This is a genomic window from Streptomyces violaceoruber, from assembly GCF_033406955.1.
In the GTDB taxonomy this organism is placed as follows: domain Bacteria; phylum Actinomycetota; class Actinomycetes; order Streptomycetales; family Streptomycetaceae; genus Streptomyces; species Streptomyces violaceoruber.
The window spans coordinates 7332179-7388122 of the sequence record NZ_CP137734.1 but is presented as its reverse complement, the minus strand read 5'-3'; the positions used below and the strand labels follow the sequence as shown (position 1 = coordinate 7388122).

Sequence of the window (55944 nt, the reverse complement as noted above, 5' to 3'; positions counted from 1 at the left end):
TCCGGGAAGACGTCCGGGTCCCATTCGAAGTCGCACCACTGGTACTCGCGCATCCAGAAGCAGTCGAAGTGGAAGACGGAGAGCGGGATGCCGCGCTCGGCCATGCCGTCCACGAACGAGGTCACCGTCTGCTCGTCGTAGGAGGTGGTGAAGGACGTGGTGAGCCACAGGCCGAAGGACCAGGCCGGCGGGAGGGCGGGGCGGCCGGTGAGGGCGGTGTAGCGGGTGAGGACGTCCTTGGGGGTGGGCCCGGCGACGACGTAGTACTCCAGCGTCTGGTCCTCGACGCTGAACTGGACCTGGCCGACGGACTCGGAGCCGACCTCGAAGGAGACCGCGCCGGGGTGGTTGACGAAGACGCCGTAGCCGCGCGAGGAGAGGTAGAACGGGACGTTCTTGTAGGCCTGCTCGCTGCTGGTGCCGCCGTCGGCCTGCCACATGTCGACGACCTGGCCGTTCTTGACGAACGGGGTGAAGCGCTCGCCGAGGCCGTAGATCTGCTCGCCGACACCGAGAGCGAGGCGGCTCAGCATGTGGTGGGCGCCGTCACCGGTGGTGGCGAAGGCGGTGCCCTTGGCGTCGGCGCGGGTCAGCTCGCGTCTGTCCGCGTCGTGGAAGGTGAGGCCGAAGGGGCCCTCGCGGTCCAGGCGGAGGGTGAGCGGGCCGCTGGTCAGCTCGGTGACGGTGCCCTCCCGGCGCACCTCGCCGGCGCCGCCCTCCGCCTCGGTGAGCGCGAAGTCGGGCCCCGGCCGGCGCTTGCCGGCGTGGTGGGTGACGCGGACGCCGATGACGCCCTCGGCGGGAGAGAAGCACTCGACCGTGAGGAGCGGCGCGTTGAGCGTGTCCCCCCTCCGCGTCACCTTCTTCACGGCGGCATGGGCGGTGAAGCGCTTCGATTGGAGGCGTACATCGCGCACCTCGGTGGCGTACGAGAGATGCACGCCCTCGCGGATGAGCCAGAAGCCGTCGGTGAACTTCATGATCTTCCTTGGGTGGGGCGGGAGCTGTCGGGGTGGGAGCACGGAGGCCGTCTCACAGCGTTTTGATCGTACACAAAACAAATCCCGACGCTAAGGCGTTCACACCGGCTTCTACGGGCTGAGCTGGCATTATTACGCAAGAGAACGGCCTCCTCACCCCGTGGAACGGAGAGAGCGGGGCCACTTTGCTCTAGCGCGGAAGCGGGTTCGTGACGTATTAGTCATCACATCAAACAAAACAGTCCGGCGAGGAAGCCGGACGGTACGACAGCAAGGGCCGCACCATGTCGAAGCGCTTCACCTCGCTCGCCTTGACAGCACACCCCCCGGCTGCCGCGCGCCGCGGGCGAGGACGCTCACGCCGAGTCGTCGCCCCGTTCACCGCGGTGTCCGTGCTGGTCGCCGGGGCGGCACTGGCCGGCTGCGGACAGCAGCGCGACGCCGACACGTACACCGTGATGAACTCCTCGACCGACGAGTCGTACCACCGCTGGGACGCGGAGGCGATGGCCCGCTGCGGCAAGGAGCTGGGCGTCACGATCGAGCAGCAGAGCGTCCCGGCGGCGCAGGTGATGACGAAGGCCCTGCGCATGGCCTCGTCCAAGTCGCTGCCCGACATCGTGCAGTTCGACGCGTCCGAGATGCCGACCTTCGCCGACGCGGGCGGCCTGGTCGACCTGAGGACCCTCGGGCTGAGCACCGACGACATCCCCGACGGGATCGTGGACTTCGGCTCGTACAAGGGCACGTACTACGGCGCGGCCCGCTCGGTGAACACCCTCGCCCTCTTCTACAACAAGGACCTGCTCGACCAGGCGGGCGTCGAGGTGCCCACCACCTGGGCCGAACTGCGGGCGACGGCGCAGAAGCTCACGCGGGGCAAGCAGTACGGCCTGGCGCTCAGCGCGGGCGGCGCGGAGGACGGCGTCTTCCAGTTCACGCCGTTCATGTGGTCCAACGGCGGTGACGAGACCGACCTGGACGGTCCGAAGGTGGTCGAGGCCCTGGACTACTGGAAGGGCCTGCTGAAGGACCGTTCGCTGTCGAAGTCGACGGTCAACTGGACCCAGGCCGACGTCAACGACCAGTTCATGGCCGGGAACGCGGCGATGATGATCAACGGCCCGTGGCAGGTCGAGACCCTCAACAGCGACACGTCGCTGCACTGGGGCATCGCGCCGATCCCGGTGCCGCGGGCCGGCGACGACTCGGTCGGCCCGCTCGGCGGTGCCGTCCTCACCGTGCCCAACACCGGTGACGAGGCCCGGGAGAAGACGGCCGGCAAGATCGTCGCGTGTCTGGCGAGCGAGAAGGAGCAGCTGACCTACGCGCTCAACAGCTGGATGGTCCCGGCCAACGCCAAGGCCGCCGCCGTCTGGCGCGAGAAGGTGCCCGAGCTGGACTCCCTCGCCGACCAGGTGGCCGTCGCCCGGTCCCGGACGGCGAAGCTCGGTGCCGGCTGGTCGAGTGTGTCGCTCGCGCTGCAGAGCGCCTTCCAGTCCGCCCTGACCGGCCAGTCCAGTGAGACCGCCCTGAAGCGCGCCCAGCAGCGGGCCACGAGCGGGAACTGAGGTACGACCCCATGACCACGCCCATGCCCACCTCCACCGTCGGCGCGCAGACGCCCGCCAAGGCGTCCGAGCCGGCCTCCGCTCCCGACCCCGCCCGGATCGCGCGCCGCCGCAGGCTCACGCAGTGGGGGTTCGTAGCCCCCGCCGTCGTCTTCATGCTGCTGTTCTTCGGCTACCCGCTCGTGCGCAACGTCGTGATGAGCTTCCAGGACTACACGCCGAAGACCTTCTTCACCGGTGAGGCGCCCTTCAACGGCGCCGACAACTGGTCCAACGTGTTCCAGGACGCCCTGTTCGGCAAGGCGCTGTGGCACACGCTCGTCTTCACGGCGGGCTCCCTGCTCGGCCAGTTCTGCATCGGCCTCGCGCTCGCGGTGTTCTTCAGCCGCCGCTTCCCGCTGAACGGGGTGCTGCGCTCACTGATCCTGCTGCCCTGGCTGGTGCCCATGGTGGTGTCCGGCATCGTCTGGCGGCGCATCCTCGACCAGGACACGGGCGTGCTCAACTCGTTCCTGGACACGCTCGGGATCGGCGGTCACACGCCCTGGCTGACCAGCCCGGAGATGGCCCTGCTCTCGGTCATCCTGGTCAACATCTGGATCGGCATCCCGTTCAACATGGTCATCCTGTACGGCGGTCTCCAGGAGATCCCGAAGGAGCTGCACGAGGCGGCCGCGCTGGACGGCGCCTCGGCCTGGCGGACCTTCCGTTCGGTGACCCTGCCGATGCTCAGGCCCGTCGTCACGGTCGTCCTCGTGCTGGGCTTCATGTCGACGGTGAAGATCCTCGACCTGATCCTCGCCCTGACCGACGGCGGCCCGGCCGACGCGACCCAGACACTCGGCACCCTGACCTACCAGAACTCCTTCGTCCAGCTGGACTTCGGCGCGGGCGCCGTCGTCGGCAACGTACTCATCCTGATCTCCGCCGTGTTCGCGGTGTTCTACCTGCGGGCCAACCGCACCGAGGGGAAGTGACGTCCATGGCCTCCCACACGCCCACCGCCTCCCGGCGCCGCTGGGGCTCCACCGTCGCCGGCGTGCTCATCCTGTGCGTGATGCTGTTCCCGCTGTACTGGATGCTCAACACCGCGCTCCAGCCCGACTCCGGGCTGCTCCAGGTCGACCCGGTGCCGGGCAGCCTGGACTTCTCCGGCTTCTCCAAGGCGATCAGCGACCAGGGCGGGCACCTGCTGACCTCGCTCGCGGTCTCGCTCGGCGCGGTCGCCATCTGCCTGGCGATCTCGGCGCCCGCCGCGTACGGTCTCGCGCGGTTCGGGCTGCGCGGCTCGCGCACCATCGTGTTCGGCACGCTGATCACCCAGATGGTGCCGGGCATCGTCATCGCCAACGCGCTCTACAACTCCTACGTCGACCTGGGCCTGGTCAACTCCTACTTCGGCCTGATGCTGGCGGACGCCTCGCTGGGCATCCCGTTCTCCATCGTGCTGATGCGCTCCTTCATGGTGTCGATCCCGGGCGAGGTGATCGAGGCCGCGCAGATCGACGGCGCCGGTCCGGTGCGCACCTTCGTCCGGGTGGTGCTGCCGATGAGCCGCAACTCGCTGATCACGTCGGGCCTGTTCGCGTTCCTGTTCTCGTGGAGCGACTTCATGTTCGCGCTCACCCTGAACACGACCGACGAGGTCAAGCCCATCACCCTGGGCATCTACCAGTACATCGGCGCGCACGTCGGCGACTGGGGCTCGGTGATGGCCGCGTCGGTGCTGTCCGCGGTGCCCGCGGCGATCCTCCTCGTCCTCGCCCAGAAGTACATCGCCGCCGGGATCACCGGCGGTTCCGTCAAGTGAACCTCGCACACCCCGCAAGCACGGAGATGAGCAGCACAGCATGAGTGAGTACCCCGGTTTCCCGCCCGGCTTCGTCTTCGGCGCCGCGACCGCCTCGTACCAGATCGAGGGCGCGGCGACCGAGGACGGCCGCGGACCGTCGATCTGGGACACCTACAGCCGCACCCCCGGCCTGGTGGTGAACGGCGACACCGGTGACGTGGCCTGCGACCACTACCACCGCTACCCCGAGGACGTGGCCCTGCTGCGCGACCTCGGCGTGGACTCCTACCGCTTCTCGATCGCCTGGCCGCGCATCGTGCCGGACGGCTCGGGCGCGGTGAACCCCAAGGGGCTCGACTTCTACTCCCGCCTGGTGGACGAACTGCTGGCGGCGGGCATCGAACCGGCCGCCACCCTCTACCACTGGGACCTCCCCCAGGCCCTCGAAGACCGGGGCGGCTGGCGGGTCCGGGAGACGGCGGAGCGGTTCGCCGAGTACACGGCGGTGGTCGCGGAGCACCTGGGCGACCGGGTGCCCCGCTGGATCACCCTCAACGAGCCGTGGTGCAGCTCCTTCCTCGGCTACTCCATCGGCCGGCACGCACCGGGTGCCAAGGAGGGCCGGGGCGCGCTGGCCGCCGCCCACCACCTGCTGGTCGGCCACGGGCTGGCGGTGAAGGCGCTGCGGGCGGCCGGGGTGCGCGAGGTCGGCATCACGCTCAACCTGGACCGCAACCTGCCCGCCACCGACTCCCCGGCCGACCTGGCGGCGGTGGTTCGCGCGGACACCCAGCACAACCTGGTGTGGACCGAGCCGATCCTCGCGGGCCGTTACCCGGCCACCGAGGAGGAGACCTGGGGCGAGCTGATCACCGGAGAGGACTTCCGGCGGGACGGCGACCTGGAGCTGATCTCCCAGCCCCTGGACTTCCTCGGCGTCAACTACTACCGGCCGATCGTGGTCGCCGACGCCCCCCACCGCGAGAGCGACCCGGCCCGCCGCGTGGCCACGGACAACCGCTACGAGGAGGTACGGCACCCCGGGGTGCGGCACACGGCGATGAACTGGCCGGTCGTGCCGGACAGCTTCACCGACCTGCTCGTCGCCCTGAAGCGGCAGTACGGCGACGCGCTCCCGCCGGTCCACATCACCGAGAACGGCTCGGCGGAGGACGACGCGGCCGCCGCCGACGGCACGGTCCACGACACCGACCGGGTCGCCTACCTGCGCGACCACCTCACCGCGCTGCGGGCGGCGATCGACGCGGGCGTGGACGTACGCGGGTACTACGTGTGGTCGCTGCTGGACAACTTCGAGTGGGCGTACGGCTACGACAAGCGCTTCGGCATCGTGCGGGTCGACTACGACACGCAGCGGCGCACGCCGAAGGACAGCTACCGCTGGTACCGGGAGATGATCGCCGCCAACCGCGGGTGAGGGAGGCCGGGCGCGGGGGGCCGCCGGGCGGCCGCCCTCCGTGTCAGCCCGCGTCCCGTTCCGCGTACGCCGTCGGGTCGGCCAGTACCTCGCGGACGATCGTGCCGGCCGCGCCCCGGGCCGCGTCGCCGAGCGGGGACGCGGCCCGCAGCCGTTTGCCGTCCTCGCTCCACAGCCCGGAGACCACGCGCCGGGCCAGTTCGCGGTCGACGGCCGGGGCGAGCCAGTCCATCAGCTCGCGGTAGACGCCGCCGAGCATCACCGCCTCGGGGTCGAAGAGGTTCACCGCGCCCGAGAGCACCACGCCCAGTTGCCGACCGGCCCGTTCGACGGCGGACAGCGCGGACGGATCGCCCTGCCGCGCGCGGCGTTCGAGTTCGGCGACGCCCCGCGCGCCCGCGTCCGCGTCGATGCCGGCGGCGGTGAGCAGCGCGGCCTGTCCGGCGTACTGCTCCAGGCAGCCGTGGGCACCGCACCGGCACCGCGGGCCCTCCGGGTCGACGACCGTGTGCCCGATCTCCCCGGCGAAGCCGTGCGCGCCGCGCAGCAGCTCGCCGCCGAGCACCAGGGCACCGCCGACGCCGATCTCGCCGGTCAGGTAGAGAAAGCTGCGCACGCCCTCGGTGCCGGCGCCGAACCACAGCTCGGCCAGGGCGGCGGCGTTGGCCTCGTTGTCGGAGCTGACCGGCAGGGGCCGGCGGTCAGGGCGCAGGGCGAGGAGCGCCTGGGCGAACAGCCCCTCCACGGCGACCCGCCGCCAGCCCAGGTTGGGCGCCTGGCGCACGGTGCCGCCCGTCACCAGGCCGGGCAGCGCGACATGGACTCCGGCCGGTTCGAGCTCCTGGTCCGCCGCCGAGCCGATGGCGCGCGCCGCCAGCCGGGCCGCGCGCGCCAGGACCTCGGAGGGCTCGACCCCGCGGTTGTCGACGTGCTCGACGAGCCGCACCCGGTCGGTGCCGGCGAGGTCGACGACGCACACCGCGATGTAGTCGATGTTGATCTCGACGCCGAGGCCCGCCGGGCCCGAGCGGGAGACCTTCAGGACGGTGCCGGGCCGGCCCGCCTGGCCGCTGCTGGTCTTGCCCCACTCGGAGACGACGCCGTACTCCAGCAACTGCTCGACCAGGGACGACACCGCCGCGCGCGTCAGTCCGACGTGCGTGGCGACACCGGCCCTGGTCGCCTCCCCCGCGTCGTGCACGGCCCTCAGGACCAGGCTGAGGTTGTGCCGTCTGACCGTGGCCTTGTCGGCCTTCGGCTCCAGGGGGGTGAGGTTGTTCGTCATGGTGCTGTCGAGCGTAGGCGACACCCGGGGCACCGGGCCCCGGGTGCTCGCGCGGCTAGACGGGCAGGTTCCACTTCTGGGTGCCGAGGCCGTTGCAGTCGTAGATCTGCAGCTTGGTGCCGTTGGCGGTGCCGCCGGACGGGATGTCCAGGCAGCGGCCGGACTGCGGGTTGAACAGCGAGCCGTCGGCCCGGTGGCGCCACTGCTGGCCGCCGACGCCCGGGGCGCAGTCCCACACCTGGACCTTGGTGAAGTTGGCCGTGCCGTTGCCGTCGATGTCCAGGCACTTGCCGAACGCGCGCACCGTGCCGTCGGGGGCGACGGACCAGCGCTGGCCAGTGGCGGTGGAGCAGTCCCACAGCTGGGCGGCGTTGCCGTTGCGGCTGGTGTTGGTGTCGACGTCCAGGCACTTGCCCGCGACCCACGGCGTGGTGACCTGGCCCACCGGGCCGCCGAGGCCGCCGGTGCCGAAACGGACCTGGCACTGGTTGCCGGTGCCGAGCCAGGTGGCGGTCAGGTAGAGGAAGGAGGTGCCGTCGGCACGCGGCACGATCGGTGAGCTGTAGCCGGGGCAGGAGGGCTCACCGGGGTTGTAGCCGCCGGTGGGGTCGGTCCGGACCGGGGCCTCGATCTCGGTCCACTCCCCCGTGCCGAGGTGGGTGTTGGCGAAGACCACGGTGCCGGACTCGGACAGGACGGTCTTGTTCCCGGTGGGTCCGCTCACCACGCGCTGGCCGGACATCAGCAGCGTGCCGTCGGGGCCGCCGCCCGGTACCCAGGCGAGGTAGGGGGTGTGCAGCAGTTCCCTGCCGTCGGCGGTGCGCACCAGGGTGCCCGGGTCGTCGGCGGGCGCCCAGTTCAGGCCGTCGGGGCTGGTCTTGGTGTACACCTCGCAGGCGTGGTCCGCGTCGGTGGCGTCCCGGCACATCTCGTACGCCATCATGAACCGCCCGTCGGGCAGCGGGACGACGATGGACATGCCGGGGCGGGCGAGGTTGTCGGCGGGGAAGGCGACGTCCTGGGTGAGTGTGCCGCTCCAGGTGCGGCCGCCGTCGGTGGAGGTGTAGTGGCCGATGACCTGGTTGTTGGTGGGGCTGTTGGCGGGCCGCTCGTCGGAGATGAAGCAGGCCAGTGTGTTGTCGGGGGCGAGCAGGAACCAGGGTTCCCAGATGCCGTGCCCGATGGTGTCGGGCAGGCCGCTGGTGCGGGTGCAGTCGGAGAGGTACTGCCAGCTCTGGCCGTGGTCGGTGCTCTTGAACACCTCGACGCGCTGCGTGGTGTAGTCCCCGGCCTGCCAGGCGGTGCCGGCGGCGAGGAGGTCGCCCTGGTTCAGGCCGTTCGCGGTGCGCGGCACCTCGTAGAGGACGGGTGCCTCGATGTCCCAGCCCGGGGTGTGCGAGGTGATGGTGGAGATCGGGGCGGCGCTCCAGGTACGGCCGCCGTCGGTGCTGCGGTGGACGGGCAGGGTGTTGGTGGCGCCCTGTTCGCGCTTGGCGTAGGTGGCCAGCATGGTCTGTCCGGCCGAGCCGTCGTGGTCGAGGCGGACGGCGCGGGGGTAGCTGTTGTCGCCCTGCGGGTGGGCCGCGAGGTCCGGTGACGCCAGGACCTGCCCGGCGGGCGCGGCCGACGCGGGCTGCGACCACAGGGACAGCAGAGCCGTGAGGAGGGCCAGGACACCGAGCAGGGCCGGTGATCGTCTGAGGGTGGGTGACGGGTTGCGCACGGATCGACTCCTTGGTGGTGGGGATGTCGGGTGGTGCGGGATAGGTGGGTTGGGACGGGTGGGACGGCGTGGGGTGGTGTGGCCCGGAGGTCAGGCGGTGGGGCGGGCCTGCGGGTCGTCGCCGATGTACGGGTCGGTCCGCGTGTCCACGTCCAGCGCCGTCCGGGCGGCGACGGTGCCGTCCACGACCAGCGCCAGGTGCAGCCGGCCGCTGGTCCAGCCGTCGGGCAGCGCGGCGGGCACCGTGACGGCGGCGCCGAGGACGTACGGCTTGGCCTCCGCGCGGCAGCCGGGGACGGCGTCGCCGGGCGCGTCGGGCGTCCTGGCGTACACCGGGGTCCAGGTGGTGTGCACCGTGCCCGCGACCGGGTCGTCGCCGTGGTGGGAGACGTGCACGTCGACCGTGAAGTCGGGGCCGGTGGTGAGCAGGTCGCGGCCCGGTGCCACCGGCGTGACGTCCAGGACGAGGGTCGTGGGCGCATTGGCGTGGGCCGGGTCGACGCCCGCCAGGTCCTTCGCCCCGCGCCCGAAGTCCAGCAGCCCGGCGCTCTCGTGCTCGATGTCGTACAGCTCCGTGTACACGTACCCGGCGAGCCGGTCGTGGCGGCGCAGCTCCTGGGTCTGCCAGCGCAGGTGCCAGGCGCGGTCCAGGCCGGTGAAGCCGCCGCCGTACTCGCTGTTGAGGTTGGGCAGGCCGCGCAGCGGCTGACCCGGGACGGCGAGCTTCTTGTGGACGACGAAGTCGGGGCCGAGCTTGACGGGGAAGTCGTCGCGTTCGCCGGAGAGCAGGTCGGCGACGGTGGTGGCCCAGGAGGCGGCGCTCTCGTCGTAGTAGTGCCAGTCGAGCAGGTCGGTCTTGACGTGGGTCCAGCCGGAGTTGTCGACGACCGGGCGGGTGGCGTCGAGGGCCTTGAGGCGGTCGTAGGCGTCGGCGGTGGCGCGCTGCTTGGCCGGGTCGCCGGGGATGTCCCAGTCCAGGCCCCATTCCTCGTTGTACAGGCCCCAGATGACGATGGCGGGGCTGTTGCCGTCGCGCTCGACCATGGGCTCGATCTGCTCGGCGAAGGCGGCGGTGGAGGCGGGCGAGAAGCGGCCGGGCGAGGCGGGTTCGGCCCACAGGAGCATGCCGAGGGTGTCGGCGTGGTGGGCGAAGCGGGGGTCCTCCAGTTTGAGGTGCTTGCGGACGAGGTTGTAGCCGGCCTCGGCCGCGAGCTCGATGTCGCGGCGCAGGGCGGCGTCGTCGGGAGCCGTGATGCCGGTTTCGGGCCAGTAGCCCTGGTCGAGCACACCGCGTACGAACAGCCGCCGCCCGTTGAGGTACAGGGACTCGCCGTCGACGGTGACGGTGCGCAGACCGGTGTACGCGGCGACCCGGTCGGTGCCGTCGGCGGAGGACAGCTCCGCGTCCACGTGGTAGAGGTGCGGGTCCTCCGGAGACCACAACCTGGGTGCGGAGAGCGGAAGTTCGGTGGCGAGCCGTCCGTCGGGGTCCAGGGTCGCCGTGACGGCGGTGTCCTCGTCGCGCACCCGCAGCCGGAGTTCGGCGCGGTCGGCCGCGGGGCCGTGTACGACGGCTTCGACGGTGATGCCGGTCAGGTCGTCGTTCGGGCGCAGCCGGAGCGCGGCGAGGTGGGTGGCGGGGCGGGCCTCCAGCCAGACGCTCTGCCAGATGCCGGAGGAGGGGGTGAAGCAGACGCCGTCGTAGTCGTCGCGGGGCATGCTGCGCTGCTTGCCGTGGGCGATGTCCCGCTTGTCGGCGGGGGCGTGGACCCGCACCGTGAGCTGGTGCTCGCCGTCGCCGAGGGCGTCGGTGACGTCGGCGGCGAAGGGGGTGTAGCCGCCCTCGTGGTGGGCGACCTCGGTGCCGTTCACCCAGACCGTGGCGGCGTGGTGCACGGCGCCGAAGTGCAGCACGACGCGCTGTCCGGCCCAGTCGGCCGGCACGGTGAACGTGCGCCGGTACCAGGCGGTCCGGAGCCAGTGCTCGGCGATGCCGGAGGCGGGCGTCTCCCAGGCGAAGGGCACGGTGATGGCGCGGTCGTAGCCGTCGGACGCGTCGGCGGAGTACGCCTCGGCGGGGTCGGCGCGGAAGTCCCAGGTGCCGTTGAGGGTGAGCCAGGAGTGGGACCGGTCGAAGTGCGGGCGGGGGTACTCGGGACGGGGGGTGGTCATGGGCGTGTGTGCTCCGATTCGGTGCGGCTGCGGGGCGGTCGGCGGCGTACGGGGGGGGGAAGCTCAGCCCTTGACGCTGCCCGCGAGGATCCCGTTGATGAAGTGGCGTTGCAGCAGGACGAACAGGGCGAGCACGGGCAGCATCGCGATGCTCCCGGCGGCGAGCAGTTCGCCCCAGACGGTCGCGAAGTCGGCGCCGACGCGGTTGCCGGTGACGTTCTGCGCGAGCGTGGACAGCACGACTTGCAGCGTCTGGTGGCTCTCGTCGTTGACGGCGACGACCGGCCAGACGAAGTCGTTGTAGATGTTCATGGCGGTCAGGACGCCGAGCGCGGCGATGCCCGGCCGGATGACCGGCATCACGATCCGGGCGAAGATGCCGAACTCGCTCGCCCCGTCCACGCGTCCGGCGTCGAGGAGTTCGTCGGGCACGGCGGCGATGGTCTGCCGCATCCAGAAGATGCTGAAGGCGTCGATGCTGCCGGGCAGGATCAGCGCCTGGTACGTGTTGACCCAGCCGAGTTGGCTCATCTCCAGCAGCAGCGGGATGACCAGCACCAGGGTCGGCAGCATCAGCGTGAGCATCAGCACGCCGAAGAGCAGGTTCTTGCCCGGGAAGCGGTACTTGGCGAAGGCGTAGCCGGCCAGCGGGCAGAAGAACATGGTCATCGCGCCCTTGACGGCCACGACGAGCACGGTGTTGACGAACCCGGTGCCGATCGGCACGTCGTCGAACATCGCCCGGTAGTTGTCGAGGGTGGCCGAGCCGAGCGAGAAGGACAGCGGGTCGCGGACGATGTCGGTCGGCGGCTTCAGCGAGGAGCTGACGGCCCACCAGATGGGATAGACGAACACGAGGGCGAGGAGGCCGAGCACCAGGTACTGGAGCGGCCCGGGCCGGGGCTGGGACAGGCTCCTGCCCGGCTTCTCGGTCCGGCTGGTCATGAGGCTGGTCATGGTCACTCGTCTCGGGAGCGGAGCAGGCGCACGGACAGCAGGGACAGGGCGAACACCAGCAGCACGAGCAGGAAGGAGTTCGCGGCGCCGGTCCCGAGGTCGGACGCCAGGATGTGGTTGTAGAGGTAGAGCCCGCCGGTGGTGGTCGAGCCGTACGGGCCGCCCTGGGTGACGACGAACGGTTCGGCGAACATCTGGAACACCGCGAGGGTCTGCACCACGACGAGGAAGGCGATGCTGCGCCGGACCAGCGGCAGGGTCAGCGACCAGAACTGCCGCTTGCGGGAGGCGCCGTCGAGGGCGGCGGCCTCGTACACGTCGCCGGGCACGGCCTGGAGTCCGGCGAGCAGGATGATGATCGCGAATCCGGTGGTCTTCCACAGGAACAGCAGCGCGAGCGTCGGTTTGGCCCAGACGGTCGACTGGAGCCAGTCGACGTCCGGCAGGCCGACGGAGTTGAACAGGTGGTTGACCAGCCCGTAGTCGGTGTCGAAGGCGACGATCCAGACCTGGGCCATGGCCACCAGCGGGGTGACGAACGGCGCGATGAAGGCGACCCGGAACATGCCGCGCAGCCGCAGCTTCGCGTTGGCCAGCAGGACGGCCGCGGCCAGGCCCCCGACGATCTGGAGGGGCACGATCAGCAGCCACATCACCGCGCTGTTGCCCAGCGAGGACCAGAACTCCTCGCTGGTGAGCAGGTAGGTGTAGTTCTCCAGGCCGATGAAGTTCGCCTCGCCCGCCCCCTTCCAGTCGGTGAAGCTCAACTGGAGGGCGAAGACGAGGGGGTAGAGGCCGAAGGCAGCGAAGACGACGTAGAACGGCGCGACGAAGAGGTACGGCGCGAGGAAGGGCTTGCGGCGGGAGCGGCGGGCGGGGCGCGGCGCGTCCGGTGCCGCTCGCTCCTTGCGGGGCGGGGTGAGGGTGCCGGAGGTCATGCGCGGTCCACCAGGTTGCGCTGGATCTTCTTGGTGGAGTCGTCGATGACGTCGTCGGGGGACATCTTCCCCTCGATGAGCCGCTGGAGGTTGTTGCCGAGGTAGTCGACGGACTTGGCCCACCAGGCCGGGATCGGCGCGGCGGACGGGATGGTGTCGGCGGCGTCCACGGCCACCTTCCACAGGTCCTGTCCGCCGAGCGCGGCCACCGGTTCGAACAGCGGCTTGTCGGGGCGGCGGGCGGGCCCGTAGCTCGGCACGGAGGTGGTCAGTCCGCCCGGGTAGACCTCGCTCGGCCCGTACACCGCGCTGTAGCCGGGCTCCTTGAAGCACAGGAACTCGTACAGCAACCAGGCCAGTTCGGGGTTCTTCGCCTTCGCCGGGATGATGAAGCTGCTGCCGCCCATGGCGCCGCTGCGCGCCCCGCCCGGCGTCCAGGCCGGCAGCGGCGCGGCCCGCCACTTGCCCTTGCCCTTCTTCAGCAGTTGCTGCGGGGCGAAGGACCACCACACCGCCCAGGGGACCAGGGCCTGCTGACCGTTCTCCAGGGCGGCGAGGTCGGCCTGCTTGAGGTACTCGGCGTGGGTGACCAGGTCGTCGTCGACGGCGTCGCGTACCCAGTTGAGGACGTTGCGGTACTCCTTGGAGTCCAGCCGCACCTGCCCGTCGGCGTCGGCGAGGCTGGTGCCCTGCTGGCCCGCGAGCATCTCCAGCCAGAGCTGGCCGAGGAGGGGGTCCTTCTCCATGTGCAGGGGGCGGGCCGCGGGGTTCTTCTCCCGCAGCGACCGCGCCGCCGCCAGCAGGTCGTCGTAGGTCTTCAGCCCGGCCGGGTCGACGCCCGCGTCCTCCAGCAGGTCCTCCCGGTACCAGAGCAGTCCGGGGTCGAGGTCCCAGGGCACGCCGTAGATCCGGCCGCCGACGGTGTTGACCGAGAGCTTGTACGCCGAGGTCCTGTCGCGGTAGGGCGCTATCAGGTCCGTCAGGTCGTACAGGTGCTCCGCCTGGCCGCCGATCTTGGCGTCGTCCCAGAAACTGCCGTCGGGCAGATCGGTGCCGCTGATCAGGGTGTTGGCGAGCTTGGCGTCGATGTCTACGGCCTGGTGGTTGACCTTGATGTCCGGGTAGGCCTTGCGGAAGGCGTCGATCGCCGCGTCGAAGACCTTGAACAGGTCGCCGGAGCGGTTCCAGATGGTGATCTCGCCCTTGGCCGACGCACTCGGCGTCCCGGTGAGCTTGCGGGGCTCGGACCCGGAGGAGCCGGGGGCGCACGCCGCGAGGGGACCGGCGGCCGCGGCGAGCGCGCCGGCGCCGAGCGCGCCGCGCAGAACGCTGCGCCGCGGGACGAATGATCTGGACATGAGCACGGCTCCTCGGTCGGAAATGCGGGCTGGGGTGCGCGAAGGGGAGTGGCTGAGCAGGAGTGGACGTGAACGCGCGCAGGCGTCGTCGGCGGCGCGGCGGCCGGCACGAAGGTCCCGTCCGCCGCCGCACTTTGCAACGATGCAGAGATGATGCGTCGCCTTTTGCAACGATGCAATAGCTGAGTAACATCAACCTGCATCTGCGCTGGTCCACACCGGCGCGAACACGAGATGCTGCCGACCGAGGCCCCGCGGGGGCCGTGAGGGGGAACTGGATGGCCGGCTCCACGCTCCGCGACGTCGCCCGACGCGCCGGAGTCTCGATTCGCACCGTGTCCAACGTGGTCAACGGGTCGGTGCCCGTCTCCGACGAACTGCGGGTCCGGGTGCAGGCCGCGCTCGACGAACTCGACTACCGGCCCAACCTGGTGGCCCGCAATCTCCGCCGGGGCCGCAGCGGCATGATCGCGCTGGTCGTTCCCGAGCTGGACGTGCCGTACTTCGCGGAACTGGCCCGCGAGGTGATCACCGCGGCCCGCACCCACGGGTACGTGGTCATGCTCGACCAGACGGACGGCGACGGCGAACGCGAGCGGGAACTGCTGGGCCGTGAGTCCCGCGCCACGATGTTCGACGGTCTGCTGCTGAGCCCGCTGTCCATCTCGGCGGACGAGCTGCGCCGGCGCACCAACCGGGTGCCCGTCGTGCTGCTCGGCGAGCACATCTTCAACGGAAGCTTCCACCACGTGGCGATCGACAACGTCGCCGCGGCCCGGGACGCGACCGAACACCTCGTCGGCCTCGGCCGCCGACGGATCGCCGCGATCGGCGACCAGCCCTACAGCACCGGCGAGACCGCGCAGTTGCGTACCACCGGGTACCGCCAGGCGCTGGAACGCGCCGGGCTCACCGTGGACGAGGAGCTGATCGTCCCCACCCCGCGCTTCCACCGCCATCTCGGTGCCCAGGCCATGGAGCGGCTGCTCGCCCTGCCCGAGCCGCCCGACGCGGTCTTCTGCTACAACGACCTGCTCGCCATCGGCGCCATGCACGCGCTGGCCCGGGCGGGGGTACGGGTGCCCGAGGACATCGCCGTCGTCGGGGTCGACGGCATCCAGGAGGGCCGGTACAGCTCTCCGTCACTGACCACCGTCGCCCCGGACAAGGCCGCGATCGCGCGCACGGCGGTCAGCACCCTGCTCGGCGTGATCGACGGTTCGGCGCCCGCACCGACGGAGGCCAAGGCGCCGCACCGGCTGCTGGTGCGGGAGAGCACGGCAGGGGCACCGGCCGACTGACCACGCGCGGGCTCCCGCCCGCCTCCGCGGCCCCGCGGCCCCGCGGCCCCGCGGCCCCGGCCACCCTTGCCGCGTCCCCGGTCCCGCGCCTAGCCTGACTTTGTGCCGCAAATAAACAAAGCCCGATCGCACAACGTCGTGCCGGGCTCCCGCGACGACCTCACCCGTCTCCGAATCGCCCTGACCGCCTTCTTCGCCCTCGACGGCTTCGTCTTCGCCGGCTGGGTGGTCAGGATCCCCGCCATCAAGGAGCAGACCGGCGCCTCCGCCAGCGCTCTGGGGCTCGCCCTGCTCGGTGTCTCGGCGGGCGCCGTGGTCACCATGACGCTCACCGGACGGCTGGTCCGCCGCTACGGCAGCCATCCCGTCACCGTCGCCTGCGCGGTCCTGCTCTGCCTCAGCATCGCCCTGCCCCCGCTCACCCACTCCGCCCTCGCCCTCGGCGCCGTCCTGCTGGTCTTCGGCAGCGCGTACGGCGGGATCAACGTCGCCTTCAACAGCGCCGCCGTCGACCTGGTGGCCGTACTCGGGCGCCCGATCATGCCCAGCTTCCACGCGGCGTTCAGCCTCGGCGGCATGGTCGGCGCGGGGCTCGGCGGTCTCGTCGCCGGGGCGCTGTCGCCGACGCGGCACCTGCTCGCCCTCACCGTGACCGGCCTGCTGGTCACCCTCGTCGCGGGCCGGGCCCTGCTGCGCTGCGAGCCCGCCGCGCCGCCGGACCGCACTCCCGAGGAGGACGACGGCACCCCGCGCCGCCCGGACCGCCGTACCCGTCGCCTCGTCGTCACCTTCGGCCTGATCGCCCTGTGCACCGCCTACGGCGAGGGCGCCATGGCCGACTGGGGCGCCCTGCACCTGGAGCAGGACCTCGACGCCTCCCCGGGTCTGGCGGCAGCGGGTTACTCGTGCTTCGCCCTCGCCATGACCGTCGGCCGGCTGACGGGGACCACGCTGCTGGAACGCCTGGGCCGGACGGCCACAGTGGTGGCGGGCGGCACCACCGCGGTGGCCGGCATGCTGCTCGGGTCGCTCGCCCCTTCCGTGTGGGCGGCGTTGTTCGGCTTCGCGATCACCGGCCTCGGACTCGCCAACATCTTCCCGGTCGCGATCGAGCGGGCCGGCGCGCTCGGCGGCCCGAGCGGGGTCGCGACCGCGTCCACGCTGGGCTACGGCGGCATGCTGCTCGGTCCGCCCGCGATCGGTTTCATGGCCGACTGGTTCTCCCTGCCGGCCGCCCTCACCAGCGTCGCGGTGCTCGCGGCGGTGGCGGTGCTGGTCGCGGTCGCCACACGGCGCGCCGCGGTGCCCGGCTGAGCCGGGCGCCACCCGGGGAAGGGAAGGTGCCGGGAAGGCCTGCCGTCGAGTGCGCTCCATGCGGCACACTCCCTGGCATGAAGACCGCGGCGTACGTCGAGATCCTGGACCGTGAGGGCGCGTTGCTGGCCGAGGCCGCCGAGGCGGCGGGCAGCGACGCCGAGGTGCCGACCTGCCCCGGCTGGCGCGTGCGGGACCTGCTGCGGCACACCGGGATGGTGCACCGCTGGGCGACGGCCTTCGTCGCCGAGGGGCACACCGGTCCCCGGCGTGCCGACGACCCGCCCGCCCTGGACGGCGCCCGGCTGGTGAGCTGGTTCCGGGACGGACACGCACGGCTCGTCGACACCCTCACCGGCGCCGCGCCCGGCGTGCGGTGCTGGCAGTTCCTGCCCGCGCCGTCACCGCTGGCCTTCTGGGCCAGGCGGCAGGCGCACGAGACGACGGTGCACCGGCTCGACGCCGAGTCGGCGTGCGGCGGTGGGGCCACCGGCATCGGCGTGGACTTCGCGGTGGACGGCATCGACGAGCTGCTGTGCGCCTTCCACGCCCGTCCGAAGAGCGCCGTGCGCACCGAGGAGCCCCGCACGCTGCGGGTGCGGGCGACGGACGCGGCGGACGCCGTGTGGACCGTACGGCTGTCCGCGCAGCCGCCGGTGACCGTGCGGGAGGCCGCCGGGACCGCCGACTGCGAACTGTCCGGCCCCGCCGCACACCTCTACCCCGCGCTGTGGAACCGCCGGCCGTTCCCGGAGGTGACCGGCGACGGCTCGCTCGCCGCGCTGAGGCGCGAGCGGTCGGGCGTCACCTGGAGTTGAGGGGGGTGTCCCGGCGGCGCCGGTCAGCCGGCCAGCATCCGGTGCAGCACCGCCCGCTGCACCGGGAGCGCCTCACCGTGCCGGGCACGTCCTTTCGGCGTGAGCGCCACCCGCACGCCCCTCCGGTCCTCGGGGCACAGGGAGCGCTCGACGAGACCGTCCTTCTCCAGCCGGGCGACCAGCCGCGACAGCGCGCTCTGGCTGAGGTGGACCCGCTCGGAGATCTGCTGGACGCGGTATCCGCAGGAGCCGGAGCCGTCCTCGTCCGGGGTGCCGGCCAGGACGTCGAGGACCTCGAAGTCGCTTCCGCACAGGCCGTGTCCGTGCAGCGCACGGTCGAGTTCGCACTGGACGCGGGCATGGAGGACCAGGATCGAGCGCCACCGGGTCACGAGCGCCTGTTCGGCCTTCTTCGCCGCCATCCGCGCACCGTAGCAGAGCTCCGCGCGCCGGACACCGCGCGGCCGAAACGCCGCCGCTCCGGGAGACTTGCCGCCATGGAAACCCACGGGCGACGGCGCACGCAGGACGAGCGGGACGCCGTCACGGTCGAAATCGGCTACGCGCTGTGCAGCGCGGCGTTCGCGGCGGCTGTGCTGTTCGGCGCCGTGGCCGGGCCCGCGTATCTCTTCGGCCTGACGGGCGGGGTGCGCTCCGCGCTCGTCGGGGCGGGCATGGTGCTCGCCGTGGTGGTGTTCGCCGTCCGGGTGGTGAGCGTGCTGGTCCGGTTCGCGCGCGGCGGTCAGCCGAGCCAGCCGGGCCGCACCAGCCCCGACTCATAGGCCAGGACGACCAGTTGGGCCCGGTCACGGGCACCGAGTTTCACCATGGTCCGGCTGACGTGGGTCTTGGCGGTCAGCGGGCTGACGACCAGTCGGCGGGCGATCTCCTCGTTGGACAGACCGATGCCGACCAGGGCCATCACCTCGCGCTCCCGTTCGGTCAGCCGGGCCATCTCGCCGGCCGCCGCCGGCTCCTTGGAACGGACCGCGAACTCGGCGATCAGGCGCCGCGTCACCCCCGGCGACAGCAGCGCGTCGCCGTCCACCACCGCCCGCACGGCACGCAGGAGTTCCTCGGGTTCGGTGTCCTTGACCAGGAAGCCGGAGGCACCGGAGCGGATCGCCTCGAAGACGTACTCGTCGAGTTCGAAGGTGGTGAGCATGACCACCCTCACGTCGGGCAGCCCCGGGTCACCGGTGATCCGGCGGGTCGCGGTGAGGCCGTCGAGCAGGGGCATGCGGATGTCCATGAGGACGACGTCGGGGCGCAGTTCGCGGATCGAGCGCACCGCTTCCTCGCCGTCGGCGGCCTCCGCGACCACCTCGATGTCCGGCTGCGCGTCCAGCAGCGCCCGGAAGCCGGCCCGAACCAGTGACTGGTCGTCGGCGAGCAGTACGCGGATCACCGGTCGTCCTCCTTCGTGCGGTTCGGGTGCTTCACGTCGATCGGCAGAGCCGCCAGGACCCGGAAGCCGCCGTCGGGGCGCGGGCCCGCCTCGATGGTGCCACCCAGCGCCGCCGCGCGCTCCCGCATCCCGGCCAGCCCGTTGCCGCTGCCGCCCGCCTCGGCGCCCGTCGCGGGACCGTCGTCGTCGACGCGCAGCAGCAGCGTGCCGCCGTCCCGGCCGAGACGGACGCGCGCGTGCCGCGAGCCCGAGTGCCGTACGACGTTGGTGAGCGCCTCCTGCACGATGCGGAACGCCGCGAGGTCGGTACCGGGCGACAGGCGCGGCGGTTTCCCCTCCACCTCGACGGTGAGGCCCGCGCCCGCCGCCTGCTCGACCAGCTCCGGGAGCCGGTCGAGACCGGGGGCCGGAGCGCGCGGCGCGTCCCCGGGGGTGCGCAAGGTGTCGAGTACCTGCCGCACCTCGCCGAGCGCTTCCTTGCTCTGGTCCTTGATGGTGGTGAGTGCGGTGCGGGCCTGTTCCGGGTCGGTGTCCAGGAGGGCGAGTCCGACGCCTGCCTGCACGTTGATGACGGAGATGCTGTGCGCGAGGACGTCGTGGAGCTCGCGGGCGATCCGCAGCCGCTCCTCGTCCGCGCGCCGGCGTGCCGCCTGGGCCCGCTCCGCCCGCTCCCGCGCCCACTGCTCGCGGCGGGCCCGGGCCAGCTCCGACAGGGCGGCGATGGCCACCACCCAGGTGGCGATCACGAGCTCCTGTCCCCAGGACGCGGCCGAGTCCCCGGACGGCGGCAGCCACCGGTAGAGCCAGTGCGCCACCAGGGCGTGCCCGGCCCACAGGGTGCCCATCGCCGCCCACGCGGCCCTGCGGTGCCCGGTGACGACGGCGCTGAAGCAGGCCACCGCGACGGCCACGAACACCGGGCCGTACGGGTATCCGGCGCCGAGGTAGACCAGAGTGGTGACCGCCGTGCCGAACACGACCGGCACCGGGTACCGCTGCCGCCACAGCAGGGCGGCTCCCGTCACGAAGAGCAGTACGCGCGCGAAGGGGTCCAGTGCGGCCCGCTCCGCCTCCTGGGCGTGGGCGGCGAAGCTGGAGCCGACCAGCACGAACGCCGTGACGAGCACGGTGGAGCGCCAGGGCCGGGCGGGGCGCTGTTCCTCGTCGCCCCGCCGGTTCCACCACGGGGGCCCGTGCCACCACCACTGCGGTGCCCGGCCCGCGCGCTCGCGCTGTCCGTCCATGACCGCCACGCTAGACGCCGGGCCGGGCGGGCGGCGTCACCCGCGCGTGGTGATCACGCGTACTCCCGGCGAAGTACGGCCCTCCACGGCCCGTGAGCCGCCACGGCGCGGACCCGCGGCCGGATGGTCGGGGCACGCCGGGCCGACCGGACGGGCGAGGCGGCCCGCCGGGTGGCGGACGGCTCGGCCCCGCAAGCCGCCCTCGCCGCCACGGTCCCGGGCGGCGGGTCGGGGGGAGGGGGAAGAGGCGGCGTCCGTCCGGTGGGCCGGCCGGGCCGCGGCTCGGTGGCACCACCGGCTCGGCCAGGTCCGTGCTCCGGTGCTGCCGCCCGGTCAGGCCCTGACCGGGCGGGCGCGGGCAGCCGGACTCGGCCGGACCGCCGCCGACGGCCGGGCACCCGCGGTCAGGCGCCGGTCTCCTCGCCCGCGGGCGACGCGGACCGGGCGGACGCTTCGGCCGCCTCGGACCGGCGGTCCATCGCCCCCAGCGCCCGCTGGGCCAGCGGATGGCTGCGGACCAGCTCGCCCAGCGAGGTCGAGCCCTGCGTGATGTCCTTGAACGCCTTCCAGGCCGGACGGAACCCGGTGAGGGCCGCGTGGAAGAGGCCGGGCCGGCGCTCGAACACCGTCAGCATCCGCTTGCCGACGCTCATCTCCACGCCCAGCCCGGCCTTGATCGCGAAGGCGTAGTTCAGGGCCTGCTTGCGCGCGTCCACCGCGTCGTGGGCCTCGGAGATGCGCACCGCCCACTCCCCCGCGAGCCGTCCCGAGCGCAGCGCGAAGGAGATGCCCTCGCGGGTCCACGGCTCCAGGAGCCCGGCCGCGTCCCCGCACACCAGGACCCGGCCGCGCGAGAGCGGCGAGTCGTCCGCGCGGCAGCGCGTCAGGTGGCCGGAGGAGACGCTCGGTTCGAATCCGGCGAGCCCGAGCCGGGCGACGAAGTCCTCCAGGTACCGCTTGGTCGCGGCGCCCTCGCCGCGCGCCGAGATGACCCCGACCGTGAGCGTGTCGCCCTTGGGGAAGACCCAGCCGTAACTGCCCGGGATCGGGCCCCAGTCGATGAGCACCCGGCCCTTCCAGTCCTCGGCGACCGTCTCGGGCACCGGGATCTCCGCCTCCAGGCCGAGGTCGACCTGGTCGAGCTTCACCCCGACGTGCGCGCCTATCCGGCTGGCGCTGCCGTCCGCGCCGACCACGGCCCGGGCCAGCACCGTCTCACCGCCCTGGAGGACGACGGCGACCGTACGCCGGTCCGGCACCGCCGACCCGTGCTGCTCCACCCGGGTCACGGTCGCGCCGGTGCGCAGCTCGGCGCCCGCCTTCTGGGCGTGCTCGACGAGCTGCAGATCGAAGTCGGGCCGGTTGATCAGCCCGAACAGCATCTGCCGGGAGCGCCGGGTCCGGGTGAAGCGCCCGTTGTTCGAGAAGGTCACCGCGTGCACCCGGTCCTGGAAGGGCAGCTCGAAGCCGGGCGGGAGGGTGTCGCGCGAGGGCCCGATGATGCCGCCGCCGCACGTTTTGTAGCGGGGCAGCTCGGCCTTCTCCAGCAACAGGACGCGCCGCCCCGCGACCGCCGCCGCGTAGGCGGCCGAGGCCCCCGCCGGTCCCGCGCCCACCACGACCACGTCCCAGACCTGACGCGCGTCGTCCGCCGAAGAGTTCTCGCTGCTCACGATGGTCTACTGCTCCGATCAAACCGCATGCCGCACCTGACCCCCGCATCCTACGGCGGGCATCGCCGCAGGCCACTGTGGGAGGATCGGCCCGTCATTCCAAGTACTCCTTGGTACAACGTCGCACCCACAAGGAGCGTGCCCATGTCGTCGAATCCGGTCGCCGAGACCGTCGCTTCGCTGATGCCCCGCGCGAAGGAGGAACTCGCCGCGCTGGTGGCCTTCAAGTCGGTGGCCGACTTCGACCAGTTCCCGCGCAGTGAGAGCGAGGGTGCCGCCAACTGGATAGCGGCTGCCCTGCGCACCGAGGGCTTCCAGGACGTGGCCCTGCTGGACACGCCGGACGGCACGCAGTCGGTGTACGGGTACCTGCCGGGGCCCGAGGGCGCGAAGACGGTGCTGCTCTACGCCCACTACGACGTGCAGCCGCCGCTGGACGAGGCGGGCTGGGCCACTCCGCCGTTCGAGCTGACCGAGCGCGACGGCCGCTGGTACGGGCGCGGCGCCGCGGACTGCAAGGGCGGTGTGCTGATGCACCTGCTCGCGCTGCGCGCGCTGAAGGCGAACGGGGGCGTGCCGGTGCACGTCAAGGTCATCGCCGAGGGGTCGGAGGAGCAGGGCACGGGCGGGCTGGAGCGGTACGCCGAGGCCCACCCTGAGCTGCTGGCCGCCGACACCATCGTCATCGGCGACGCGGGCAACTTCCGGGTCGGCCTGCCGACGGTCACCTCCACGCTGCGCGGCATGACGCTGCTGCGCGTGAAGGTCGACACGCTCGAAGGCAACCTGCACTCCGGCCAGTTCGGCGGCGCGGCGCCCGACGCGCTGGCCGCCCTGATCCGCGTACTGGACTCGCTGCGGGCCGAGGACGGCTCGACGACCGTCGACGGTCTGGCGGCGGACAACACGTGGGAGGGCCTGGCCTACGACGAGGAGCAGTTCCGCCGGGACGCGCGGGTGCTCGACGGCGTGGAGCTGATCGGCTCCGGTTCGGTCGCCGACCGCATCTGGGCGCGGCCGGCCGTCACGGTGCTCGGCATCGACTGCCCGCCGGTCGTCGGCGCCACCCCGTCGGTGCAGGCGGGCGCGCGGGCGCTGGTGAGCCTGAGGGTGCCGCCGGGCGTGGACGCGGCCGAGGCGACCAAGCTCCTCCAGGCCCACCTGGAGACGCGCACGCCGTGGGGCGCCCGGGTCGCCGTCGAGCAGATCGGCCAGGGCCAGGCCTTCCGCGCCGACACCACGAGCCCGGCGTACCAGGCCATGGCGGACGCGATGGCGGTGGCGTACCCCGGCGAGGAGATGCAGTACGCCGGTCAGGGCGGCTCCATCCCGCTGTGCAACACCCTGGCGTCCCTCTACCCACAGGCGGAGATCCTGCTGATCGGCCTGAGCGAGCCGGAGGCGCAGATCCACGCCGTGAACGAGAGCGTGTCCCCGGAGGAGCTGGAGCGGCTGTCGGTGGCGGAGGCGCACTTCCTGCGCAACTACGCGGCGAGCTGAGCCGGGACGCGGTCGCTGGTCGACGGGGGTGCGCCACTCGGTGCGCCCGGCGTCGACCGGGACCGTGCCGTCGCCGTCGGCGCGGACGTACGGGGCCGTGGGCCGGCGTCGGCCGCCCGCCTCCAGGCCGGCGTCAGCCGACCGGCGTGCCCGCCTCCAGATAGTGGGCGGCGCCGCGTTCCCGGGCCCGCAGCGCCCAGCGCAGCCGCTCGTAGCGGACCGGGGGCAGCAGGCCGGCGGCCTCGTCCTCGGTGGCGAAGCGCCAGTCGCGCAGCTCGGGGCCGGGCAGCAGCACCCGGCCGGCGTCCGCTGCGTCGAGCCGGCCGCCGTCGAAGAGCAGCCGCAGGCCGCCGTAGGCGGGAGGGGCCGGTGGTTCCCAGTCGACGACCAGCAGGGCCGGTACGTCCCGGAGGCTGAGGCCGGTCTCCTCGGCGACCTCGCGCATGCCGGCGCGGGCGGGCGCCTCCCCGGGTTCGACGACGCCGCCGGGAAACTCCCAGCCGGGTTTGTAGGTGGGGTCCACGAGCAGGACCCGGTCCCGCTCGTCGAAGAGCAGGACCCCGGCGGCGACGGTCTCGCCGGTGGGCTCAGGAGTCTGGACGATCTCGCAGGCCGGCACGGCACCCGAGCCGACGGCCTCGGCGACCCGGGCGGCGGCCTCGTAGGGAGTGAGGGCGCCGGTGTCGACGGGATGGGCGTCGGCGGTGAGCCAGGAGGCGAGGGCGGCGCGGTAGGGCTCGATGTGGTCGTAGGACCACTGCCGTGTCCGCAGCTCGCCGTCCGGGAGGTCCCGCGGCACCTCCCGGCTCGCTATTCGCTCGCGCAGGATCGTTTCGGCCGGGGCCAGCAGGATGTGCCGGACCTCGATCCGGCGGGCGGCGAGACCGCCGAAGATCTCGTCCCGGTACTCCTGCCGCAGCAGGGTCATCGGGACCACGAGCGTCCCGCCGAGGTCGGCGAGCAGCGCCGCCGCCGTGTCGATCACCAGTCGGCGCCAGATCGGCAGGTCCTGGAAGTCGCCCACCTCGGCCAGGCGTTTGGGCGGCAGCAGGTGCGCGAGTGCCCCGCCGACGACCTCGGGGTCGAAGAGCGTGCTGTTCGGGATCAGTTCGATCAGTTCCCGTGCGGTGGTGGTCTTCCCCGCACCGAACGCGCCGTTGATCCAGACGACGGTCACAGGTCCCCCTCTTCTGTTGGCCCACTGTGGCTTGCCCGCTTCACCCCGCCACGGAAACCAGCCCGGCCGGTGACGTGGGAAAGGGCATATGACAGCGGCGCCGACGCCCCCTCGGGGGCGACGGCGCCGTGTGGACCCGACCGGGCGCGTCGGCCCGGTCCGGGGTGTCAGCCCAGCTGTCCCAGGGCGTCGTCCTCGAGGGTCAGGCTCTCGGTGGCGACGGTGTCCTCCAGGGTACTGACGGTGTCGTCCACCCCGAGATTGAGCGGGAGATCGCCCGGGGCGGCGTGGGACGGGCTGACGGCCGCGACGACGAAGCCGGTGGCGAGGGTCGCGAGGGCGAGGATGCTGCGCTTCTTCATGCCCCGTTCAACTACGCCGCCGCCCCGGGGTCACGGGCAGGACCGCGGGAGTCGCCCCGTGCCCCGGAGTCCGCCCGGCCGCCGTGGCGCGGGGCTCAGACGTGGGCGGCGGTCACGTCCGCCGTCCTCGTCAGAGCCGCGGCGGCCGCGCCGACCAGTCCGGCGTCCGTGCCCATCTGGGCGGGGACGACCGCGAGGCGCTGGACGAAGGACAGCGTCGCGTAGTCGGTGAGGGCCTTGCGCAGCGGGGCGAAGAGGACGTCCCCCGCCTTGCCCACTCCCCCGCCCACCACGGCGATGTCGATCTCGACGAGGGTCGCCGTGGCGGCGATACCGGCGGCCAGTGCCTGCGCGGCCCGTTCGAAGGAGGCGACGGCCACGGGGTCGCCGAGGCGCGCCGAGGCGGCGACCGCGGCGGCGGAGGTGTCGCCGTCCGGTCCGGGCAGCCAGCCGGCCTCCAGCGCGCGGCGGGCGATGTTGGGGCCGCTCGCTATGCGCTCCACGCAGCCGCGCGCACCGCAGGGGCAGGGGTCGCCGTCCAGGTCGACGCTGATGTGGCCGATGTGGCCGGCGTTGCCGGTCGGTCCGGGGTGCAGCCGGCCGCCCAGCACCAGTCCGCCGCCGACGCCGGTCGAGACCACCATGCACAGCGCGTTGTCGTGCCCGCGGGCGGCGCCCTGCCAGTGTTCGGCCGCCGTGATGGCCACCCCGTCGCCGATCAGCTCCACCGGCAGGCCGCCGGCGGCGGCCTGGACCCGTCGGACCAGCGGGTAGTCGCGCCAGCCGGGCACGTTCACCGGGCTGACCGTGCCGGCCGAGGCGTCCACCGGACCGGCGCTGCCGATGCCGACCGCCGAGGCCCGCCCCCACAGGGGCGACACGGTCAGTTCGGCGAGCACGTCCTCGACGGCCCGCATCACGGTGTCACCGTCCTCCCGGGCGGGTGTGGCACGCTGTGCGCGCGCCTGGATGCGGCCGTGGCCGTCCACCAGCGCGCCGGCGATCTTGGTGCCGCCGATGTCCAGCGCTGCCACGAGGTCGGTGTGCATCAGAGTCGGATCTCCCCGTCGGACCGAAAGCGAAAAAGCCGTACACAAGAGCGCGCGGCGACCGGCCCCGGGGTGGGGACGAGGGCCGGAGAGTGCGATGGACAGTGTCTCCCGCATCTGACAACGTTGTCCAGGCTCTATGCTCGACGCCACATCCTCATACAAGCCCATGACCGACACATCCCCCCGGACAGCAGGAGCCGACGCAATCCCGTGGACGACAGGACAGGACACCGCATCGTGCCCGACACGACCCGCCGCGCAGACCGCCTCCCCGGGAACCGTTACGGCAACCGCCCGACCATGAAGGACGTCGCCGCCCGGGCGGGAGTCGGCCTCAAGACCGTCTCCCGGGTGGTCAACGGCGAGCCCGGCGTCACCCCGGAGACCGAGCGACGCGTCCAGGAGGCCATCGACGCGCTGGGCTTCCGCCGCAACGACAGCGCGCGGGTGCTCCGCAAGGGCCGCACCGCGAGCATCGGCCTGGTCCTGGAGGATCTGGCGGACCCGTTCTACGGGCCGCTCAGCCGCGCCGTGGAGGAGGTGGCCCGGGCCCACGGCGCCCTGCTGATCAACGGGTCCAGCGCGGAGGACCCGGAGCGCGAGCAGGAGCTGGTGCTCGCCCTGTGCGCGCGGCGCGTGGACGGTCTCGTGGTGATCCCCGCCGGGGACGACCACCGGTATCTGGAGCCCGAGCTGAAGGCGGGCGTCGCCACGGTGTTCGTGGACCGTCCGGCGGGCCAGATCGACGCGGACGTGGTGGTCTCCGACAACTTCGGCGGTGCCCGCGACGGCGTGGCCCACCTGATCGCGCACGGGCACCGCAGGATCGGCTTCATCGGCGACATGCCCCGCATCCACACCGCCGCCGAGCGGTTGCGCGGCTACCGGGCGGCGATGGAGGACGCGGGCATACCGGTCGAGGACTCCTGGATGTCCCTGGGCGTCACCGATCCGGTGCGGGTGCGCCGGGCGGCCGAGGAGATGCTCGCCGACCCGCAGCCGGTCACCGCGATCTTCACCGGCAACAACCGGGTGACGGTCACCGTGATCCGGGTCCTGGCCGAGCACACCCGGGGCGTCGCCCTGGTCGGTTTCGACGACATCGAGCTGGCCGACCTGCTCCAGCCGGGCGTCACCGTGGTCGCGCAGGACGCGGCCGCCCTCGGCCGCACCGCCGCCGAGCGGCTCTTCCGGCAGCTGGACGGCTCCCTCCTCGCCCCCGACCGCATCGAACTGCCGACCAGGCTGGTCACCCGGGGCTCCGGCGAGCTGCCGCCGTCGGGCTGAGCGCACAGCGCCAGCCACAGCCACAGCCACAGCCACAGCCACAGCCACAGCCACGAGGAGCATCACACCGTGTCGAGACCTCCCGGCGAGGACCGGACGCTGCGGGCGCTCGGGCTGGCCGGAGTGCCGCGCGAGGAGCCGCTGCTGTACCCGGGCGCGTGGCCCCGGGAGTCCGGGCTGCTGGACGGGGACCGGCTGCTGCCGCTGGACCGGCCGGTGTACGACGAGGAGGACGGCCGGGTCCCGGTGCTGGCCATCGGGTCCAACGCGAGCCCGGCACAGCTGCGGCACAAGATGGCCGAGTTCGGGACCGACTCGCCCATCCCGATGGTCAGGTCCCGGGTCACCGGGCTGGACATCGGGGTTTCCGCGCACGTGAGCCGGATGGGCTACGTGTCCGCCTCGCCGGTGGGCGCCCCCGGCACCGTACGGGAGCTGTTCGTCCTGTGGCTCGACGCCGAGCAGCTCGCGGTGATCGACGCGAGCGAGGGCGTCCCGATGGCGGGCGGCAACTTCGACCGGGTCTGGCTGCCCGCGCCCGACGTGCGCGTCGAGCCGGGCGACGGCTCGGTGCTGGGCGGTGCGTACGCGTACGTCAACCGCCACGGCGTCCTGCACGACGGCACCGGCGCGCCGCGCCGGCATCCGGGGGCGCAGCGGCCCCTGATCACCGAGCTGCTGCACGGGTCGGCCCGGCTGCGGGAGCTGTTCGGGGCGACGCCCGAGGAGTTCAGCGCGCGGGCGCGGGCGGACCGGCGGCTGTGCGACCGGGGGACGCGGCTGTTCGCCGAGGAGGGGCGGGTGACGGCGTCCGGCCTGGAGCGGTACGTGGGCTCCGGGCCGCAGGACCCCTTCGCCGGGAGCCGGACGCCGTCGGCCGGGCCTACTGCGCCGACGCCGTGAGGTCGCCGCGCCGCGGGCCCGAGAAGCCCTCCAGGTCGGCGCGGGTCAGGCCGGTCAGCCGGGCGACCTCGCCGATGTCGAGGGCGCCGCAGTCCAGGCCGCGCAGCAGGTAGCCGCTGAGGGCCTTGGCGGTGGCGGGCTCGTCCATGACGTCGCCGCCGGTGCGGTTGGCGTAGCGGGCGAGGCGGGCGGCGGCCTGTTCGAAGCCCTCGCGGTAGAAGGCGAAGACGGCGGCGTAGCGGGTGGGGATGTGGCCGGGGTGCATGTCCCAGCCCTGGTAGTAGGCGCGGGCCAGGGCGCGGCGGGTGAGGCCGTAGTGCAGCCGCCAGGCGTCGTGGACCTGCGCGGTGGGGCCGACCGGCAGGACGTTGGTCGAGCCGTCCGAGACGCGTACGCCGGTGCCGGCGGCGGCGACCTGCATGACCGCCTTGGCGTGGTCGGCGGCCGGGTGGTCGCTGGCCTGGTGGGCGGCGGAGACACCGAGGCAGGCGCTGTAGTCGAAGGTGCCGTAGTGCAGACCGGTGGCGCGGCCCTCGGCGGCCTGGATCATCCGGGCGACGGTGGCGGTGCCGTCGGCGGCGAGGATGGACTGGCTGGTCTCGATCTGGATCTCGAAGCCGATCCGGCCGGGCGTGAGGCCGCGCGCCTTCTCGAAGGCCTCCAGGAGCCGCACCATGGCGGTGACCTGCTCGGGGTAGGTCACCTTGGGGAGGGTGAGGACCAGCCCGTCGGGCAGGCCGCCGGCCTCCGTCAGGCCGCTGAGGAAGACGTCGAGGGTACGGATGCCCCGGGCGCGCACCGGCGCCTCCATGCACTTCATGCGGATGCCCATGTACGGGGCGGCCGTGCCCTGCTCGTACGCCTCGGCGACCAGCCGGGCGGCGCGGGCGGCCGCCTCGTCCTCCTCGGCGTCCGAGCGGTTGCCGTAGCCGTCCTCGAAGTCGACGCGCAGGTCTTCGATCGGCTCGCGCTCCAGCTTGGCGCGTACGCGGGAGTACACGGGCTCGGCGAGGTCGTCGGAGAGCCCCAGCACGGCGGCGAAGGAGGCGGCGTCCGGGGCGTGTTCGTCGAGGGCTGCGAGGGCCTGGTCGCCCCAGGAGCGGACGGTGCCGGCGGCGAAGACGTCACCGGGGACGTAGACGGTGTGGACGGGCTGGCGGGTGCCCGGGTCTCCGGGGTAGCGGCGCTCCAGCTCCGCGTCGACCGGTGCGAGGGAGGCGCTGATCTCCTCGCCGACGGCGCCCGCGAGGCTCGTTGCCACCTTCTCCTGCTGACCCATTCGACACCCTCCTGATGTTCGTTTTTCCGCTGAACGGAATCACTTATCCGTAGAGCGAAGTTATCTGTCGACCTCTCGCCGGTCAACACCATCCTGCGCACACGCCGAGGCCCCCGCGACGTCCGTGGACGTCACCGGGGGCCTCGGCGTGCGGTACGGCGGGGAGGTCAGCCCTTGCGGGTCTTGACTTCCTCGGTGAGCTGCGGGACGACGTCGAAGAGGTCGCCGACGACGCCGTAGTCGACCAGCTCGAAGATCGGGGCCTCGGCGTCCTTGTTGATCGCCACGATCGTCTTCGAGGTCTGCATACCCGCGCGGTGCTGGATCGCGCCCGAGATGCCGGAGGCGATGTACAGCTGCGGCGAGACGGACTTGCCGGTCTGGCCGACCTGGTTGGTGTGCGGGTACCAGCCCGCGTCCACCGCGGCGCGCGAGGCACCGACGGCCGCACCGAGGGAGTCGGCGAGCGCCTCGATGATCGCGAAGTTCTCCGCGCCGTTGACGCCACGGCCGCCGGAGACCACGATCGCGGCCTCGGTCAGCTCCGGACGGCCGGTCGACTCGCGCGGCGTGCGCGAGGTGACCTTGGTGCCGGTCGCGGCGGCGGAGAAGGTGACCGACAGGGCCTCGACGGCGCCGGCGGCCGGGGCGGCCTCGACGGCGGCCGAGTTCGGCTTGACCGTGATGACCGGGGTGCCCTTGGAGACGCGGGACTTGGTGGTGAACGCGGCGGCGAACACCGACTGGGTGGCCACCGGGCCCTCGTCGCCGGCCTCCAGGTCGACGGCGTCGGTGATGACGCCCGATCCGAGACGCAGCGCCAGGCGGGCGGCGATCTCCTTGCCCTCGGCAGAGGAGGGGACCAGCACGGCGGCCGGGGAGACGGCGGCGACGGCGGCCTGGAGGGCGTCGACCTTCGGCACGACCAGGTAGTCGGCGTACTCGGCGGCCTCGTGGGTGAGGACCTTCACCGCGCCGTGCTCGGCGAGCGTGGCGGCGGTGTCACCGGCGCCGCCTCCCAGCGCGACGGCGACCGGCTCGCCGACGCGGCGGGCCAGGGTCAGCAGCTCCAGGGTCGGCTTGCGGACGGCACCGTCCACGTGATCGACGTAGACGAGAACTTCAGCCATGGGACTTCTTCTCTCCTGCTTGCGAAAGATGAGGGGCGGTGGGGGCGGCGGGGCCTCAGATGAACTTCTGGCCCGCGAGGAACTCGGCGAGCTGCTTGCCGCCCTCGCCCTCGTCCTTGACGATCGTGCCCGCGGTGCGCGCCGGACGCTCGGTGGCGGACTCGACGACCGTGTAGGCGTTCTCCAGACCGACCTCGTCCTCGTCGATGTCGAGGTCGGACAGGTCCCAGGACTGAACCGGCTTCTTCTTGGCCGCCATGATGCCCTTGAAGGACGGGTAACGCGCCTCGCCCGACTGGTCGGTGACCGACACGACCGCCGGCAGGGAGGCCTCCAGCTGCTCCGTGGCCGAGTCGCCGTCACGGCGGCCCTTGACGACGCCGCCCTCGACCGAGACCTCGGACAGCAGCGTCACCTGCGGCACGCCCAGGCGCTCCGCGAGCAGCGCGGGAACGACGCCCATGGTGCCGTCGGTGGAGGCCATGCCGGAGACGACCAGGTCGTAGCCGGCCTTCTCGACGGCCTTGGCCAGGACCAGCGAGGTGCCGATGGCGTCGGTGCCGTGCAGGTCGTCGTCCTCGACGTGGATCGCCTTGTCGGCACCCATGGACAGCGCCTTGCGCAGGGCGTCCTTGGCGTCCACCGGGCCCACCGTCAGGACGGTGACCTCGACGTCGTCGTCGGAATTCTCGGAGATCTGCAGCGCCTGCTCGACCGCGTACTCGTCCAGCTCGGAGAGCAGACCGTCCACGTCGTCCCGGTCGACGGTCAGGTCATCGGCGAAGTGCCGGTCGCCAGTGGCGTCGGGCACGTACTTCACAGTGACAACGATCCTCAAGCTCACGCCGGCTCTCCTACTGCGTCGACATTTCAGTGCTGCCTCTTGCAGGCAGCATAGGCGCCCCAAGCGGCCGATCCCGGTCGGGGCGACCTGCGCTCCGCCCGGAATATTACTCGTCAGTACACCCAGTTCCTGCCCGCTAAGCAAGCGCTTTGAACTGTGACCTTCGCAACGCAGCGTAACCGGAACCCGACGCCTTCGCAGAAGCCGTCCCGCTGACCGGTCAGCCGCGCAGACCCCGGTAACGCCCCTGGTGGTACAGCAGCGGCTCGCCGGCTCCGGCGGGGTCGCCGAGGAGGACTTCGGCCAGCACGATCCGATGGTCCCCCGCGGGCACCCGGCCGACCACCCGGCACACGAGCCAGGCGAGCACGCCCTCCAGCACGGGCACCCCCTCGGGCCCCTCCCGCCAGACGGTGGGTGCGGCGAAACGGTCGGCGCCGCTGCGGGCGAAGGTGGCCGCCAGCTCCTCCTGGTGCTCGCCGAGCACGTGGACGCCGACGTGCTCCGCCTCGGACACCGCGGGCCAGCTCGACGAGCCGGCGCCGATGCCGAAGGAGAGCAGCGGCGGGCGGGCGGAGACGGAGGTGAGGGACGTGGCCGTGAAACCGGCCGGGCCGCCGGGGCCCCGCGCGGTGATCACGGCGACACCCGCGGCGTGCCGCCGGAAGACGGACCGCAGCAGGTCGTCGGTGGCGGGCCGGGGTGCGGCCAGGTCGGGTGTGACCGTCATGCGGGGTGGTCCTTCTGCGTTGCGCCTCGGTCCCGGAAACGGTGAGCGGGGCATGGGGGCAGGCTGACGACGGGTGGCACACACAGTCAATTACGTCCCGGGATGTGGGGGCTGTGGAGAAGACCTCACCACTGGCGTGGCGCTTGTCACACCGCCTCGCCCAGCGCGGCGATCACGTCCGCCCGGCGCGGCTGGCCGGTGGCACGCCGCACGACGCGGCCGTCGGCGTCCAGAACCAGGACCGTGGGGGTCTTGAGCACGTCGAGGGCGCGGACGAGTTCGAGGTGCCCCTCGGCGTCGATCTCGACGTGGGCGACACCGGGGACCAGGCCGGCCACCTCACCCAGTACCCGCCGGGTGGCCCGGCAGGGCGCGCAGAAGGCACTGGAGAACTGTACGAGCGTCGCGCGGGGGCCCAGCTCCGCACCGAGATCGGCCGCGTCGACCCGTACGGCGGTGCCCTCCGACCGCTTGCCGTCGTCCTGCCCGCGCACCAGCGCGCCCCCGTTCCGCCGCCACCGCAGCACTCATGGGCGCGCGTCCTGCGCACGCCGCCGGTTCGGTACTCCGAAGGTGCAGCGTCCGCGGAGCCGCGGAGATTCCCGCCCACCGTCGCATTTCGGCCACGCGAGGGCCCGGCGAGTGATGAGGATCTCGCCGCACACGGGCACCAAGGCTGGTACACCGGCCGTTCTTGGGGCACGATCTGCGACAAGCCCGTAAACCTACGGCTGCGTAACTTTCGACTGGGAGCCCCCTTCCCAGGCTGACAAGGAAGGGTTCGACCCGCCCATGGCAGAACTCGTCTACCGCCCGGTGATCGGTCTCGCCCGCACCCTGTTCAAGGTGTGGGACCTCAAGATCGACTGCCAGGGATCGGAGAACATCCCGCGCTCGGGCGGCGCCGTGCTGGTGAGCAACCACATCAGCTACCTGGACTTCATCTTCGACGGCCTGGCCGCGCTGCCGCAGAAGCGGCTGGTGCGCTTCATGGCGAAGGAGTCGGTCTTCCGGCACCGGATCTCCGGTCCGCTGATGCGCGGGATGAAGCACATCCCGGTCGACCGCAAGCAGGGCGAGGCGGCCTACGCGCACGCCCTGGACTCGCTGAGGTCCGGCGAGATCGTCGGGGTCTTCCCCGAGGCGACGATCTCCGAGTCGTTCACCCTGAAGAGCTTCAAGTCGGGTGCCGCGCGACTCGCTCAGGAGGCGGGTGTCCCGCTGGTTCCCATGGCACTGTGGGGCACCCAGCGCCTGTGGACCAAGGGCCACCCGCGCAACTTCAAGCGCAGCCACACCCCCATCACCATCCGGGTCGGCGAGGCGATGGAGGCCCCGCGCGAGCAGTACGCGGGTGCCATCACCCGGCGGCTGCGCGAGCGGGTGCAGGAGCTGCTGGAGGCCGCGCAGCGCGCCTACCCCGTGCGCCCCAAGGGAGCCGACGACACCTGGTGGATGCCGGCCCATCTCGGCGGCACGGCACCGACGCCCGAGCAGCTGCGCGCCGCCCAGGCGCACTGAGCCGGGCGTTTCAGAGCGCGGCGGGGAGGGTCTCCCACAGGTGCGGGCGGTCGGTGGCCGCCTTGAGGACGTCCAGGACGGCGGGGTGCGGCGCCGCGTACAGCTCCGGATAGTCCTCCTCACCCGCCGCGTGGTCCGGCGTGAAGGCCAGCTGCTCCCTGCCCAGGGAGAACCGCGCGTTCACGCCGGGCTTGTTCCCGCGCGGATCCTGCCGGTGCCAGGCGCCGTCGAGGCGTACGGCGACCAGTCCGTGCACCACGTCGAACCGCTGGTAGCACAGCGCCGTGGGGATGTCCTCGGCCCGCAGCAGCGCGGCCAGCGCGTGGGCCTTGGCGTAGCAGATGCCGGTGCGCTGCTCCAGGACGTCGGAGGCCCGCCAGGTGACGCGCGGGTCACCGGAGTCCTGTGAGTGCGGGATGGTGTCGCGCACGAACTCGAAGGCCAAGCGCGCATAGGCATACGAGTCCTCCGCCTGCCTGGCGAGTCCGCCGGCCACCTCCCGCACGCGCGGATGGTCGTGGTCGATGGCCTCGTCGGCAGCCAGGTAGGCGGACAGGTCAGGGGTTTTCTGGATCAGCTCCATGCCCGCAGAGCATAGGAAAGCGATCACCCGTCAGTCAATGACTTTTCAGGTGACCGCATACCTATGCAGTGCCGGACGTGTTCCCGTCAGCGCGCCATCTCTTCCTTGAGGGCGGACACGAAAGCGTCGACGTCGTCCTCGGTGGTGTCGAAGGCGCACATCCAGCGCACGTCGCCGGCGGCCTCGTCCCAGAAGTAGAAGCGGAACCGCTTCTGCAGGCGCTCGCTCACCTCGTGCGGCAGTCGGGCGAAGACCGCGTTGGCCTGCACCGGGTAGAGGATCTCCACGCCGTGCACGGCGCGCACGCCCTCGGCCAGGCGCTGGGCCATCTCGTTGGAGTGCCGGGCGTTGCGCAGCCACAGGTCCTTGGCCAGCAGCGCCTCCAGCTGCACGGACACGAAGCGCATCTTGGAGGCCAGCTGCATGGACAGCTTGCGCAGGTGCTTCATGTGGCGCACGGCGTCCTGGTTCAGGACGACGACCGCCTCGCCGAACAGCGCGCCGTTTTTGGTGCCGCCGAGGGAGAGGAGGTCGACGCCGACCGCGTTGGTGAACGTGCGCATGGGCACGTCCAGCGAGGCGGCGGCGTTGGCTATCCGGGAGCCGTCCAGGTGCACCTTCATGCCGTGCGCGTGGGCGTGCTCGCAGACGGCGCGGATCTCGTCGGGCGTGTAGAGGGTGCCCAGCTCGGTGCTCTGGGTGATCGAGACGACCTGCGGCATCGCCCGGTGCTCGTCGTCCCAGCCGTAGGCCTGGCGGTCGATCAGCTCGGGCGTGAGCTTGCCGTCGGGGGTGGGGACGGTGAGCAGCTTGAGACCGCCCATGCGCTCGGGGGCGCCGCCCTCGTCGACATTGATGTGCGCGCTCTCGGCGCAGATCACCGCGCCCCAGCGGTCGGTGACCGCCTGGAGCGCGACGACGTTGGCGCCGGTGCCGTTGAAGACCGGGAACGCCTCGGCGCCGGAGCCGAAGTGGCTGCGGATCACGCGCTGGAGGTTCTCGGTGTAGTCGTCCTCGCCGTACGCGACCTGGTGCCCGCCGTTGGCCAGCGCCAGCGCGGCGAGCACTTCCGGGTGGGCCCCGGCATAGTTGTCACTGGCGAAACCGCGGACCTCGGGGTCGTGATGGCGACGCGCGTCGGTCTTCGGTGGGTTCACGGCTTCTCGGTCAGCCACAGACGGGTTCCGTTCACTTCCGCGGCGGGCTTGTCCCAGACATCTGCGACGGCATCGGCGAGGTCGCGCACGTCCGTGAAGCCCGCGAACTTCGCGTTGGGGCGCTCGGCGCGCATCGCCTCGTGCACCAACGCCTTGACCACCAGGATCGCAGCCGCCGACGTCGGCCCCTGCTCGCCCCCCGCCTTGCGGAAGTAGTCCGCCATGGCCAGCGTCCACGCCTCCGCGGCGGCCTTGGCGGCCGAGTAGGCGGCGTTGCCCGCGGTGGGGCTGGACGCTCCGGCGGCGCTGATCAGGAGGTAGCGGCCGCGGTCGCTGCGCTGGAGCGACTCGTGGAAGGCGAGGGAGGTGTGCTGCACGGTGCGGATGAGCAGCTTCTCCAGGAGGTCCCAGTCGCCGAGTTCGGTCTTGGTGAAGGTCTTGCTGCCGCGCCAGCCGCCCACGAGGTGGACGACGCCGTCGACGTGGCCGAACTCCTTCTCGGTGCGATCGGCCCAGGCCCGGGTGGAGTCCAGGTCCAGCAGGTCGACGGTCTCGCCGGTGACGGTGGCGCCGCCGTGCGCGTAGCGCGCCGCGTCCACCGCCTCGGCCAGCCGCTCCGGGTCGTTGTCCGCGCCCACGACGGTCGCACCCGCCTCGGCGAGCCGCAGCAGCGCGGCCCGTCCGGCGGGTCCGCCCGCCCCGGCCACCGCGATCACCGCGCCGTCGAGCGCCCCGTTCCCCATGGTCCTCGCCTCCCGAGCCTGCTGAGCCTGTGTCTGCCGTGCGTGTTCGTGCGTGCCGTCGCCGTCGCTCACGCGGCGGCCCGCTCGGCGCCGTCCGCGCCCGCGGTGATACCCCGGGTCGAGGCGATCACCTTCTTCAGCTTCTTGGACAGGGCCTCGTAGAACATGCTCAGCGGAAACTCGTCCGGAAGCACGTCGTCGACGAGTTTGCGCGGCGGCAGGGTCAGGTCCAGGGCGTCGGGGCCCTTGGCCCACTTCGAGCCCGGGTGCGGGGCGAGGTAGGTGGAGACCAGCTCGTAGCCGGCGAACCAGTGGACGATCTTCGGGCGGTCGATGCCGTCGCGGTAGAGCTTCTCGATCTCGGCGCAGAGCTGGTTGGTGACCTGCGGGGCGCGCTGCCAGTCGATGAAGAGCTTGTTGTCGGTCCAGCGGACGACGTCGTGCTTGTGCAGGTAGGCGAAGAGCAGCTGGCCGCCGAGGCCGTCGTAGTTGCGCACCCGCTCACCGGTCACCGGGAAGCGGAACATGCGGTCGAAGAGCACCGCGTACTGCACGTCGCGGGCCTGCGGGACGCCGTCCGCCTCCAGCTTCACGGCCTCCTTGAAGGCGGTGAGGTCGCAGCGCAGCTCCTCCAGGCCGTACATCCAGAACGGCTGGCGCTGCTTGATCATGAACGGGTCGAAGGGCAGGTCGCCGTGGCTGTGGGTGCGGTCGTGGACCATGTCCCACAGGACGAACGCCTCCTCGCAGCGCTTCTGGTCGTCGACCAGCGCGGCGACGTCCTCGGGCAGCTCCAGACCCAGCAGGTCCACGGCGGCCTCGGTGACGCGGCGGAAGCGGGCGGCCTCGCGGTCGCAGAAGATGCCGCCCCAGGAGAAGCGCTCCGGGGCCTCGCGCACGGCGATGGTCTCCGGGAAGAGGACGGCGGAGTTGGTGTCGTAGCCGGCCGTGAAGTCCTCGAAGGTGATGCCGCAGAACAGCGGGTTGTCGTAACGGGTGCGCTCCAGCTCCGCCAGCCAGTCGGGCCAGACCATGCGCAGCACGACCGCTTCGAGGTTGCGGTCCGGGTTGCCGTTCTGCGTGTACATCGGGAAGACGACGAGGTGCTGGAGGCCGTCCGCGCGGTTGGCCGCGGGCTGGAAGGCCAGCAGCGAGTCGAGGAAGTCGGGCACCTCGAAGCCGCCGTCGGCCCAGCGGCCGAGGTCGGTCACCAGGGCCTCGTGGTAGGCGCGGTCGTGGGGCAGCAGCGGGGACAGCTCGCGCACGGCCTCGGTGACGCGGCGTACGGCGTCCTCGGCGGCGGCCCGCTCGGGAGCGCCCTCGGCGTCGAAGTCGATCGACCCGTCCTTGGACTGCCATGGCCGGATCCGCTCCACGGCATCCTTGAGCACGGGCCACGCCGGGTGTTCCACCACCCTGCTTGCCGGAGGAACGTCGCCCTCCACACCCACCTGCACAAGAATTTCCGTCATGTCCCATCCTCCACGGGAGAAGCTTGCGTCAAGACACCGTAGGCATACGACGTTTCTCCAATCAAGGGGCGACTCCGTAAATTATCCTGCCTCACCCTGGGCTTCGCCGCACTTTTTCCTGTCGGGCGCCGGATTCGTATACCCGGCGCGGCACGGGGGAAACGGTCCCGCAGGGCCGTTAGGCTGCCGCCCTGCCACGCCGACGTCGACGGAAGCGAGTCGAGCCTTGAACTTCCTCACCATCGGTCACCGCGGAGCGATGGGTGTCGAACCCGAGAACACCCTGCGCTCCTTCGTCGCCGCCGAGCAGGCCGGCCTCGACGTCGTCGAACTGGACCTGCACCTGAGCAAGGACGGCGCGCTCGTCGTCATGCACGACGCGGACGTGGACCGCACCACCGACGGCACCGGTGCGATCGCCGACAAGACCCTCGAGGAACTGCGCGCCCTGGACGCCGGACGCGGGGAGCGGATCCCGGTCTTCGAGGAGGTGCTGGACGCGGTCTCGGTGCCGTTGCAGGCCGAGATCAAGGACGCGGCGGCCGCGCGCCTCCTCGCCGACGTGATGCTCCGGCGGGACCTGGTGGACCGGGTGGAGGTGATCTCGTTCCACGACGAGGCCATCGTCGAGATCGCCCGGCTGGTGCCGGGGGTGCGGACCGCCCTGGTCGCGCAGTACTACGGCCCCGAGGTCGTGGACCGCGCCGTGAAGGCGGGCGCCAAGACCCTGTGCCTGGACATCAACAGGGTCACGCTGGAGATCGTGCACAAGGCCCGCAAGGCGGGACTGCGGGTCTTCTGCTGGACCGTGAACACCCAGGACCACCTGCGCCTGGTGCGCGCCCTGGGCCTGGACGGCGCGACGACCGACTATCCGGAGATCAAGCGCACCGGGCGCTTCACCGCCTGAGCGGGCCGAGCGGGCCGAGCAGGCCGAGCGGCAGGATCCGGCCGACTCGCGTCACACCAGCGGCTTGACCAGCAGCTCGAACCGGAGGTCGGCGCGCTGCGGGATGCCGAAGCGCTCGTCGCCGTACGGGAAGGGGGTCGTCTCTCCCGTGCGGCGGTAGCCGCGGCGCTCGTACCAGGCGATGAGGTCATCGCGCACCGAGATCACGGTCATGTGCATCTCCGTGACGCCCCACGTCGTACGGGCCTGCCGCTCCGCCTCCGCGATGATCGCCTTGCCCAGTCCCGCGCCCTGGAGCGCCGGGCTGACGGCGAACATCCCGAAGTAGGCGTGCGCCCCGCGGTGCTCCAGCTGGCAGCAGGCCACGATCCGACCGTCCCGCTCCACCGTCAGCAGCCGGCTGTCCGGCGCCTTGACGACCTCCAGCACGCCCTGCGGGTCGGTGCGCTGCCCCTGGAGGATGTCCGCCTCGGTGGTCCACCCGGCCCGGCTGGCGTCACCCCGGTACGCGGACTCTATGAGCGCCACGAGCGCGTCCACGTCGGCGTCGGTGGCGTCGCGGTAGGTCAGTGGGCTGGCGGCGGTGTCCATGGGGCGTCTCCGGTTCGTTCTGGGCGCGGCGCGGGCACCGATGAGCGTAACGCCGTCGAAGGGCGCCACTAGGGTCGGGACGCATGGTGCACGTACTCAGCAGCCGGACCCTGCTCCGCCCCACCGATCCCGACCGCTCCCGCGCCTTCTACGGCGAACAGCTCGGCCTCGCCGTTCACCGGGAGTTCGGCACGGGTCCGGAGCGGGGCACCGTCTACTTCCTCGGCAACGGCTTCCTGGAGGTCTCCGGACGCTCCGACACTCCCCTCACCCCCGGGCTGGCCCTGTGGATCCAGGTCGAGGACGCGGCGGCGGCCCACGAGGAACTGGGCGCCAAGGGCGTCGAGATCGTGCGACCGCCCGTCAAGGAGCCGTGGGGGCTGGTGGAGATGTGGATCGCGGACCCGGACGGCACCCGGATCGTGCTGGTGGAGGTGCCCGCGGAGCATCCGCTGCGCTACCGGCCGGGGATCTGAGCGGGCGGACGGGCACCGCGACCGGGGTGCTCACGTGCCGGATGGCCGCGGCCCCGGCCCGGCCTTAGCGTGCTGGAGGGGGACGGACGGTCTGCGGCCCCGGCGGAAGGACGCCAGCACGATGAAGCTCCACGAACCGGTGACCGGCGGCCCCTGCTGGGCGGAGCTGGGGACCACCGACCTGGAGGCGGCCAAGCGGTTCTACACCAAGCTGTTCGGCTGGCGCCCCGAGACGGACCCGCGGCAGCGGGCGGGCGGCTACACGATCGCCCGGATCGACGACGCGCCGGTGGCCGCCCTGACTCCGCTGTACCAGCAGGGCCAGCCGGTCGCGTGGAACGTCTCGTTCGCCGTGCGCGACGCGGACGCGGCCGCACGGCAGGTGACGGCGGCCGGCGGGGTGGCCCTCCAGGGGCCTGCGGACGTCTTCGACGCGGGCCGGTTCGCGGTGGCCGCCGATCCGACCGGGGCGGTGTTCCAGCTGTGGCAGGGACGTTCGTTCCCCGGGGCCGGACTGTTCAACGCGCCCGGCTCGCTGGGCTGGGTGGAGCTGCTGACCCGGGAGCCCGGCCGGGCCGCCGACTTCTACACGACGGTGTTCGGCTGGAGCGTCGGGGCCTCGGACCGCTATCCGCAGTGGGGTATCGACGGGGCGGACTTCGGCGGCATGGTGACGATGGACGACAAGTTCCCGCACGAGGTCCCGGCGCACTGGCTGCCGTACTTCGCGGTGGCGGACGTGAACACCGTGGCGGTCGACACGACGGACGGCGGCGGCACCGTGCTCATGGAGCCGACCTCCGTGCCCGACGGGCCCCGGATCGCGGTGCTGCGGGACCCGCAGGGCGCGATGTTCGGCGTGTACCGGGCGGGCGACGAGCGCTGATCCGCCCGGCACGGGATGCCTCCGCGGCTGGGCGGGCGGGCGGATGAGCAGGCACGGCCGGGCTGCCACGATCCAGGACGATCACGATCCCGGGCGGTCACGACCCCCAGCGGTCACGACCCCCTTTCTTGAGCGAGCGATCCAGATAGGTTACGGTGACACCATGGCAAGGACCCGGGAGTTCGACACGGAGGCGGCGGTGAGCCGCGCGATGGAGCTGTTCTGGACGCGCGGCTACGAGGCCACCTCGGTGCGCGACCTGACCGGGCACCTGGGGATCGGGCAGGGGTCCTTGTATGCCGCGTTCGGCGACAAGGACGGCCTGTACCGGGCGGCCCTGGAGCACTACCGCACCACCCTCGCGGCGGCCGCCCTGCGCAGCCTGGAGGAGGGGACGGACGCCCGCTCGGCGATCCGCACCATGCTGGTCGAGCGGATCCGGATCGCCGTGGACGACAACGGCCGGGGCTGCCTGGCGGTCAACGCCGCCTGCGAGCGCCTGCCGGAGGACGCGGCGACCCGGCGCACCGTGCGCGACATGCAGGACGCCGGCCGGGACGCGCTCACCGAAGTGCTGCGGGTCGCGGCGGAGCGGGGCGAGATCGCGAAGCGGCACGACCCGCACACCCTCGCGGCTTTCCTCGTCACCTTCCTCAACGGACTACTGGTCTCCTCGAAGATCACGCCGGACGTCCGAGCCCTCGAACCCCTCGTGGAGGTCGCGCTGGCCGCCCTCGACTGATTTTTTCATGCCCGGAATCTGTATCGGGCGATCCATAAAAGTCGCCGGTGCTCCCTCTGACACGGGAACCGGCGACCCCACCCCGCCGCAATCGACAACTTCGGAGGCCCCATGCCCACCGCAGCCACCCCGAGTACGCCCGCTCTCGGCGGAAGCCGCTGGAACACCTTCCCGGCGGTCGGCACCACGCTGACCGCCCGCCACTTCTTCACGGCCATCGAGCCGCTGCTCCAGGGCATCGTCGACGACAACGCCCTCACCAGCGCCGACAGCGCGGTGCTGGAGGACCAGGTCCGCGCGACACTCGCCCTCGGCACCCGGGAGACCTCCCTTCCGCTCTTCCTCGGCCCGGACAGCGCCTCGGCAGCGCGCGAACTGGGCGCGCAGGCCGAGGCGATCGGCCGACAGCTCGCCTCCTGGGCCACCGAGGCGCTGGAGAGGCTGCTCACCGATCCGGTACCGCTGCCCGCCGGCCCACTGGTCGTCCGCAGCCACTGCTACGGCCACCTGCTCACCCCTCCCGCGGCCGATCTGCTCCTCGGCCGTCGCGGTGGACCGGTCGCGATGCAGCTCTACAACGAGTGGCTCCACCAGATCGTCCTGCTGCGCGACGCCCTGCTGCCCTTCACCAACTGGCAGGACGTCCCGCTCCTGATCACCCCGACCGGACTGCGGCACACCGAACCGGCCCGCGACGCGTTCCTCACCGAACTCCTGGTCCGGCAGATCCGGCACTCCAGCGTCGTGGCCTTCGCCCGCGAGGTCGTCACCGGCGCCTCCGGCCCGGCCGGCTACGGCTTCGAGGCGAGTGGCGGCACCGCACTGCCCGCCGTCCTCGGCCGGCCGCCCCTGACCGCGCCCCGGTACCTGTTGACCTGGCGCCCCGACCCGGCCGTCGGCGCAGCCGCCACGTACGTCCCGGAAGTACGGGACTACTACGCCGCACCCCGCACCCTCGTCGAGGACCTCCCGCCCGCCACCGCGTCCGGCCCGCTCACTGCCCGTACCCGCACCGCGCCGGTCGCCGACGGGGCCCGCACCGCCCGCATCGAGGTCAGCCACGACGGCACCACCGCCCACGTCGACCTCGGCCAAGCCCTGCGCGGCCACCGCTTCGCCCGGCGTGAGGATGGCGCCGCAGGCGACGCACCCGTCACCGTTGACGCCTGGTCCGCGCTGCGCGCGCCGGGACTGGTGTGGACGCGGGCGGGCGACGTCGTCCTGGACGCCACCGGTCGGGACGACCTCGTCGTGCTGGCCCTGCTCGGCCGGCTCTACCCGGAGAACGTCGTCCTGCGCCCGGCCGGCCGTTCCGCCGCTCCGACGCCCTCCGGCGGCAGCGGACCGAGCCGTCTGGTGACCCTCGTCGACCCTCCGCAAGCCCACTGACACCCAGATCGCGCAGCACACCAGAAAGGTGGAAGAACATGATGTTCGACCATGACGGAACGCCCGTCCGCACGGGCCGGGCCGCCGTCAACGGAACGAGTCTGCACTACCGCGCCGCAGGGTCCGGCCCCGCCGTGGTGCTCCTGCACGGCGTGCCCAAGACCAGCTACCACTGGCGTCACCTCGTCCCGAAGCTGACGCCCCACTACACCGTCGTCGCCCCCGACCTTCGCGGTCTCGGTGACTCCGCCCGCCCGTCGGACGGCTACGACTCCGCGACGATGAGCGACGACATCGCCGAGCTGATGAACCACCTCGGACACGAGTCGTACGCCGTGGTGGGCGAGGACTGGGGAGCGGTGATCGGCTACCAGCTCGCCGCCCGTCACCGCGACCGCGTCACGGCTCTCGTGTTCGCCGAGGCCCTGTTCCCCGGTTTCGACTTCGAGGACCACACGGCCCTCACCGCGGAGAACGTCGCCGGCGGCATGCACCTGTGGCACCTGGGCTTCTACTTCCAGCCCGACATACCCGAGATGCTGATCGCCGGTCACGAGCGTGAGCTGATCACCTACATGATCAAGTTCGAGCGCAGCCGCCCCGACAGCGCCACCCCCGAAGCGATCGACGAATACGTGCGCTGCTACTCCATGCCCGGCGGCATCCGCGCGATGCTCGCGGTCTACCGGGCGATGCTCGTGGACGCCGAACAGAACCGGCGGGCCGCGCGGAAGAAGCTGGACATCCCGGTCCTGGCGCTCGGCGGATCCGCGTTCATCGGCGACCGCAACGAGTCCCAGATGCGGCTCATGGCCCATGACGTCACCGGACACGTGTTCGACGCCGGTCACGATCTCGCGGAGGAAGTACCCGACGAGATGGCCGACGTCCTCCTGCCGTTCCTGGCCACGCACCAGTAACCGCACACGGGCACCCACCCCCGGGGGTGCTCAGGCCCGCAACGCGTCCAGACGGCCCTCCAGCTGGCCCAGCAGCCCGCCGAGCAGCGCCGCCAGCTCGTCCTGCCGGGGGCCGGCCACGCCGGACAGGACGGCCGACTCGTAGGCGAGCTGTTCGGGCAGGATGCCGTCGACGAGGTCGCGTCCGGCGTCCGTGAGGCGGACGTGGGCGACCCGGCGGTCGCGGGTGTCGCCGCGCCGCTCGACCAGGCCGCGCTCGGTGAGCTGCTTGAGGCGCTTGGTCACGGCCGCGCCGGAGGAGAAGGTCTCCCGGGCCAGCTCCCCGGGAGTCAGCTCGTGTCCGGTGCGGCGCAGCGCGCCGAGCAGGTCGAACTCGGCACGGCTGAGGCCCGCCCGGCGCAGCGGCGCGTCCTCGGCCTGCTGGAGGAGGGCGGCGCAGCGGTTGATCCGGCCGATGATCTCCATCGGCCCGGTGTCGAGGTCCGGGTGGACGGCACGCCACTGGCGTACGACCGCGGCCACGGTGTCCCCGCCCGGCCCCGTCCCGCCGTCACCGGACCCGGCTCCCCCGTCGTGCGCTCCCCCGTCGGTTGCGGTCATGGCCGTACGTCCTCCGTTCTCGTGCTCGCGCCCCGGTCCGGACGCGTTGCCTGGCGTCGCACCGCCTCGGCGAGCGTACGGTGTCCGGCCTGCTCGGCGAGCACGACCCTCTCCTGGGGCAGTGCGCGTCCCCACCATTCACCGGCCGCCCCCTCGGCGGTGGCCCGCAGGTCGGTCAGCGCGGCGGCCAGACCACGGCGCGCGGCCTCCAGGGCGCCCGGGGCGGGCGCGGGCTCGGCGAGGAGCCGCGCGGCGCGCTCCCGGGCCCGGTCGGCCGCGGTCACCGCCTGTTCGACGCGGTTCCCGGCGCGCCGGTTGGTGACGACGACGGCGGCGAGGAAACCGACCAGGGCGCCGACGAGGGTGTCCACGGCCCGCTCGGTCATCAGGTCGCCGGGGGCCTGGTACCCGGCGAACTCGGTGACGAGCAGGGCCATCGGGGTCACGCACACGCTGCCGAGCCAGTAGTTGCGGGTGATGAGGGCCTCGGCGCCGAAGTTGAGGGCCAGGCAGCACAGGACGAGCAGCGCCTGCCCGAGGTGGGCGAGCGGGGCTATGGCGGCGAAGAGCAGCACTCCGGCGAGGTTGCCGACCACGCGCTGCACGGCCCGGCTCCAGGTCAGGGTGACGTTGGCCTGGTAGAGCGCGGCGGCGGTGACCAGGGCCCAGTAGGGGCGGCCGATGCCGAGGGCGAGGGAGGCGTAACCGGCCAGCGCGCAGCCGAGGGCGGTGCGGACGGCGATCGGGGTCAGCGGGCCGAGCCGCTGCCACAGGGGCGCGGGGCGGGCGGCGAGTTCGGCGTCCACGCCGAGGAGTTCGTCGGTGTCCGCCGGGGCGTCGCCGGTGCGGGGGATGCGTCCGCCGCCGCGCAGGGCGTGGGCCCAGGCACGCAGCCGCTCCGGGTCGGTGTCGGCGGGGGCGGCGAGGGCGACCTCGGCGCGGACGACGAGGCGTTCCAGGGCGTGCCGGGTGGTGGCGCGGGCGCCCGTGGCCGGCAGGGCCAGCAGCGTCTGCCAGGCGGCCTGTACGGCGGCGTACCCGGCGGCGCGGGCGGCGGGGTGGGCGTCACCCTGCCCCGTGCCGCCCGCGCCGGTGCCGCCCTCGCCGGTGCCGCGGGAGGCGACGGCGTAGGCGGCCGCCGCGTTCAGGGCCTGGGCGGTGGCCCGGCGTTCCGGGCCGTGCGGACGGACCGGGGCGGGTGCCATGCCGACGAGCCAGGCCCAGGCGCCCGCGGCGGCGGCCAGTGCCAGGTGGCCCGGGACCTGGCCGAGGGTCTGCGGGACGAAGAGGGCGGCGGAGCTGATGAAGGTCAGGACCACGTTGCCCGGCGGACCGACGCGGGTGGCGTCGCACAGGGCCTTCTGCACGGCGGCCAGCAGCGCGCCGACGGTGACGAGGACGACGGCGTTCCGGGTGAGCGAGGCGGTGACCAGGGCGACGGCGACGCCGCCGAGCATGCCGAGCACGACCCACGCCAGGGTGCGGGCCCGGGCGGCGTAGGGCCGGTTGTGGGCGTAGAGCGCGCACAGGGACCCGGCCATCGTGTACATCGCCAGGTCGAGCCGGCCGAGCGCCAGCAGGAGGAGATTGGGAGGGGCGACGGCGGCGACCGAACTCAGAGCGGGCTTGAACCAGATCTCGGAGGGCCGGCGCAGGCGCAGCACGCCTGCCAGGGACAGACGTCGGGCCGGGGAGGTGCCGGCGGTGGGGGTCGCACTGCTCATGGACATAAGATTAACAAGTGTTTTACCGGTAAATCAAATGCGCGGGGCTGTGCCCTCCGACAGCACCGACCAGTGACGATCCCCCCGCGGTAGGGGCGCGCGCTCCCCCGGATGCCCCCGCGTACACCCTTGCGCTCGCGTGCGCGCCGCACGGCCCGGGCAGTTCTTGACAGACCGTGGACCGCCGAACGGGGAGGTGCGTGTGCACGGACCGGCGTCACCCGGATGGCTGCTGGTCGCGCTGTGCGCGGCGACCGGCGCCTACTGCCTGCTGCGGATGCGCAGCGGCGTCGAGGAGCAGCGCGGGGCCGCGGGCGGCGAGGCTCTCATGGGGTTCGGCATGGCCGCCATGGCCGTGCCCGCGGTGGTCTTCTCCCCGCCTGGCTGGGTCTGGCCCGCCTACGCGGTGGTGTTCGGCGCCGCGGGACTGCGGGCGTTGTGGGCGGCCCGGTCGGCGCGCCACCACCTGCACCACGCGGTGGGAGCCGCGGCGATGGTCTACATGGCGATGGTGATGGCCGCCGCCCCCGCCCACGGGCACGCGCACGGCGCGTCGGGCACACCGGTGCTGACCGGGGCGCTGCTGCTCTACTTCACGGGATACGTGCTGCTGACCGGCGTCCGCCTCATACCCGTCGTGGCGGTGGCGGGGGGCGGTGCGGGGGCCGACGGCCGTGCGGCGGCCGGGTGGGGCGACCGGCCGGAGCTGGCGCGGGCCTGCCGGCTCACCATGGCGATCGGGATGCTGGCCATGCTGCTCCCCCTGTGACACCGGCGAGCCGGGGGGGCGGGCGGCCAGGCTGGGGGGTGCCCGGCGTTCACCGCGCGCAATCGTTGCCTGCGTCACTTTGCGCGTCGGCCCGTACTGCCGACGGCGCGGCGCTCATAGGCTGCCCCCATGATTCTCCCCGCGGCACTGCTGCTGCTCGGTGCGCTGACCGCCGTGCTCGCCCCCAGGCTGCTCGCCCGGGCCGACTGGCCGGATCGCGAACCGGTGGTCGCCCTGTGGGTCTGGCAGTGCGCGGTGGCGGCGGTGATCGTGTGCTGCGCGCTGTCGATGACGCTGAGCGCGGCGGCGGCCTGGCACGCGGTGGGCGGGCCCGTCTTCGCGACCGCCCCCGGCCCGGTGGTCGAGGCCTACGCCCTGGGCACGTCCGGGCTCTGGGCGGACACGACGGCCGTCACGCTGGCCTGCGGCGGACTGTGGAGCGCGCTGATGCTGGCCCGGGAGGTGGCACGGGCCCGCGCCCGGCGTCGGCTGCGCCGCGCGGAGCTGCGGCACCGCGCTCCGCTGCTGCCCGGCGAGGAGCCCGGCCCGGGGCGGCTCGTCGTACTGGAGGGCGAGCGGCCCGACGCCTGGTGGCTGCCCGGCGCTCCCCCGCAGCTGGTGGTCACCACCGCGGCCCTGCGCCGCCTCGAGGGTCGGCAACTGGACGCGGTGCTCGCCCACGAGAAAGGACACGCGCAGGCTCGGCACGACTGGCTGCTGCACTGCTCCGCCGCGCTGGCGGACGGGTTCCCGCAGGTTCCGGTCTTCGCCGGGTTCCGCGACGAGATGCACCGCCTGGTCGAACTCGCCGCCGACGACGTGGCCTCCCACCGTTTCGGCCGCCTGACGACCGCCCTGGCACTGGTCGAACTCAACGAGGACCGCGGCGTCTTCGGTCCGTGCCCGACCGCCCGGGCCGACGTCCCGCAGCGGGTGCACCGCCTGCTCACCCCGCCGAACCGGCTGACGGCGGCCCGCAGGCTGCGGCTGACCGCGGCGGCCGCGCTGGTACCGGCGGTCCCGGTCCTGCTGGCGTTCGCGCCGGGGCTGCGGGCGTTGGGCTAGGGGGTGTCCCACCACGGCATTGGCCCCGGAGCCCTCAGTTCGGCGAGGATCGCAGCATGCAGACGCCGCCGGTCGACTCCCCGCCCGCCCCGCCGCAGCCACGCACCGCCCTCCGTGTCACCTGGGTACTGACCGTGTGCTCCGCGCTCCTGCTCACCCTGGTGGCCGTCGAATGGCGTCCGCTGCTGCGGCTGGACGAGGACATCGCCGGCACGACCCACCGCTGGGCCGTCGAGGAAGGCGGCCTCACCCACGCCATGCGGATCCTCACCGACTGGGTGTGGGACACCTGGACCATGCGCCTGTTGTGCGCGGTGGTGGTGCTGTGGCTGTGGTGGCGCCGGGCGGACCGCTGGACGGCGGTGTGGCTGGGAGCCACGTGTCTGCTGGGCAGCCTGCTGCAACAGGCCCTCAAGGCGGCGGTGGACCGCCCCCGCCCGGTCTGGCCGGACCCCGTGGACTCCGCGCACTACGCGGCCTTCCCCTCCGGGCACGCCATGACCGCGACGTTCGTGTGCGGCCTGCTGGTGTGGCTGCTCCACCACTACGACACCGGGCGCGGCCCGCGCCGCACCGGTATGGCCGTCGCCGTGGTCTCCGTGGCCGGGGTCGGCGTGACCCGGGTGTGGCTCGGCGTCCACTGGGCCACGGACGTGCTCGGCGGCTGGCTCCTGGGCGGTCTGGTCGTGGCGCTCGCGGTGGTGGTGCACCGGCGCGGCCATCCGTGAGCGGCGCGCCGGCCCGCCGGACCGGGTTCCGCCCGCACCACGGCACCCCCGGTCGCATCCTTCGCCCCCTAGGATCCGGCCATGACCGCCGTTCTGTTCGACTTCTCCGGGACCCTGTTCCGGATCGAATCCACCGAAGCCTGGCTGCGCGCGGCGCTCGACGATGCCGGACTGGAGCTCGCCGCGCCGGAGTTGGCCGAGAAGGCCGAGGCTCTCGAGCGGGCGGGAGCGCTGCCCGGCGGCGCACCGCCGCTACGGGTTCCGGAGGAACTCGCCGAGGTGTGGGAGATCCGCGACGACAGCTCCGCGCTGCACCGGGCCGCGTACACCGGGCTCTCCCGACAGGTGCCGCTGCCTGACCCGGGCCTGCACGACGTGCTGTACGAGCGGCACATGTCGCCGGACGCGTGGAGTCCCTACCCCGACGCCGCCGAGGTGCTGAGCGCGTTGCGCGGGCGCGGAATCGCCGTGGGGGTGGTCAGCAACATCGGCTGGGACCTGCGACCGGTCTTCCGCGCCCACGGCCTCGACCGGTACGTGGACACGTACGTCCTGTCGTACGAGCACGGCATCCGCAAGCCCGACGCCCGGCTGTTCGGCGTCGCCTGCGCGGCGCTGGGCGTGGAGCCGGAGCGGACGCTGATGGTCGGCGACGACCGGCGCGCGGACGGTGGCGCGGCGGCACTCGGGTGCGGGGTGCACTTCGTCGACCACTTGCCGGTGGCCGAGCGCCCGGCGGGACTGCGGCCGGTGCTGGAGCTTGCCACGTAGCCCGAGGCAACCACCGGGTGGTTCCGCCCGCCTCGGACGATCCCCCGTGTCGCCCGAGGCAGACGGTAGCCGGAGCGGCCGCTGGGGCCCCTCCGTCTGCGCCGAGTATAGTTGGCTGGCAGCCAGTCAACGCAGGAGTACAGCATGTCCCCGCGCAGCGCCTCGGTCAATGAAGAATTGCGGCGGCGCTCGAAGGAGCGTCTTCTGCAGGCCGCCGTGGAGCTGGTGGGCGAGCGCGGGTACGAGGCGACCACGCTGGGCGACATCGCGGACCGGGCGGGCTCCGCGCGGGGACTGGTCTCGTACTACTTCCCCGGAAAGCGCCAGCTGGTGCAGTCCGCCGTGCACCGGTTGATGCACCGCACCCTGGAGGAGGCCCTGGAGCGCGAGCCGCGCACCGCCGACGGGCGTGAGCGGCTGGCGCGGGCCGTCGACGCGATCCTGGGGCTCGCCCGGGACCGGCCGGTGCTCATGCGCCAGCACATGGCGGGCCTGCTCCAGGCGGAGGTGGGCTTCGTGCCGTGCCCGGAGCAGCGGAGGCTGGCGGAGCTGCTGCGGGACACGGTGGCCCGGCACGGCTCGCGGGACGTCGACCGCGACTACCCGATGCTGCGCGCACAGCTGATGGGAGCCGTCTTCGCCGCTCTCGTGCCGGGGGTGCCGATGCCGGTGCCGGAGCTGCGCGCCGAGTTGTTCGAGCGCTACCGGCTGGACTGGAAGCTGGGCGTCCCGCCGGACGCCGAAACGCCCGGCGGGACGACGTGCGACCCGGACCTGTCGCGGTTCTTCGCGACCGGTGTGCCCGACCGGCAGGACCGGACGGACCGGAGTCCTCAGTCGAAGTAGTCCGGCTGCGTCTGCGTGTTGAGCTCCCGCAGGTGGACCCGCTTGGCCGGGTCGGTGCGCCGGTCGCTGAGCTTGAGGACGTCGAAGCCCTTGGCGATGTCGTTCGAGTAGATGTAGCCGTTGTAGTAGTACGCCGACCAGGAACCGCCGGTGGTCATCGTGTCGGTGGTCAGCGGTCCCCGCTCGAAGTAGGCGATCTCCTTGGGCCGCGAGGAGTCGGTGAACTCCCAGACGGAGATGCCGCCCTGGTACCAGGCCTGGACCATGATGTCCTTGCCCTTGACCGGGATCAGCGAGCCGTTGTGGGCCACGCAGTTCTCGGTGTCCGCCTGGTGGCGCGGAATCTTGAAGTAACTGCGGAAGACCAGCTTGCGGTGGTCGCCCCGGCCGACGATGTCGTAGATGCCGTCGGCGCCGCGGTTCGGGCCGATCTCCGCGTTGCAGGTGGCGGCGCCGCCGCCGCCCAGCTCGTCGGTGAACACGACCTTGTTCGCGCGCTGGTTGAAGGTCGCCGAGTGCCAGAACGCGAAGTTCACGTTGTCCTGGACGCGGTCGATGACCTTCGGGCGCTCGGGGTCCTTGATGGAGAACAGGATGCCGTCGCCCATGCAGGCGCCGGCGGCGAGGTCCTCGGAGGGCAGGACGGTGATGTCGTGGCAGCCGGTGGTCTTGGAGACGCCAGGGTTGGTGGGCCCGCCCGGGTTGCCGCCGCCGTCGGGGCCCTCACCGGGGAACAGCACCGGGAAGCCCACGAGGGCCGCCCGCTCGGGCGCCTTGCGCGGCACCTTGATCACGGAGATCCCGTCGTGCGGCGGCTTGCAGTCGGGGTAGGCGGCGTTCGGCGAGTACGAGGAGACGTAGATGTAGACGTTCCTGCGCTCGGGCACCAGCGTGTGGGTGTGCGAGCCGCAGGCGGTCTCGACGGCGGCGACGTACTTCGGGTTCCGCTTGTCGCTGATGTCGAAGACCTTCATGCCCTCCCAGGAGGACTTCTCGGTCGCGGGCTGCGTGGTGCTGTTGCAACTGCTGTCGCTGCGCGAGGAGTCGGTCGACAGGAAGAGCAGGTCTCCGGAGACCGAGATGTCGTTCTGCGAGCCGGGACACAGTACCTGGGCGACGGTCCTCGGCTTCTTCGGGTTCTTGATGTCGAAGATGCGGAAGCCGTCGTAGTTCCCGGCGAAGGCGTACCGGCCCTGGAAGGCCAGGTCCGAGTTGGTGCCGGGCAGTGCGTCCTTGGGGATGTTGGTCAGGTGCTCGATGTTGTCCGAGTGGACGATCTCGTCCTGGCCGGGTATGTCACCGCTCTCGATGGCGTCGCGCACCTCGGCGCGCGCGCTCTTGGACACCTCCTTCGAGGTGGCCGGGCTGTCCCCGGGGTCGGGGGTCGCCACGGCCGGGCCGGCGGTGAGCAGCGCGGACAGGAGTCCGGCGGCGGCAGCCGCGACTCCCAGGCGTCTGCGCCGCGTTCGCGGGTTGTTCAACAGGGTCACTGTTTCCTCCCAACGTCCGTTCCCGTCGGAACGGTTCACGCACCCCGCAGTATCGTCTTCGCCATGCACATACCAACAGGGGGCAACAAACTCGCAATGAAGTTTTTTGATCAGTGGCGCGCGGAAGCGTGCTAGGACGGTCACCGCACCCACAAGGTGCTCCGCCTCGCTCCACCCAGAGGGGCACCCGCAGCCACAGGAGGTCGTTGTGTCCTTTCGCCCCGCGATGTCCCGCGCGTCACTCGTCACGGCCTCGCTGACCGCACTGGCCGTACTCGGGCTGGGAGCCTGCGACTCGGGACCGGACACCGGCTCGGCGGCCGCCGCCGGCCCCTCGGTGATCGCACCGGGCAAGCCGGGCGAGGGCAACCGGACCCTGTCCGCCGAGGACGCCGAGAAGCGGCGCGCCGACGACGACTCCCCCAACTCCGCGGACGTCTCGTATGCGCGGATGATGATCCAGCACCACGCCCAGGCGCTGAAGATGACCGAACTGGCTCCGAAGCAGGCCGAGTCCGGCCAGGTCAAGAAGCTGGCAGAACGGATCTCGGCCGCGCAGGGGCCGGAGATCAAGGCGATGGAGGGCTGGCTCGGGACGCACGGCGAGAAGGTGACGGGCGGCGGTCACGACCATGCCGCGATGCCGGGCATGGCGACCGAGGCACAGCTGAAGCAGCTGCGCGCGGCCGAGGGCAAGGCCTTCGACCGGCTCTTCCTCACCCTGATGATCACTCACCACGAGGGGGCGATCAGCATGGCCACGGACGTGAAGTCCGGGGGCAACAACGTGCTGATCGAGGAGATGGCGGACGACGTGGTCGCCCAGCAGACGAGCGAGATCTCACGCATGCGCGCGATGCTGTGACGATGCGGCGGTCCGGTGCCGGGGCGCGCCCGCGCAGGTGCCTCAGCGGCGCGCGCGACGGGGCGCCAGGAACCCCTCGTCGCGCGCCTGGCCGATCAGCCTGAGCGACCTGCGTCTGCTGTGCCCGGTCGCGCGCATCACCGCGAGGACCGGATCGCCGCCCTCTTCCCGGGCCGACCGGTACTCCTGCGCGACGAGCCTGCGCCCCTCCCGCCCGCGCGGCCACGGGGCCCGGGCCCGCCGCGGCTCGGCCGGCGTGCCACGCGCGGGGGCCGCGACGCAGGCCTCGAAGAGCGGATCCTCCAGCCACTCGGCCAGTACCGCCAGGTCGTCGAGGGACAGCGGCGGCCGGGCCCGTACGTCCTCGACCCGCACGTGCGCACCGGACAGCACGGCGAGCGCGTCCACCCGGGCGCCGTCGGCGAAGGCCAGCCGGACGTCGAACCACGAGGTCGTGGTGGAGCCCTCGCTCACCACCCAGGCGTGCCGCACGGACATCTCACCGTCGTCCGGACAGCGGTCGGAAAGCTGAAGAGAACGATCAACGAAGGATGCTTCGAGCACATACGCAACGTAACCGAATGATCACATTCCATACGAACGGAACACGCTTCGTTCATCGGCTGCGGCACCCTGTCAGCGCAGCGGGTCGCGCCGGGACGCGGCGGCCTGGCGGGCGGCCGCGTCCAGCAGGGCGTCGAGCAGCCCCGGGAACACGATGTCCAGATCGTCCCTGCGCAGTCCGTTCATCTTGGCCGTGCCCCGGTAGGTCTGCCGGATCACCCCGCTCTCGCGCAGCACCCGGAAGTGGTACGTGGTGGTGGACTTGGTGACCGGCAGGTCGAAGTGCGAGCAGGAGAAGAGTGCGCCGCTGTCGGCGGCGAGGTCCCGCACGATCCGCAGCCGCACCGGGTCGGAGAGGGCGTGCAGCACCCCCTCCAGCCGGATCTCCGCACGCGTCGGATGCGGCAGCTCACGGGTGCCGGCGGCAGTGGCGGCGGGGGTCACGGCGGCTCCAGTTCTCCGGGGGGTCCCACCGGTCAGGAGGGGTTCCCATTGTACGAAGGACGCCGTAGTTTGACACTCGACGTACTACGAGAGTTACCGTACGAGTCGCCCCGATCCGCCGCGACCCAGGAGCAGCCCGCCATGAGCGCCCTCTTCGAGCCCTTCCGACTCCGTGACACCACGATCCCGAACCGGATCTGGATGCCGCCGATGTGCCAGTACTCCGCGGCACCGGAAGGCCCGTCGGCGGGTGTGCCCGGCGACTGGCACTTCGCGCACTACGGCGCCCGCGCGGTGGGAGGCACCGGCCTGATCGTCGTGGAGGCCACGGGCGTGTCGCCCGAGGGCCGCATCTCCCCGCAGGACCTCGGGCTGTGGAACGACACGCAGGTCGAGGCGTTCCGCCGGATCACGGGCTTCCTGCGCTCGCAGGGCACGGTTCCGGCGGTCCAGCTGGCTCACGCGGGCCGGAAGGCCTCCACCGCGCAGCCCTGGAGGGGCGGGGCGCCGGTGGGGGCGGACGCGTACGGCTGGCAGCCGCTGGCCCCGAGCGCACTCGCGTTCGACGAGCGGCATCCGGTGCCGACCGAGCTGACGGTCCCGCAGATCCAGGAAGTCGTCGGCCGGTTCGCGGACGCCGCACGCCGGGCCCTGGCCGCCGGTTTCGAGATCGCCGAGATCCACGGCGCCCACGGCTACCTGATCCACGAGTTCCTGTCGCCGCACTCCAACCAGCGCACCGACGCCTACGGCGGCTCGTACGCGAACCGCACCAGGTTCGCCCTGGAGGTCGTGGACGCGGTACGGGAGGTCTGGCCCGACGACAAGCCGCTGTTCTTCCGCGTCTCGGCGACCGACTGGCTGGAGGAGGGCGGCTGGACGCCGGACGACACCGTCCGCTTCGCCCGCGACCTCGAGGCCCACGGCATCGACCTGCTCGACGTGTCCACCGGCGGCAACGTCCCGCGCGTCCGGATCCCGACCGGGCCCGGCTACCAGGTCCCGTTCGCCGCGCGCGTGAAGGCCGGATCCACGCTGCCGGTCGCCGCCGTAGGGCTGATCACCGAGCCCGGGCAGGCCGAGAAGATCCTGGCCAACGGCGAGGCCGACGCGGTGCTGCTGGGCCGCGAGCTGCTGCGCAATCCGTCCTGGGCCCAGCACGCGGCGCGGGAGCTGGGCGTGGACGCCCGGATGCCGGACCAGTACGGCTGGGGCATGTGAGGCGGACCGTCGCCCGAGCCGTTGACTAGAAAGCGCTTACCCTCTACGGTCCGTTCATCAGCATGTCCGTCGTGAACGCCGCGGCTCCACCTTTCCCCACAAGCGGGGTCGCGCGCTCACATTCTCGGTCATGGTGACGCACGACGTTCACGTACATGTTCCGTTCCACCCCCACTCCCTATGGAAGGGATCAGAACATGACCGCTGTGACACGACCGCGCGCGCGGCGCGCGGTGACCGGCGCGCTGGGCGCACTCGGCCTCTCGGTTGGCATGCTCATGACGTCCGGAGCCTCCTCGGCGCAGGCCGCCACCTGGCCGACACCCAACGGCAGCGAAGGCGTCTCCTCCACCCTGTCGGTCTCCGGCACCAAGGACTACGGGATGAAGCGCCTGTACGGCACCGGCGACCTGGGCTCCGGCGGCCAGGACGAGGACCAGGGCCCGATCCTGGAACTGGCCCCCGGCGCCGTCCTGAAGAACGTGATCATCGGCGCCCCGGCCGCGGACGGCGTGCACTGCAAGGGCAGTTGCACGCTCCAGAACGTCTGGTGGGAGGACGTCGGCGAGGACGCGGCGACCTTCCGGGGCTCGTCGTCGTCGAACGTCTACACCGTCTCCGGCGGCGGCGCCAAGGAGGCCGACGACAAGGTGTTCCAGTTCAACGGCGCCGGAACGCTGAACATCTCCGGCTTCGCCGTCAAGAACTTCGGCACCTTCGTCCGGTCCTGCGGCAACTGCTCGACGCAGTACAGGCGCACCATCAACCTCAACGGCATCGAGGTCAACTGGAAGGGTGGCCGGATCGCCGGCATCAACACCAACTACGGCGACAGCGCGACCCTGCGCAACATCACGATCGTCGGGGACAGCAGCAAGAAGATCGTCCCGTGCCAGAAGTACATCGGCAACGACGACGGCGACGAGCCGGACTCGAACGGCTCCGGCGCCGACGGCACGTACTGCAAGTACTCCTCGTCCGACATCACCTACAAGTGACGCGTCAGGTCCGGGGGCCGTGCGCCCGGACCTGCCCGGACTGCTCCCGCTGATAGCGCGCGTAGGCGTCCCGCAGGGCCGTCCCCGGCCAGTCGGGCGGGAGCAGTTCCGGGGGCAGCACCGGGTCGGCGAGCAGGTGCCGCACGACGGCCGCGAAGGCCGTGAGGAGGCCGGCCGGACGCCGCGCCCGGTCGACGTGGACGAGCAGCGCCCTCGCGGTGTCCGCCCAGTCG

56 protein-coding genes (2 of these 56 only partly in view) are annotated in these 55944 nt (G+C 72.4%); 26 read left to right on the top strand and 30 right to left on the bottom strand.

What is annotated here, in order from left to right; genetic code table 11:
* A protein-coding gene (gene yicI / locus R2E43_RS33195) for an alpha-xylosidase (protein ID WP_332056826.1) crosses the window boundary here: on the bottom strand, positions 1-980 show its 5' portion. The gene continues 1291 nt to the left of window position 1, outside the view; 980 of the gene's 2271 nt are visible here — the first part of the coding sequence; it begins with the start codon at positions 978-980; the stop codon falls past the left edge of the window.
* A gap of 284 nt (positions 981-1264) precedes the next feature.
* Here yicI and R2E43_RS33190 point away from each other — a divergent pair, with 284 nt between their 5' ends.
* The 4 genes from R2E43_RS33190 to R2E43_RS33175 are packed head-to-tail and all read left to right on the top strand — an operon-like array spanning position 1265 to position 5781.
* Positions 1265-2551 carry an ABC transporter substrate-binding protein gene (locus tag R2E43_RS33190; protein ID WP_319128224.1) on the top strand — a complete coding sequence of 429 codons (1287 nt, stop codon included), beginning with the start codon at positions 1265-1267 and terminating at the stop codon, positions 2549-2551.
* Positions 2552-2574: 23 nt separating this feature from the next.
* A complete protein-coding gene (locus tag R2E43_RS33185; RefSeq protein WP_030864726.1) occupies positions 2575-3528 on the top strand; it encodes a carbohydrate ABC transporter permease in 954 nt (317 codons plus the stop codon).
* 5 nt (positions 3529-3533) lie between these two features.
* Positions 3534-4361, top strand: a complete 828-nt coding sequence (locus tag R2E43_RS33180; RefSeq protein WP_003977772.1) for a carbohydrate ABC transporter permease — start codon at positions 3534-3536, stop codon at positions 4359-4361.
* A gap of 40 nt (positions 4362-4401) precedes the next feature.
* The gene (locus R2E43_RS33175) at positions 4402-5781 is read left to right on the top strand and encodes a GH1 family beta-glucosidase (RefSeq protein WP_030864728.1); all 1380 of its coding nucleotides are present in this window, start codon (positions 4402-4404) and stop codon (positions 5779-5781) included.
* A 43-nt stretch (positions 5782-5824) separates the two neighbouring features.
* Here the strand turns inward: R2E43_RS33175 and R2E43_RS33170 are convergent, their stop codons facing one another.
* The 6 genes from R2E43_RS33170 to R2E43_RS33145 all read right to left on the bottom strand — a co-directional run bounded on the left by R2E43_RS33170 (position 5825) and on the right by R2E43_RS33145 (position 14214).
* Positions 5825-7066 carry an ROK family protein gene (locus tag R2E43_RS33170; RefSeq protein ID WP_332056825.1) on the bottom strand — a complete coding sequence of 414 codons (1242 nt, stop codon included), beginning with the start codon at positions 7064-7066 and terminating at the stop codon, positions 5825-5827.
* A 55-nt stretch (positions 7067-7121) separates the two neighbouring features.
* Positions 7122-8789 (bottom strand): sialidase family protein, encoded by a 1668-nt coding sequence (locus R2E43_RS33165; RefSeq protein WP_319707731.1) that lies wholly within the window; start codon positions 8787-8789, stop codon positions 7122-7124.
* Between the two features lie 90 nt (positions 8790-8879).
* Positions 8880-10961, bottom strand: coding sequence for a glycoside hydrolase family 2 protein (locus R2E43_RS33160; RefSeq protein WP_210984076.1), 2082 nt, complete (start codon positions 10959-10961; stop codon positions 8880-8882).
* 63 nt (positions 10962-11024) lie between these two features.
* Complete coding sequence (locus R2E43_RS33155; RefSeq protein ID WP_003977767.1) at positions 11025-11918, bottom strand: carbohydrate ABC transporter permease; 894 nt, start codon at positions 11916-11918, stop codon at positions 11025-11027.
* A 2-nt stretch (positions 11919-11920) separates the two neighbouring features.
* Complete coding sequence (locus tag R2E43_RS33150) at positions 11921-12856, bottom strand: carbohydrate ABC transporter permease (RefSeq protein ID WP_189282815.1); 936 nt, start codon at positions 12854-12856, stop codon at positions 11921-11923.
* Positions 12853-14214, bottom strand: coding sequence for an ABC transporter substrate-binding protein (locus R2E43_RS33145; protein WP_332056824.1), 1362 nt, complete (start codon positions 14212-14214; stop codon positions 12853-12855). Before R2E43_RS33145 ends, R2E43_RS33150 begins: the two co-directional genes overlap by 4 nt.
* Before the next feature lie 278 nt (positions 14215-14492).
* On the opposite strand from R2E43_RS33145, the gene R2E43_RS33140 reads away from it, so the two are divergent.
* The 3 genes from R2E43_RS33140 (at position 14493) to R2E43_RS33130 (ending at position 17647) form a co-directional block, all read left to right on the top strand.
* The gene (locus tag R2E43_RS33140) at positions 14493-15515 is read left to right on the top strand and encodes a LacI family DNA-binding transcriptional regulator (protein WP_003977764.1); all 1023 of its coding nucleotides are present in this window, start codon (positions 14493-14495) and stop codon (positions 15513-15515) included.
* A 138-nt stretch (positions 15516-15653) separates the two neighbouring features.
* On the top strand, positions 15654-16829 hold the full coding sequence (locus R2E43_RS33135; protein ID WP_136208216.1) for an MFS transporter: 1176 nt from the start codon (positions 15654-15656) through the stop codon (positions 16827-16829).
* 77 nt (positions 16830-16906) lie between these two features.
* Positions 16907-17647 (top strand): maleylpyruvate isomerase family mycothiol-dependent enzyme, encoded by a 741-nt coding sequence (locus R2E43_RS33130; protein WP_136208215.1) that lies wholly within the window; start codon positions 16907-16909, stop codon positions 17645-17647.
* A gap of 23 nt (positions 17648-17670) precedes the next feature.
* On the opposite strand, the gene R2E43_RS33125 is transcribed toward R2E43_RS33130, so the two are convergent.
* Entirely contained in the window at positions 17671-18069 is a 399-nt protein-coding gene (locus tag R2E43_RS33125) for a MarR family winged helix-turn-helix transcriptional regulator (protein WP_016325625.1), read from the bottom strand.
* Between the two features lie 75 nt (positions 18070-18144).
* Here R2E43_RS33125 and R2E43_RS33120 point away from each other — a divergent pair, with 75 nt between their 5' ends.
* Complete coding sequence (locus R2E43_RS33120) at positions 18145-18429, top strand: DUF6332 family protein (RefSeq protein ID WP_136208213.1); 285 nt, start codon at positions 18145-18147, stop codon at positions 18427-18429.
* On the opposite strand, the gene R2E43_RS33115 is transcribed toward R2E43_RS33120, so the two are convergent.
* The 3 genes from R2E43_RS33115 to R2E43_RS33105 form a co-directional block, all read right to left on the bottom strand.
* Positions 18390-19055, bottom strand: a complete 666-nt coding sequence (locus R2E43_RS33115; RefSeq protein WP_332056823.1) for a response regulator transcription factor — start codon at positions 19053-19055, stop codon at positions 18390-18392. The two genes, R2E43_RS33120 and R2E43_RS33115, sit on opposite strands and share 40 nt — an antisense overlap.
* Entirely contained in the window at positions 19052-20299 is a 1248-nt protein-coding gene (locus R2E43_RS33110; RefSeq protein ID WP_011027559.1) for a sensor histidine kinase, read from the bottom strand. Before R2E43_RS33110 ends, R2E43_RS33115 begins: the two co-directional genes overlap by 4 nt.
* 404 nt (positions 20300-20703) lie before the next feature.
* Positions 20704-21972 carry a geranylgeranyl reductase family protein gene (locus R2E43_RS33105; protein ID WP_003977757.1) on the bottom strand — a complete coding sequence of 423 codons (1269 nt, stop codon included), beginning with the start codon at positions 21970-21972 and terminating at the stop codon, positions 20704-20706.
* Between the two features lie 144 nt (positions 21973-22116).
* On the opposite strand from R2E43_RS33105, the gene R2E43_RS33100 reads away from it, so the two are divergent.
* Entirely contained in the window at positions 22117-23472 is a 1356-nt protein-coding gene (locus R2E43_RS33100) for a dipeptidase (RefSeq protein ID WP_003977756.1), read from the top strand.
* Between the two features lie 133 nt (positions 23473-23605).
* Here the strand turns inward: R2E43_RS33100 and R2E43_RS33095 are convergent, their stop codons facing one another.
* From R2E43_RS33095 to R2E43_RS33085, 3 genes are all read right to left on the bottom strand, one after another.
* Positions 23606-24649, bottom strand: coding sequence for an NUDIX hydrolase (locus R2E43_RS33095; protein WP_003977755.1), 1044 nt, complete (start codon positions 24647-24649; stop codon positions 23606-23608).
* Between the two features lie 167 nt (positions 24650-24816).
* A complete protein-coding gene (locus R2E43_RS33090) occupies positions 24817-25011 on the bottom strand; it encodes a hypothetical protein (protein WP_030864755.1) in 195 nt (64 codons plus the stop codon).
* 95 nt (positions 25012-25106) lie between these two features.
* Complete coding sequence (locus tag R2E43_RS33085; RefSeq protein WP_011027561.1) at positions 25107-26060, bottom strand: ROK family protein; 954 nt, start codon at positions 26058-26060, stop codon at positions 25107-25109.
* Between the two features lie 213 nt (positions 26061-26273).
* Here R2E43_RS33085 and R2E43_RS33080 point away from each other — a divergent pair, with 213 nt between their 5' ends.
* Entirely contained in the window at positions 26274-27350 is a 1077-nt protein-coding gene (locus R2E43_RS33080) for a LacI family DNA-binding transcriptional regulator (protein WP_003977752.1), read from the top strand.
* 69 nt (positions 27351-27419) lie between these two features.
* The gene (locus R2E43_RS33075) at positions 27420-28253 is read left to right on the top strand and encodes a hypothetical protein (protein WP_332056822.1); all 834 of its coding nucleotides are present in this window, start codon (positions 27420-27422) and stop codon (positions 28251-28253) included.
* Here R2E43_RS33075 and R2E43_RS33070 read toward each other — a convergent pair.
* From R2E43_RS33070 to R2E43_RS33050, 5 genes are all read right to left on the bottom strand, one after another.
* Complete coding sequence (locus R2E43_RS33070) at positions 28234-29532, bottom strand: DUF6986 family protein (protein ID WP_093455594.1); 1299 nt, start codon at positions 29530-29532, stop codon at positions 28234-28236. The two genes, R2E43_RS33075 and R2E43_RS33070, sit on opposite strands and share 20 nt — an antisense overlap.
* A 167-nt stretch (positions 29533-29699) precedes the next feature.
* The gene (locus tag R2E43_RS33065) at positions 29700-30662 is read right to left on the bottom strand and encodes an electron transfer flavoprotein subunit alpha/FixB family protein (RefSeq protein ID WP_210984078.1); all 963 of its coding nucleotides are present in this window, start codon (positions 30660-30662) and stop codon (positions 29700-29702) included.
* A gap of 55 nt (positions 30663-30717) precedes the next feature.
* The gene (locus tag R2E43_RS33060; protein WP_332056821.1) at positions 30718-31506 is read right to left on the bottom strand and encodes an electron transfer flavoprotein subunit beta/FixA family protein; all 789 of its coding nucleotides are present in this window, start codon (positions 31504-31506) and stop codon (positions 30718-30720) included.
* Between the two features lie 220 nt (positions 31507-31726).
* Positions 31727-32236, bottom strand: coding sequence for a flavin reductase family protein (locus tag R2E43_RS33055; protein WP_003977747.1), 510 nt, complete (start codon positions 32234-32236; stop codon positions 31727-31729).
* Between the two features lie 146 nt (positions 32237-32382).
* Positions 32383-32763: a TlpA family protein disulfide reductase gene (locus R2E43_RS33050; protein WP_332056820.1), complete on the bottom strand. Its 381-nt coding sequence runs from the start codon at positions 32761-32763 to the stop codon at positions 32383-32385.
* A 265-nt stretch (positions 32764-33028) separates the two neighbouring features.
* On the opposite strand from R2E43_RS33050, the gene R2E43_RS33045 reads away from it, so the two are divergent.
* Positions 33029-33757, top strand: a complete 729-nt coding sequence (locus tag R2E43_RS33045) for a lysophospholipid acyltransferase family protein (protein ID WP_332056819.1) — start codon at positions 33029-33031, stop codon at positions 33755-33757.
* Positions 33758-33767: 10 nt separating this feature from the next.
* Here R2E43_RS33045 and R2E43_RS33040 read toward each other — a convergent pair whose 3' ends face one another.
* The 4 genes from R2E43_RS33040 to R2E43_RS33025 form a co-directional block, all read right to left on the bottom strand.
* A complete protein-coding gene (locus tag R2E43_RS33040; RefSeq protein WP_016325630.1) occupies positions 33768-34340 on the bottom strand; it encodes a transglutaminase domain-containing protein in 573 nt (190 codons plus the stop codon).
* Positions 34341-34426: 86 nt separating this feature from the next.
* Positions 34427-35497, bottom strand: coding sequence for a threonine aldolase family protein (locus tag R2E43_RS33035; RefSeq protein ID WP_136208207.1), 1071 nt, complete (start codon positions 35495-35497; stop codon positions 34427-34429).
* Positions 35494-36240, bottom strand: coding sequence for an SDR family oxidoreductase (locus R2E43_RS33030; protein WP_016325632.1), 747 nt, complete (start codon positions 36238-36240; stop codon positions 35494-35496). Before R2E43_RS33030 ends, R2E43_RS33035 begins: the two co-directional genes overlap by 4 nt.
* 68 nt (positions 36241-36308) lie before the next feature.
* Positions 36309-37712 (bottom strand): DUF6421 family protein, encoded by a 1404-nt coding sequence (locus R2E43_RS33025; RefSeq protein WP_003977741.1) that lies wholly within the window; start codon positions 37710-37712, stop codon positions 36309-36311.
* 226 nt (positions 37713-37938) lie between these two features.
* On the opposite strand from R2E43_RS33025, the gene R2E43_RS33020 reads away from it, so the two are divergent.
* A complete protein-coding gene (locus R2E43_RS33020; RefSeq protein ID WP_003977740.1) occupies positions 37939-38622 on the top strand; it encodes a glycerophosphodiester phosphodiesterase in 684 nt (227 codons plus the stop codon).
* Positions 38623-38673: 51 nt separating this feature from the next.
* Here R2E43_RS33020 and R2E43_RS33015 read toward each other — a convergent pair whose 3' ends face one another.
* Positions 38674-39213, bottom strand: coding sequence for a GNAT family N-acetyltransferase (locus R2E43_RS33015; protein WP_011027568.1), 540 nt, complete (start codon positions 39211-39213; stop codon positions 38674-38676).
* Between the two features lie 83 nt (positions 39214-39296).
* Between R2E43_RS33015 and R2E43_RS33010 the strand changes: the two genes are divergently transcribed.
* The 5 genes from R2E43_RS33010 to R2E43_RS32990 all read left to right on the top strand — a co-directional run bounded on the left by R2E43_RS33010 (position 39297) and on the right by R2E43_RS32990 (position 43626).
* Positions 39297-39689 carry a VOC family protein gene (locus tag R2E43_RS33010; protein WP_003977738.1) on the top strand — a complete coding sequence of 131 codons (393 nt, stop codon included), beginning with the start codon at positions 39297-39299 and terminating at the stop codon, positions 39687-39689.
* Between the two features lie 121 nt (positions 39690-39810).
* Positions 39811-40575, top strand: a complete 765-nt coding sequence (locus R2E43_RS33005; RefSeq protein ID WP_016325634.1) for a VOC family protein — start codon at positions 39811-39813, stop codon at positions 40573-40575.
* A gap of 163 nt (positions 40576-40738) precedes the next feature.
* Positions 40739-41317 (top strand): TetR/AcrR family transcriptional regulator, encoded by a 579-nt coding sequence (locus R2E43_RS33000; RefSeq protein ID WP_003977736.1) that lies wholly within the window; start codon positions 40739-40741, stop codon positions 41315-41317.
* Positions 41318-41428: 111 nt separating this feature from the next.
* A complete protein-coding gene (locus tag R2E43_RS32995) occupies positions 41429-42706 on the top strand; it encodes a hypothetical protein (RefSeq protein ID WP_332056818.1) in 1278 nt (425 codons plus the stop codon).
* Between the two features lie 38 nt (positions 42707-42744).
* Complete coding sequence (locus tag R2E43_RS32990; RefSeq protein WP_332056817.1) at positions 42745-43626, top strand: alpha/beta fold hydrolase; 882 nt, start codon at positions 42745-42747, stop codon at positions 43624-43626.
* Between the two features lie 30 nt (positions 43627-43656).
* Here R2E43_RS32990 and R2E43_RS32985 read toward each other — a convergent pair whose 3' ends face one another.
* Positions 43657-44226: a MarR family winged helix-turn-helix transcriptional regulator gene (locus R2E43_RS32985; protein WP_189282824.1), complete on the bottom strand. Its 570-nt coding sequence runs from the start codon at positions 44224-44226 to the stop codon at positions 43657-43659.
* A complete protein-coding gene (locus R2E43_RS32980; protein WP_038535698.1) occupies positions 44223-45950 on the bottom strand; it encodes an FUSC family protein in 1728 nt (575 codons plus the stop codon). The genes R2E43_RS32985 and R2E43_RS32980 overlap by 4 nt, the downstream gene beginning before the upstream one ends.
* Before the next feature lie 202 nt (positions 45951-46152).
* Here R2E43_RS32980 and R2E43_RS32975 point away from each other — a divergent pair, with 202 nt between their 5' ends.
* From R2E43_RS32975 to R2E43_RS32955, 5 genes are all read left to right on the top strand, one after another.
* On the top strand, positions 46153-46719 hold the full coding sequence (locus R2E43_RS32975; protein WP_037666866.1) for a DUF5134 domain-containing protein: 567 nt from the start codon (positions 46153-46155) through the stop codon (positions 46717-46719).
* A gap of 129 nt (positions 46720-46848) precedes the next feature.
* Positions 46849-47784 (top strand): M56 family metallopeptidase, encoded by a 936-nt coding sequence (locus tag R2E43_RS32970; RefSeq protein WP_030864784.1) that lies wholly within the window; start codon positions 46849-46851, stop codon positions 47782-47784.
* Positions 47785-47840: 56 nt separating this feature from the next.
* Positions 47841-48512: a phosphatase PAP2 family protein gene (locus R2E43_RS32965; protein WP_003977730.1), complete on the top strand. Its 672-nt coding sequence runs from the start codon at positions 47841-47843 to the stop codon at positions 48510-48512.
* Between the two features lie 81 nt (positions 48513-48593).
* Positions 48594-49283: an HAD family hydrolase gene (locus R2E43_RS32960; RefSeq protein WP_003977729.1), complete on the top strand. Its 690-nt coding sequence runs from the start codon at positions 48594-48596 to the stop codon at positions 49281-49283.
* A gap of 144 nt (positions 49284-49427) precedes the next feature.
* Positions 49428-50129, top strand: a complete 702-nt coding sequence (locus tag R2E43_RS32955) for a TetR/AcrR family transcriptional regulator (RefSeq protein ID WP_003977728.1) — start codon at positions 49428-49430, stop codon at positions 50127-50129.
* Here R2E43_RS32955 and R2E43_RS32950 read toward each other — a convergent pair.
* Positions 50117-51619, bottom strand: coding sequence for an LVIVD repeat-containing protein (locus tag R2E43_RS32950; RefSeq protein WP_003977727.1), 1503 nt, complete (start codon positions 51617-51619; stop codon positions 50117-50119). The two genes, R2E43_RS32955 and R2E43_RS32950, sit on opposite strands and share 13 nt — an antisense overlap.
* Before the next feature lie 208 nt (positions 51620-51827).
* On the opposite strand from R2E43_RS32950, the gene R2E43_RS32945 reads away from it, so the two are divergent.
* Positions 51828-52484: a DUF305 domain-containing protein gene (locus tag R2E43_RS32945; RefSeq protein WP_003977726.1), complete on the top strand. Its 657-nt coding sequence runs from the start codon at positions 51828-51830 to the stop codon at positions 52482-52484.
* 42 nt (positions 52485-52526) lie between these two features.
* Here the strand turns inward: R2E43_RS32945 and R2E43_RS32940 are convergent, their stop codons facing one another.
* Positions 52527-52982, bottom strand: coding sequence for a DUF6214 family protein (locus R2E43_RS32940; RefSeq protein WP_003977725.1), 456 nt, complete (start codon positions 52980-52982; stop codon positions 52527-52529).
* A gap of 138 nt (positions 52983-53120) precedes the next feature.
* Positions 53121-53492 (bottom strand): ArsR/SmtB family transcription factor, encoded by a 372-nt coding sequence (locus R2E43_RS32935; protein WP_003977724.1) that lies wholly within the window; start codon positions 53490-53492, stop codon positions 53121-53123.
* 141 nt (positions 53493-53633) lie between these two features.
* On the opposite strand from R2E43_RS32935, the gene R2E43_RS32930 reads away from it, so the two are divergent.
* Positions 53634-54713 (top strand): NADH:flavin oxidoreductase/NADH oxidase, encoded by a 1080-nt coding sequence (locus tag R2E43_RS32930; RefSeq protein WP_030864795.1) that lies wholly within the window; start codon positions 53634-53636, stop codon positions 54711-54713.
* A gap of 197 nt (positions 54714-54910) precedes the next feature.
* Positions 54911-55711, top strand: a complete 801-nt coding sequence (locus R2E43_RS32925; RefSeq protein ID WP_011027579.1) for a pectate lyase — start codon at positions 54911-54913, stop codon at positions 55709-55711.
* 4 nt (positions 55712-55715) lie between these two features.
* On the opposite strand, the gene R2E43_RS32920 is transcribed toward R2E43_RS32925, so the two are convergent.
* Positions 55716-55944: the end of a PaaX family transcriptional regulator C-terminal domain-containing protein gene (locus tag R2E43_RS32920; protein WP_189282919.1), read on the bottom strand. Its footprint extends 524 nt past the window's final position; 229 of the gene's 753 nt are visible here — the last part of the coding sequence; the start codon falls outside the window, past its right edge; the stop codon is at positions 55716-55718.

Coding starts and splice junctions, on each gene's coding strand:
- R2E43_RS33190 (WP_319128224.1), top strand. CDS start 1,265: ATGTCGAAGCGCTTCACCTCGCTCGCCTTGACAGCACACCCCCCGGCT.
- R2E43_RS33185 (WP_030864726.1), top strand. CDS start 2,575: ATGCCCACCTCCACCGTCGGCGCGCAGACGCCCGCCAAGGCGTCCGAG.
- R2E43_RS33180 (WP_003977772.1), top strand. CDS start 3,534: ATGGCCTCCCACACGCCCACCGCCTCCCGGCGCCGCTGGGGCTCCACC.
- R2E43_RS33175 (WP_030864728.1), top strand. CDS start 4,402: ATGAGTGAGTACCCCGGTTTCCCGCCCGGCTTCGTCTTCGGCGCCGCG.
- R2E43_RS33170 (WP_332056825.1), bottom strand. CDS start 7,066: ATGACGAACAACCTCACCCCCCTGGAGCCGAAGGCCGACAAGGCCACG.
- R2E43_RS33160 (WP_210984076.1), bottom strand. CDS start 10,961: ATGACCACCCCCCGTCCCGAGTACCCCCGCCCGCACTTCGACCGGTCC.
- R2E43_RS33155 (WP_003977767.1), bottom strand. CDS start 11,918: ATGACCAGCCTCATGACCAGCCGGACCGAGAAGCCGGGCAGGAGCCTG.
- R2E43_RS33150 (WP_189282815.1), bottom strand. CDS start 12,856: ATGACCTCCGGCACCCTCACCCCGCCCCGCAAGGAGCGAGCGGCACCG.
- R2E43_RS33145 (WP_332056824.1), bottom strand. CDS start 14,214: ATGTCCAGATCATTCGTCCCGCGGCGCAGCGTTCTGCGCGGCGCGCTC.
- R2E43_RS33140 (WP_003977764.1), top strand. CDS start 14,493: ATGGCCGGCTCCACGCTCCGCGACGTCGCCCGACGCGCCGGAGTCTCG.
- R2E43_RS33130 (WP_136208215.1), top strand. CDS start 16,907: ATGAAGACCGCGGCGTACGTCGAGATCCTGGACCGTGAGGGCGCGTTG.
- R2E43_RS33125 (WP_016325625.1), bottom strand. CDS start 18,069: ATGGCGGCGAAGAAGGCCGAACAGGCGCTCGTGACCCGGTGGCGCTCG.
- R2E43_RS33120 (WP_136208213.1), top strand. CDS start 18,145: ATGGAAACCCACGGGCGACGGCGCACGCAGGACGAGCGGGACGCCGTC.
- R2E43_RS33110 (WP_011027559.1), bottom strand. CDS start 20,299: ATGGACGGACAGCGCGAGCGCGCGGGCCGGGCACCGCAGTGGTGGTGG.
- R2E43_RS33100 (WP_003977756.1), top strand. CDS start 22,117: ATGTCGTCGAATCCGGTCGCCGAGACCGTCGCTTCGCTGATGCCCCGC.
- R2E43_RS33090 (WP_030864755.1), bottom strand. CDS start 25,011: ATGAAGAAGCGCAGCATCCTCGCCCTCGCGACCCTCGCCACCGGCTTC.
- R2E43_RS33085 (WP_011027561.1), bottom strand. CDS start 26,060: ATGCACACCGACCTCGTGGCAGCGCTGGACATCGGCGGCACCAAGATC.
- R2E43_RS33070 (WP_093455594.1), bottom strand. CDS start 29,532: ATGGGTCAGCAGGAGAAGGTGGCAACGAGCCTCGCGGGCGCCGTCGGC.
- R2E43_RS33065 (WP_210984078.1), bottom strand. CDS start 30,662: ATGGCTGAAGTTCTCGTCTACGTCGATCACGTGGACGGTGCCGTCCGC.
- R2E43_RS33055 (WP_003977747.1), bottom strand. CDS start 32,236: ATGACGGTCACACCCGACCTGGCCGCACCCCGGCCCGCCACCGACGAC.
- R2E43_RS33045 (WP_332056819.1), top strand. CDS start 33,029: ATGGCAGAACTCGTCTACCGCCCGGTGATCGGTCTCGCCCGCACCCTG.
- R2E43_RS33040 (WP_016325630.1), bottom strand. CDS start 34,340: ATGGAGCTGATCCAGAAAACCCCTGACCTGTCCGCCTACCTGGCTGCC.
- R2E43_RS33030 (WP_016325632.1), bottom strand. CDS start 36,240: ATGGGGAACGGGGCGCTCGACGGCGCGGTGATCGCGGTGGCCGGGGCG.
- R2E43_RS33025 (WP_003977741.1), bottom strand. CDS start 37,712: ATGACGGAAATTCTTGTGCAGGTGGGTGTGGAGGGCGACGTTCCTCCG.
- R2E43_RS33015 (WP_011027568.1), bottom strand. CDS start 39,213: ATGGACACCGCCGCCAGCCCACTGACCTACCGCGACGCCACCGACGCC.
- R2E43_RS33010 (WP_003977738.1), top strand. CDS start 39,297: ATGGTGCACGTACTCAGCAGCCGGACCCTGCTCCGCCCCACCGATCCC.
- R2E43_RS33005 (WP_016325634.1), top strand. CDS start 39,811: ATGAAGCTCCACGAACCGGTGACCGGCGGCCCCTGCTGGGCGGAGCTG.
- R2E43_RS33000 (WP_003977736.1), top strand. CDS start 40,739: ATGGCAAGGACCCGGGAGTTCGACACGGAGGCGGCGGTGAGCCGCGCG.
- R2E43_RS32995 (WP_332056818.1), top strand. CDS start 41,429: ATGCCCACCGCAGCCACCCCGAGTACGCCCGCTCTCGGCGGAAGCCGC.
- R2E43_RS32990 (WP_332056817.1), top strand. CDS start 42,745: ATGATGTTCGACCATGACGGAACGCCCGTCCGCACGGGCCGGGCCGCC.
- R2E43_RS32985 (WP_189282824.1), bottom strand. CDS start 44,226: ATGACCGCAACCGACGGGGGAGCGCACGACGGGGGAGCCGGGTCCGGT.
- R2E43_RS32980 (WP_038535698.1), bottom strand. CDS start 45,950: ATGAGCAGTGCGACCCCCACCGCCGGCACCTCCCCGGCCCGACGTCTG.
- R2E43_RS32970 (WP_030864784.1), top strand. CDS start 46,849: ATGATTCTCCCCGCGGCACTGCTGCTGCTCGGTGCGCTGACCGCCGTG.
- R2E43_RS32965 (WP_003977730.1), top strand. CDS start 47,841: ATGCAGACGCCGCCGGTCGACTCCCCGCCCGCCCCGCCGCAGCCACGC.
- R2E43_RS32960 (WP_003977729.1), top strand. CDS start 48,594: ATGACCGCCGTTCTGTTCGACTTCTCCGGGACCCTGTTCCGGATCGAA.
- R2E43_RS32955 (WP_003977728.1), top strand. CDS start 49,428: ATGTCCCCGCGCAGCGCCTCGGTCAATGAAGAATTGCGGCGGCGCTCG.
- R2E43_RS32940 (WP_003977725.1), bottom strand. CDS start 52,982: ATGTCCGTGCGGCACGCCTGGGTGGTGAGCGAGGGCTCCACCACGACC.
- R2E43_RS32930 (WP_030864795.1), top strand. CDS start 53,634: ATGAGCGCCCTCTTCGAGCCCTTCCGACTCCGTGACACCACGATCCCG.
- R2E43_RS32925 (WP_011027579.1), top strand. CDS start 54,911: ATGACCGCTGTGACACGACCGCGCGCGCGGCGCGCGGTGACCGGCGCG.